Source organism: Oceaniglobus indicus, assembly GCF_002751875.1.
GTDB classification, from domain to species: domain Bacteria; phylum Pseudomonadota; class Alphaproteobacteria; order Rhodobacterales; family Rhodobacteraceae; genus Oceaniglobus; species Oceaniglobus indicus.
The window spans coordinates 1-54530 of sequence record NZ_NMZM01000012.1 but is presented as its reverse complement, the minus strand read 5'-3'; the positions used below and the strand labels follow the sequence as shown (position 1 = coordinate 54530).

Here is a 54530-nt window from a genome sequence, read left to right as displayed (position 1 = left end):
CAACAAGAGCATCGATCATCGCCGCCCCCGCTTCCAGTCATCGAGCCGACCGAAGACGTGACCGCGACACCCACGGGAGCCACCGCGATGAACACTCAGCGCAACGGTCGAGATACGTTACCAGCGGCAGGATCGCGGTCTGCCTGTCAGTCAGCACCGACTGCGCTACTTCAACACTGGCGGCGCCCAGCGTCGCCGGCCTCGCGGCGCGGCCGCCTTTTATGGTGCGGCTCAGGCAAAGAACTGGCGCGCGAGTTCGCGAAACGGGGCATCCGCACTGGCCTCAGACCCGACTTCCCTCCGACTTTTGGGAGAATCCGTCGGTTGATTTCTGGCATCATGCGGCCTTGGTTTCCAGTCTCGATTTCATTGCAAATTCATACGGCGTGAGATTGCTGCGGGAAGAATGGGGTCTGTTTCCGTTGTAGTCGTCCTTCCATGCGGCGATCTTCCCCCGCGCCTCGGCCAGTGATGGAACAGAGTTTCGTTCAAGAGCTTGTCTCTGAAGCTGCCGTTGAAGCTTTTGACGAAGGCGTTCTGCATCGGCTTGCCCGGCGCGATGTCGTGCCGCCCATGCTCGCGGCACACATCCGCCGTTGCCACGCCGCTTTCCTTTTGCTTCAGGAGCGCGATGATCTGCTCTTCGCTGAACCGTGATCTCTTCATTCTGTCCGTTTAATTCGCTGGGACGGACCCTACCTTGAAAAGGTGGAGGCAACGGGCAGCAGATCAAATGGTCTATCTGGCCCATATTCGCACGGCCTTTTCGCTGTCGAGCGGCGCCTGTGGCAGCCCGCTCATGCACCGCGTCCGTGTCGATGAGGGCCATGAGACCGGGCGGCATCGCACACGGCACGCCTGATGCGCGAGACCCCGTTGATCGCGCAACGAAAACGGCGGTTCAAGCGCACCACGGACAGCGAACATGCCTGGCCTGTCGCCCCGAACCTCGTGGCGCCGGACTGCACGGCGGGTTGACCGGAGGTGCGGACATCTCCTGCATCCGGACGGTGCAGGGGTGGCTCTACCTCACGGTCGTTCCGGACCTCTTCTTGCGCCGCGTCGTCGGCCGGGCGACGTGTGACCACCTGAAGCGCAATCTCGCGCTCGAAGCCCTGCGCCGTGCTTTGGTGGCTCGCAACCCCGAGCCGGGGGCTGGTCCTTCATTCAGACCGCGGGTCGCAATACTGCGTTGTTGACGATCAGGCGCTGCTCCGCAAACGCGGCATCCTGATCTCAATGAGCGGGCGGGGAAACTGCGGCGACTCTTGCGGCCGCGCGATGCTCTGCGATCTGGAACCTCGTCACATCCGCCGCGACCTGGCACGATACAATCCACACCCCGCCAACAACCGCCTGAAAACATGGCCATCCTTCGGGCGTTGGTGTCTTGATACAGGACTGGTTGAAACCGACCCGGCTGTCACCGTCCGCCTTAGGCTGACACCACGAACCGAAGGCCACACCCCATGGACCCGTGCTGACATAAAGACCTTCCGTGATGTCTGGCCGATCCTGTCTGCGCAACGCCTCGCATTCGAACTGCTCCATACGACCTGCGCTTCGATCGGCGATGCCACCAAGCTTTGCCCCGGAATGGTCCGTGACGGGTGGCTGCTTTATCGTGGTCAGAAATCCGGCAGCACTGCGGCATGCCCCATGACAATGGATGCACCCGCGTGGTTTGAACCATGCGATATGCTGGCCCGGTCCCAGCCGTGCCTGCACGGACGCGGGTTTCCACACCTGACGTCCCACGGGATTCGCAAACACCGCGGCGCGGTCTTCAAGGAAAATGGTGCCAGCGCCGACCAGAGGATGGCGATTATGAGTCCTGACCCTAAGCAATATCAGGTAATCTGGTCGTCAATCGACCGCCCACTCGAGGGATGCCGGCTCAGTAGACCCGAAATTATGTGTGCCAACGCCTCCAATTCAGTAAAGAATGTGTTCAAACTTTTTCCCTGTCGCTCCGCCATAATTCATAATTAAGCGTTTTTTATCAGCGGTTCGACGGGGAAAGTCGGAACCTGTTTCCGTCGTGGTGAAACTTTTCGTTCCTGTATGGTCTTTCGCAAGTCTGCCAACTTGCGGTAGCGGGCGGCTTCTGCTTCGGTTTCACGACCCATAGGCCTGTGTCTTGTGCAGCGCCTATAACACCACACTTGCGCGTGTAACGTCACGCTCGCTGATCCACGTTCGCGCGATCTCCTGGGTGCCATTCAGCGCCGCGCCGCTTTTACAGCCCGTCACGTCGAACTTCGTCGCCAACTCTCCCGCCAGCGCGGCCAGCGCAAACCGCTTCAGAACCCGACGCACCTGTCCGTCCTGTTCGATGTCTTGGGCGCTGATCGCAGCTTCAACGAAGCGTTTGATGAATCCTTCCATGCTGTCGTGGTAATCGTCGTTGCTGATGAGTCTTTCCACGAAGAATCGGCTGGCATGCTCGATCCTATGAATGCGAACAGCCTCCGGTGCGCCGGGACAGGGGGCGCCGATCAGGCCGGCTGAAGATGATGGAGATGCCGAACCCCCAATCAGGGGGCTGGACAGCTGGTCAGATCGCCGCGGAGAGCGGCAGGCTGGTGATGAAGCCGCAGGGGCACTGCGCTTCCCAGTCTTCGATGTCGCTCAGCCGCCATCGGGTCGTCCGACCGCCGAGCTTGACCGGCTTGGGAAAGTCGCCTTCGCGACGCCACCGCCAGATCGTGTCCTTGGAGACAGAGAAGCGAACCGCGACTTGCTCGACGGCCAGGTAGGTGTTCATGGGAACTGCATTCATGGACGTGCACTCTGCATGGTCTGCGCACGCATAATTTTCCCGAAGCCCTGATGGGCGTCGGGATGGGTAGGCGTGCGTCGGAGCGTTATGCCTATTTAGACCACATCCGACATGGAAAGTATCCAGGATTCTCATGGGCGCTGCGCGAACCGACGAATGTGTTGTTGTTGCGCCACGACTGTCATGTCCAGGTCGGAGACCCGCGCCGGGCCTAGCGCGTTTTCATTGGGGGCAAGGTTGGTGGCAAGGAACCACTGTCAAAATTTATTATAAATGATATCAAATACATGCACTGATATGTGGCGGACAGACAGCCCGCCATAAAGGCTAAGTAATACCGTGCAGCCAATAGCTTAAAGCACTGTAAGTGTGCGTAAATCCGAGGCTACCCCACTACGCGCAGTAAGCAACCTTGCGCGATGATATGCATCCGATTACCTTTCCTTTGTTGGGTGATATGTGGGGTAGGTCGATGCCAAGGGTTGCAAGTGAGTTGTCCGCGATAGACGTGAAGCGGTTGGCGCATCCCGGCGGCAAGCGGAACGTCCTGTATTCGGTCGGTGGCGTTCCTGGCCTTCACCTGCAACTGACTCCCAAAGATGGCCGCTCTTGGGTGTTGCGTGCCAAGGTTGGCACGGTGCGGCGGGATATCGGCTTGGGTGGCTTCCCGGCTGTCACGCTGTCACAGGCCCGCGACAAGGCGCGTGAGGCGCGCGACAAGATTGAGCGGGGCATTGATCCGATAGAGGAACGCAAAGCCGCCAAGGCCGCGCTGACAGCCGCCCAGCGCCGTGGTCTGACCTTTGCCGAGGCCACAGAACGGTATCTTGCCGCCAAGCTGGACGCGTTCAAGAACGCCAAGCATCGCCAGCAGTGGACAAACACGCTGGAAACCTACGCGAAACCTGAACTGGGTGAAATGCTGGTGCAGGATATCGCGGTGCAAGACGTGTTTCGCGTGCTGCAACCCATCTGGAAGGACAAGACGGAAACGGCATCGCGCGTTCGGGGCCGGATCGAGGCGGTGCTGTCGTGGGCAACGGTTGCGGGGCATCGCACGGGCGACAACCCGGCGCGCTGGTCGGGCAACCTGAAAGAACTGATGCCAGCACCTTCCAAGGTCGCGAAAGAGGACAATCAGCCTGCCGTGACCCTTGATGATGCGCCGCGCTGGTTTGCTGCCCTTCGGACGCGTGAGGGCTTTGGTGCGCGGGCTTTGGAGTTTCTGACCCTGACAGCAACCCGGTCGCAAGAAATACGCGGCGCGCAATGGGATGAAATCGACATGGACAAGGCGTTGTGGATCATCCCGGCGGTGCGCATGAAGAAAGAGCGGGAACACCGCATTCCGCTGTCTGGCGAGGCTGTGGCCTTGCTGAAAGCCCTGCCAAGGCTGCAAGACAACCCGCTGGTGTTTCCGGCCGCACGGGGCGGGCAAATGTCGGACATGACGCTGTCCGCTGCCATGAAGCGGATGCATCGCGCAGATGTTGAAGCGGGTGGCGCGGGCTTTGTGGATCGCACGTCAAAGCGCCCTGCGGTGCCGCATGGCCTGCGCAGCACGTTCCGTGATTGGGTGGCAGAGCGCACGACTTATCCCGGCGATATGGCAGAGGTGGCGCTGGCCCATAAGATCAGCAACGCGGTCGAGGCATCCTATCGGCGCGGTGACATGGTGGAGAAGCGCCGCAAGATGATGGGCGATTGGGCGCGGTTCGTTGTTGGTGTTGAGCGGTCAGGCAATGTTGTGAGGATAGGATGAGCTACGAAGATTTAGAAAATTATCAATTTGAATTGGAGCATTGGCGGTGGTGCGAGCATCTGTCGGTCATAGAGGCATCAATGCTGGCAGTCGGACTAAACCCCAGCAACTATGAGCCATCTTCTATGGCAGGACTTAAAGAAGGGCAATTCCACCGAATAGGCTCATCAAACAAAACTCAAAATTACCTGCACTCCCCCGAATTTGTGCCAGTTTTCCGTGCGATTTCGGGCGCCGCGATGCGCGGAACACTGCCGTGCAGCTTCGTGCACGATACACGGCATGTTCCGACTCAAAGATTTGGCGATATGGAATTTGATGTTGATCCAGAAATAAATGAAGATACCATCGCATACGACATACTGATTCAATCTGGCGTTCCTGTTTCGACAAACTTCGACATGCCAGACGATCAACCATTGCCGAGTTTGTATTTTGTTAAGGAGCCGAGCTGGGATCGAAGCTCGATAAAGGTGAACGAGCTTCGCGACTGGATGCGGCGGCTGGGTCAAAAGCCTACTTTTTTCTTCCCCGATACTGAGGTGGAAAACGATGCCTTCCGTAATCCAGCTCATGAACATTTCTCGGCTGAGTTAGATTACGCGGTCACAGTCTGGCAAGCACTCCTCCCCGAACGAAAATTTAAAGGCGGTGTCAAAGCCGCTATTGAGGCATGGATTGCTGCCAATCCCGCAGCGTGGCAAGGGGATGAGCCAATTTCAGGAGCAGCAAGGGATCGAATCGCAACACTAGTAAACTGGAACAAAGGCGGCGGCGCACCAAAGACAGGCGGTTAACCTACCTACCCGTTTCAGGAACCTACCCCCCCAATAAAGCCGCTTATTTCTATTGCGTGGGAGGAGCGTCTACCTGGAATGGAGAGCGCCATCTGTCCCAAACCGCGCAAGCTGGGTGGATAGGTTCGGCGGTCTACCTAAGTCGGTTTTCGAAACCTGCCTAGCTATTTCACCCTGTATTCTTCACGGCATGATGCAATCCAACGCAACCAGTTGGAGCGCATCACATGCCAACTACCTATCTCTCAGACCGCCAAATCGGCGCGCGCTACGGTGTCCATCACCTGACCCCGCGCCGCTGGATCAAGACCGATCCAACTTTTCCCAAACCGATCCGCCTGACCCCCGGCTGCACGCGCTGGAAGCTGTCAGATATCGAGGCTTGGGAAGCAGCAAAAGCCGACGCCGCTTAACGGAAAACCGCCACCCATTGAACGGGCAGCGGCTTTATTCGTTTCGGCTTTGACAGGCATATGAATACCCCCGTCCCGTTCTGGTTTCAAGGAAATCAGACAATGACATTCAACTCACAGACAAGGGGCGACCGCCCACCACCCAATGCCCTGCGCGTCAAAGCGTGGCGCGACCTGCCAGCAAACCGTACCCCGGCGCGCTACAAGATCACTGCCGATAGTGGCGATACTCATCAGATCAGCGTTGCGAAAGGCAACCGGATCATCTTGGACGCCTTGATTGAACAGCCGGTCTATTGTGCCAGCCCGGTGCGCATTTCTGACCGGGTTTGCATTCTGCGCCATGAATACGGCGTGCCGATCATCAAGGAAATGTACGAAAACGACGCGGCGACGGACCGCGCAAAATTCGGCGTCTACTTTCTCAACGCCAAGGTCGAGCGCGTTTCCGGTGGCGGAGGTGCTGCATGATGGCCCTGCGCATTGCCCGCATATGTCGCCAGCTTGGCGTTTCGCCATCTGTTGCAAGATCCATTGCCGCCCTTGCCTATGGGGAGGGCAAAGAATGACAGCCTTTCGGGTGGACACTTTGCCCGATGCAATCCGCAACGAGGTTGCCCGCCTGAAAAGGGCGGGCTTCCCCTTGCTGCCCTTGGGCGGTGCCGATGGCAAATCGCCACTGATGCGCGTTTGGGCTGGCCCTGACGTGACTTTGGCGCGGATCCTGGCCCCGATGCATCGGACAGGCTCACAAGTCTATGGTGTGCGGCTGGATGGTTTGGCCGTGATCGACTGTGACAGTGACGACAGCGCCCTTGTCGCTCAGATGGAAGCGCGGTTTGGCACAAGCCCTGTCCATATCAAAACGCCGCGCGGGCGGCACCTGTACTATCGCGCTGCCGGGGCCGTGCCGAACCTGCGCGGCGAAGGTTTGCCGGTCGATATCAAGACGGGTGCGCGCAGCTATGTGGTGGGGCCGTTGTCGCTTCGCCCCGATGGTGGGTTCTATGATCCGGCCAAAGGATTGCTGGGGAAAGACGCCCTGCCACTCTTGCGTTGCGCTGCCAGCCTTATGCCTGCGCCGATCCTGACCGGGCATCGGCACGTTGAACTTGTGAAAGAGGCCATGCGTATGGTGGAACTGGTGGACAGCGCGGCAGAGTTGCAAGCCAACCTTGCGGGCATCCGTGACGATTGGTGCGTCGATCCCGGAACCATGCCAGACGATGAATTGCGCGACATTGCAGATTGGGCTTGGAAGTGTCGTTTGGAAAACCGCATCTATCGAGGCCGTGACAGCGCCTTTCCCGTGCGACGGTTGGCGCTGGATGCCCTACGCGGTGCAGCCAACGGGGCGGATGCCATCGCGCTGCTGGTGCTGTTGGAAGATCAGCACGGTCACAGTCCCGGCAAACGCTTTCCCTTGGACTTTGACGCCATGCGGGCGGCTGGACTGCTGAACCTGTCCAAACCCCGTCTGCGCGCCGCACGTCGCACGCTGGAAGGTGCAGGTCTGTTGCGGCTGGTGGGTCGGCATCGGGCAGGCTCAAGACCACAGACCTTTGCCCTGACGAGGTCGCATTCGGGCATCGGCGTCGGGGGCAACGTTCAATCGCTGTCCGGTACGCGGCGCAGCACAGAGGCATCTAAGTCAGGGGGAAGGGTCTAGTATTACTTATGACGCGCGATTTCAGACCTACAAATCAGCGGGCAGGAGAAACGCCACGATGAACACCAAAAACAAAAAACAGACTGCGCCGTTGCCGTTAACCAGGGCGCAACAGGACCGCATCAAAGCAGTGGCAGAAAAGCAGGCTGCAAGAGCGGCTGGCCCGCCGATGACACTCAGATTGAAAGATGATGTGCTGCAAATCACGTTCACTCATGCGGACCCTGACTTGGCGAACATCCTGATGATGGCAGACCTTGCCACCTGTGATCCAAGTTTTATGGCAGGGGTTCAAGGTCAGGTGGCAGCCATTGGATCGCATGGCCGTAAGGTAGATGAAGGGGCCAGCAATTTTTTGCTGTCAGTGGTGCGCGGTGTGCAGCCGCGTGATGAATTGGAGACCATGCTGGCAGTGCAGATGGGGGCAATCCATCAAGCCACGATGATGATGGCGCGGCGGATGAACCTTGTGGAGACCATTCGCCAGCAAGACGCCGCCGAACGCGCGTTGAACAAACTGGCTCGCACCTATGTCACCCAGATGGAGGCGTTGAAACGCTATCGAACAGGCGGGCAGCAAAAGGTCACGGTCGAGCATGTGACAGTGAACAAAGGCGGACAAGCCATCGTCGGGGCCGTTGCGCACGGGGGGCGGGGTAGCAATGGAAAGTGACGCCAACCCCATGCAAAAGGCGCACAGCGCGCCCAGATGCCATGCCAAGGCCAAGACAACAGGCGAACGGTGCAACGCCCCGGCGCGGCGCGGCTGGCAAGTCTGCCGGATGCATGGCGCGGGCGGCGGCGCGCCATCTGGTCCCGGCAATGGGGCTTGGGTGCATGGCGACAGGTCGAAGGCCATGGAGCGAAACCGTCGCGCGCTGATGGCATTAGTGAAGCTGGCGCGAGATAGCGTCGATTCCCTACCCAACTGACCGGGGGCGGGCTTAAGCGCGCTAGTGTTCTGCACCTGACATAAGATGCCCAGTCAGTATATGGTGCGTCCTAGTCGTTCGTACGTCGCTCCTAGGGTCAGCTATGCTGACTTAGCGAACGTTGGCGACGGTGCAGTCTTAGAAATCTACTCCATCCAGCTTTGCGACCACGACCGTAAAGAGATCCTCGCGCTCATCGTCGAGCCTAGATAGGTCCCCACAAAATTCGAAATTCGGACGCAGCATCGCAAGGGCTGTCCCCGTATGTGCAGAAGACAAAAGCTTGACCAGATACTCACCAACGTATTCACCGTCAATCTGGAAGTAGACCTCGACATCTGCGAAGATGAAAACTGCTCGGGGATTGTTTTCCGCTGCGTAGTTGTCGGCTGTCCGTATCGCGTTGTTTTTGATGTATTCCCAATACTCATGCTCATTCGCGGCCTGACCTTCAGCGCATTTCGACTCCAAAACGGTCGTGGAATCAGCCGATACTGGCGTTGACAGGATCATCGGCACAGCGCAGATCATCGCGCAAAAGCGAAGATAAGAATGGGCCATAGCGAACCTCTTGCGGAGTTTCTATAATTCTAAGCGAGCAGAGCTTGACCTGTTAGTCAAGCTCTTATGATCTGCATGCCAAGGTTGGTGGTAAGGCCTTTATAGATTTCGCTAACTGTCAGAATGGAAAAGCGTTCAAATTGGGCTCAGAGCCGAAATCTGACAGTTTCGCTCTGGGATGCTGGACCCGCGCCCGACGCTCTGCGTCAATAGGGGATCTCCAGTCATGTGCAGAACACTAGGCATCGTGGCAAGGACCGGGCGGGATTGTCGTTTGCCCGTTTCCACAATTCAGAGAAACTGACGCAAGTCGGGGGGCATCCCGAACTCTGCACCTTTCGGGAAGAAAACCGGGGTGAATGCTTCGCCCACCTGTTAACACAGTTTTTCCCCGCGCGTGCGCGTGCGCGTGACGAATGGACCGCAACAGCGATTCTAAGCGTTTTTTCTATGTGGGGCGTTATGTGGGGTACTGCCGCAAAGACCCCGAAAAACTCAATGGAAACAAAGTCAAGTGGCGGAGGGAACGCGACTGACGTCGAACCTTCTCCGAATATTTAAATACCGATTTTTTAATTTTTTACCGACACCTACACAGACAGGGCTGACGTCCAACTGAAATGTCCCATGCTGGTAAAGGCACCGCTCGGCTTGATTCCTCCATTATGTGCGCATTTGAAGTGGTCTAAATACCTGCCGAAAACTGGAGAGTGGCATCGGCCAAATACAGTTCTCGGGATAAATTGGCTATCCTTTACCATTTTTTTTTCGAGGGCGATGGTAAAACGCGCATGAGTCCTTCACGCTTTTGTATGACTGGCGGCTTTCCAAGCCGCCAGTCATGTCAAACTTCAGCAACGCGGTTCTCACCGATCAGCCGCCTGTCGCGCGCATCCAGACCGTGCGGCGGGCCTCGATCGGGGTGCCTTGGACGACCGAAGTGATCTCCATGATCCCGTAAAGCGTGGACCAGTCCAGCGCCATCATCCGGTAGGTGAAATCCATTCTCGTTCCGTCGACAACCGCAGTGGAGGTTCCGATCAACCGTGGCAGCTCAAGCTGTGAACAATCCGCCACAAGGGCGACGTCATCGGGGCTGAGCAGCGGCTCCGGGATCTCGGGGTTGTCGGTCTCGACGGTCCAGCGCGGCTCGTCCGCCAGCCGCAGGACCAGCGGCGCCTGCATTTCGGGGTGGGTTGCCTGCAACGTCTCGCCCAACTGCCAGATAGTAATCGTGTCGACCTCGTCAGCGCCGGGAAACGGCAGGATCATGCCTCCGATTGCGGCATAGCCCGCCTGATGTTCGATCAGCCAGTCACCTGTAAAGATTTCCTGAATGCGCGGCCAATCGCCTTGCCCCGCCGTCCCGCACAGAGGCGGGTTTTCGGCAAGTGCAGGCAGGCCTGATCCGCCGAACATCAGGGTCAGGGTCCACAGAAGTCGCTTCATGTCAGCCTCCAAGATAACCGTTTCAATGCCGCTATTCCTCGATGAAGAATGGCGTGTCGAACGTGCCTTCGATCGCGCGGCAGTTGCCGGGGTCCGCCTCCGCGCCCATCCCGTCGGCGAAACACAAAACGCCGCGGAACGTGCCTGTCGCGTGGCCTGCGTCGCCCTCGATCTCCAATGTCGTGAATGTCACCTCCAGCGGCTCCGGCGCGCCGTCCGACAACCACATCTGCGTCCACCCTGCGGGTGCATAGGTCACGGCGGCCGAAATCGGCGCGGTGTCCGGCCCCGGCGCATGGGTCATGTAATCGGCTTCGATCACGAAATTGCCGTCGCCGGTCATCAGGTTGAGACTGGAGAAGTTGCCGATTGTCCGGATCATGTAGGCCGTCGGTGAAACCTCGTCACCACTCGTCACGATCACGGTCGGTTGTTGCATGGTTTCGTCGCCGAAGGTGGCCGTGATGGTGCCGATTTCCTCGACCTCCCAAGCGGCGGCCGGGGTGGTGACGGCAATGGCAAGGGCCATCTGTAATGCGAGTTTTCTCATGTCATCTCCAATCTATCTGTCAGGCAGCGTCCGCGCGGCGCGCCGGGGTCAATTGCAATTGGGGGTGTTGAGCATGAATGCGCCGGCCTCCGAAACGCTTGCCAGCCCCTCGGCCATCAGCTCTTCGCCGATGACGCGGAAGTCGTCGTCGCTCAGGGCGAGCCCGTCGCGGATCTCGTTGATGTTCGACCTGTCAACGGTGCAGCCTGCGGCCTCGATCGCGGTGATCGTCCGCTCTTTGGGTGTTTGGGCTGTCGCTGTGCATCCGGGGGTTGTCAGCCGGAACACACCCATTTGCGACACATCCGCGAGCCCCTCTGCAACAAGTCCTTCGCCGATGACGCGAAATTCATCATCGCTCAGGGCGAGCCCGTCGAGGACGTCATTGACGTTCGTACCGTCGACGACGCAGCCTGCGGCCTCGATGGCGGCGACCGTGCGATCCCTGGGCGTGTCGGCATTGGCGGTCGTGACCGATGCACACAGGCACGCGGCAAGAAGAAGTAATGAACGGGTCATGGTCTCTTTCTCCCTCGGAAGTGATGGATGGTGGGGGTGTTTTCCGCAGCAGGCGGATCTAGCGGGTCGACGCTTGCCATCGGCATCGACAGGATCAGCGCCACCAGATCGGCCTGGCGGTGGGTTCCGGTCTTGTCGAAGATGTTGCGCAAGTGGAAGGCGACGGTTGTTGCGGACACCCCAAGGCGCTCCGCCACCTGATCCCGGCGCAGCCCGTCGGCCACAAGGCGTGCGACGCAGGCCTCCGTTGGGGTCAGGTCGAACAACTGACGAAGTGCTGCGGCATCAAGAGCCTCCCGGCGCATCGGATCGCACAGCGTCAGCATGGCGGTTGCTCCGTTCTGCGCCCGGCTCGACCCAAGCGATCGGCCAATCACCATCACACGGCGGTCATCGGGATTGAGCAAAAGCGCAGCGCCACTCCGCGTATCCGATGTCACCTCTGCGACAAGCGCGCAGAGCCTGCGTCCGTCTTCGCCCTGCGCGGTCAGACGCGACCCAAGGCTGCTTTGGGCCTGTTGTGCAAGATTTTTCGCGGCGAAATTCGTATGGACAACGCCGCCATCGCTATCCAGAAGAACGATCCCGATCGCCAGCCGGTCCAGCGCGGCGATCTGAAAGCCCTCGCTGCGGGCAGAGCGCAACCGGTGCACCTGGTCGAGCCGCGCTGCGATCATCGCGCGCAGAAGGTCATAGTCGATTGGTTTCGTCAGATAATCATCGGCCCCCGCCTGTCGCCCTTCGATCATCTGTTCGCGCGAGGACAAGGCCGTCAGGAAAACGAACGGAATATCGTCAAGGTCGGGCCGGGTAGCCCGCAGGTGGGCCAGCAGCGCGCGGCCGTCCATGCCCGGCATCACGATGTCGCAAAGCACAAGCTCCGGTCGACGCTCGTTCAGCCGCACAAGCGCCTCGGAGGCATCGCGGGCGGTCGAAACGTCATATCCCGCCTCGCGCAGATCTGCGGCGATATCGTCGCGCAGGGATGGTTCGTCCTCGACGCAGAGGATCAGCGGCCTGCTCATGCAGCCACCCCAGCCGGCAGGATCAGGCGCGCGATCAGCCCGCCTTGCTCACGCGGCAGCAGTGTCACGTCACCGCCCTGAAGTCGCGCCAGATGGCGCGCAAGCGGCAGCCCGAGGCCGGATCCCGGCAGGTCGCGATGTGCCGCACCGCGTGCAAAATTGTCGAAGGCGCTGTCCCGCTCTGGTTGCGTCATGCCGGGACCACGGTCGCAGATGTCACATACGGCGGCCTCGTCAACAAAAGCCGGAATGACCTCGATATCGCCACCGGGGGCCGCGTAGAGCAACGCGTTGGTGAGCAGGTTGAACAGGATTTCCTGCGTCAGCAACGGATCGCAATGCGCGTGCACCGGCTGGTTCGAGGCCTGGAAGCGCAGATGCCCGCCTTGCTGTGACCCTCGCAGGGATTGCACGTCCTCTATGGCCATCGCCGCGATTCCCGCGAGATCGTGGCGGGCCAGTTCGGGCGCGATGGCACCGCGATCGGCGCGCGCCATCAACAGAGCGGTGTCTGTCAGACGGACCAGCCGCGCCACCGCGTCGCGCGACACCTCCGCCTTGGCGCGGATCACCTCGAGGGTGGGCGGTTTGCCCGGCCGGGTCAGCCGGTGCATGGCGCTGTCGATCACCGCGAGCGGCGTGCGCACCTGATGCGCGATCAGATCGGTGAGGCGCCGATATCCGTCGGACACGGTGCGCTCGACGTTCAGATCACGCTCCAGCCGCTCGGCCCGTGCACGGTCCAGCTCCGCCCGCACCAGGCGGCGTTCGCGGTCGATGAGCAGGGCAGCCAGCGTGGCCCCTGCCAGCAGCGCGCCGAGGATGGCCGCGAGGGCCAGCAGATGCATTTGCCCGAGGCGGTCCAGCCGTTCGGACTGTATCTGCCATTCGCGCGCCATCACCCGGCTGGCCTTGGCGCGCAGGGCAGTCGACAACGCGGTGACATGCGCCGCGAGCGCCCCACGGTCGCCGCCCCGCGCCGGATCGAGCGCGAGCAATCCCGCGCGCCAGCCCATCAACCCTTCGGCCAGCCCGGCCTCTTGCAGAAAGCGCCATTGCGGACCGTCCCGCAGCAGGTTCAGGCGCGACACAAGAAGATCGAAGCGAAGCTGAATCAGGTCGTCCTCTGCGCCATCAGACAAGGCGGCGGCCAGATTCAGCGCCTCGATCTGGGTCTGACCGAAGATCCAGGTCATGTTTTCGGTCGCTGAAATCTGCATCTGGCGTTCCAGCCGGGCGATGTTGGCGGCTGCCAGCACCAGAAGTCCAAGGCAGATCACGATCAGCGCTGCCAGCCCGCCATACCCAAGGGAACCGCCCGCCCGCCTCATTGCACATGCAGCGCGACAAGTTGCCAGACCCATCGCATGTCATAGCGGATATCGGCCAGGACACCGTGATCGTCACGCGGATAGATTATCCAGATGGGCCCCTTGTCCCGCGGTGTCAGGGCGACGCCGTCCATGTAAAGCGCCGCGATCACGTCGAAGTCCTGAAAATCGCTGATCGGAATGTCGATGACGTAATCGTTCAGCGCCTGCGCGGTCACCACCTCGCCATCCGCCCCGGCATGGGCCAGGATGTCGCGCATCAAAACACCCCGGAACAGCGGCTGGCCGTCGGTGACCGTGGTCGAGGTCGCGATCTCGTGCCACATCATTCCGTCAAGGTCGGCACGGGTGATCTCCACCAGACCACCGTTAACCGCACCCGTCAGCCTCAGCACGGGGCCATCCGCCATCGCCCCAGTGGCGGCGAGCACAAGCATCGCCGGCGCAAGAAGACATCGCAAGAGGCGATCCGTGACTGTCATGACCCGCAATCCGCAATAAAAACAAATCCAATCTACCACGCAATAATCCTCTGCGCCCCATCCAAATGAACGGGGCGAGGCTTTGCTTGCGCGGCTACACTCAGGTGTCTGAGGGATGATAAAAGCAGCGAGTATTGAACATGCGGTGTCTCAGAAGTCTGATCTATGCCATGTCCTGCCTGCTGGCGGCGGCTGTCGCGGCGCAAGACATGGGCGGGCTTGTGACCGGTAGCTTCGGGGACCAGCCCTTGGAACTGGCAGTCTCCGCCGATCTGTCCGATGCCACGATCATCGGCAGTTTCGTCGATGCCGGGTTCCTGGCAGCACAGACAGAGGGTGACCTGGGGCCAGTCATCCTGACGCTGAGGCTCAGCGGCGAGTTGCCCGATCCCGGCGAGGTCGTTCTCGATATCGCCTTTGCGCGGGACATGGGGCGCAACTGGCAGGGCGATCAGGACACTCTGGACCTGGAGCTTGAAGAGATGGCCGCCACTGACGGGGCCGTCACCCTGTCAGGCACGATCACCGGCGAGGTCAGCGGCGGCCCGGCATCCGGGACCCTACCCGTCACTTTCAGCTTCAACGCGCAACTGGAAACGGTGAACTGACATGCGAAATATCGTACTGGCCATGATGATCCTTGCCGCCCCCGCAGGCGCGAACCCCGCCGATGGGGTCTATGACGCGTTCGACTGCACCGTCCCGGTCAGCGATCAACGCGTCACGCTGCTGGGCGACCGGATTGTCTACTATGAATCGAGTTGCCGCCTGACCGATCCGCAAATTGTCGAGGGCTGGGACAACGCCACGCTTTACTGGGCCAATTGCCGCGGCGAAGGGCAGGACTGGCGCACACGCACAATGCTGATGACGCGCATGGGCGGCGATCTGATCGTCGTCGGCAATGGTTGGTCGGAGCGCTACGCTCCCTGCCCGAACCGCAAGCCGGAGCTTGATTGATGCGCGCCGCGGCCCTCGCCCTTGCGATCAGCATCGCCACCCCCGTCTGGGCCGAAGATATCGCTACGGTGATCGTCTTCGATGCCTCCGGGTCGATGTGGAACCGACTGGAGGGTGATCTGAGTCGGATCGAGGTGGCACGAAATGTCATCGGCAGCTATTTCGTCGACCGTGATCCGGACGCACCCTATGCAATCGTGGCCTATGGGCACACTCGACGGGGCGATTGCGGTGATATCGAAGTGGTCACGCCCATGGGCCGCCATATCGGCGCAGGGCAGGCCAACAGGATCGTCGGGCTGATCCCGCAGGGCATGACGCCGCTGACCGACGCGCTGCGGGTGGCGCGCGACCAGATCCCGCCGACTGCCGAGGCCGCAGATATCGTGCTTATTACCGACGGGCTTGAGAATTGCGGCGGCGATCCCTGCGCGTTGGCCGCGCAGTTTGCCAGCGAAGGGATCGCCCTGCGCGCACATGTTGTCGGCTTCGGGATGGCCCCGGGTGAGGTCAACGCGCTGTCCTGCTTGCCCGAACAGACAGGCGGTTTACTGCTGGAGGCTTCGACCGGCGCGGAACTGGCCACAGCGTTGCGGCAGGTCACCGACTCCGAGCCTGTAGCCGTTACGGTCGTCATGTCACTTTTCGCGATCTCCGCCGAAACCTCCGCACCACTGGGCGCCGCCGATTGGCAGATTATCGATGCCGATGGCGCACTTGTCGCACAAGGCGCGCGGCGAGATCCCTTCGACATCGCCCTGCCGCCCGGCGACTACACCGTGGCCGCAACCGCCCCGGGCCATGCGGGCGAGATGGCCTTGACCGTCAGATCCGATATCGTTCAACGCGTTGCCGTGCCGCTGACCGAGGAGCGCCCCGAGGCCTCTCTCGTCGCGCCCGAAGGGGCCCCTGCGGGCGGCGCGCTGGAGGTCGGCTGGACAGGCCCGGATGCCGATGGCGACCGCATCACACTGGCCCGTCCCGGCGCGGGTGCGGGAGAACCACTGGCGGTGACGCTGACCCGGAACGGCTCCCCCGCGACGCTTCGCCTGCCCGATGAAATTGGCGTTTTCGAACTGCGGTATGAACAGAACAGACCGCAACGCATCCTCGCCACGGTTCCGATCACCCTGACCGCGACCGAGGCCAGCATCACGCCGCCCGGCCCTGTGCCGATCGGAGAACGCTTCGAGGTCGTTTGGACCGGCCCTTCGGGGCCACGCGACGAAATCATCCTTGCCGCGCTTGGGTCCGCCGACAATGCCCGCATCACGGCCACACAAACACGATGGGGATCGCCCGCGGGCCTGAGAGCGCCTGACGCGGCCGGAACATACGAACTGCGCTACCGCGTCGGCGCGTCGGGCCAGATCATCGCACGCGCGCAAATCACGGTAGGAGACACCAAATGATCCGCATCGTCACAATCCTGAGCGTCACTGCCCTACTTGCCGCCTGCGTCCCGCAAGAACAGACCCGATCCATCGCCCCATCTCCGGGAACGGTCAGTTTCGCCCCGCTGCGCGACGATCGCCCCGGCTCTTGCATCGTCGGTTATACGGTCAGCTACCCCGAAGGGATCGCGCCCCATGCGCGCCGCATCACCGTGGAGGAACCGGCCATCGGTGCCAGCAACAGCTACGATCTGCCGATCCCACCCCTCGGCCCGCCAAGCGCCTTCACACGGACGGGTGGCACGGAGACCTTTTCCATGTTGGGCGAAGCCACCGTCGTCGACTGCACCCCCGAATTGACCCGGCGAATCCTCACCGTTGGCCCTTGCACGCAGGGCCAATGCGCCCCGGCGCGGTTTGCGCCGGACGCATCGCTGGCATCTCTTGGCGTGACGGGAAGGGTTCGCGAATGATCCGCCTTGCCGTCTTCGGCCTGCACGACCCACACGCAGCGTCAGACGAGGCGCAGCAGGGCCCTGCAACACCCGGTGAAATCCGGTCTGAAAGCTTGGGAGGCCACCGCAAGGTCAGCTCCGGCGGGCGGTGGTCATGCTGAACCGCCTTTCCCTTGCCCTTTGCCTGATCGCCGCCCCGGCCCTCGCGCTGGAGCCCATCGGAACCGTTACCGCGCGGCTGCAAGAGGCCGACCTGTCCTGGAACGTTCTGCGCACTGACGATGGCGCGGCGATGGTGCAGGTCAACGCGATCGGCCCGCTGACGATGGTCAATCTGCACGCGACGGGCGACGGCAACGTAAGTTTCGGGCTTGTCTTTCAGGGACAGCCTTCCACGGATGTGCCACTCACCGGCATCACGGTCGAGATGTGGCCCGAAGGTGGGGACGGCCCGCTCTGGACCAGCAACGGCGCGCCGTCCCCACCGATCATGCGGTTCGAGCGGCTGGACCTTGACGGCGCGGGTCGCATGGAGGCCAGCTTTTCTGCCATTCTATGTCGGGGCGATGCGACCGAGACGTGTGAAACGGTGGAAGGTCGCTTCGACACCGAACTGAGTGAACCATGACACTTGCGAACCTCCTTGCCGATCCGCTGCGCGTGACGCAGGACAGCGACACGGTGCTCGAGATCGAGAACCGCCCGATGCGCCGCGCTGCGATTACGGTGGGTGCCATTCTGCTTGCCGTCGCAATGGCGCTTGCGGCGATTGCTGACGGGGCAATCGGAACCGGAGTCATGGTGCTGGCCGTGACGGCGCTGATCGGGTGGATGATCCTTGGCGAGACAGTGCAGCTTACGCAGTTGCGCCTTGACCGCGCCGCTGATCAGGCCCGCCTGCGCGTGACTGGCCTGAAGGGTCGCACCGAGCAGAAACTGCAACTGTCCCACCTCGAACGGGCTGAACCACGCACCCGCTATGGCAAGCACGCCAGCCGGGAGGTGGTGGAGCTTTACCTTGTCGGACCGGCAGGCGGCGGCATTGGCGACACGCGGATCCCGATGGGTCGCGCCGACCCCCAGGACGTGATCCGCATGGCGACCCTGATCAGCACATGGCTCGGGCGGGCACCGACAGGCGGCCGGCCATGATGGCCCGAACCAACACCCCCGCCCGCTTCGAGGTCGAACTGGCAATCCCACGCTTCATCCTGTGGTTCATGATGTTTCCGGTCATTCCGGTCACGCTTTTCGGGCTGGTGAACCTGCTTGGCGGTGAGATCATGACGGCACTGATCCTGCTGCTGGGCCTCAACGGGGCGTTCCTGCTGGGCTACGCCGCGATATCCGAACGCACGGTCCTGACGCTCGACAAGACCTCCGGGCGGGCCACTGTAGCCCGCGAGTCAAAGTTCCGCGCCCGTTCCGACGACTATCCGCTCGATGCGCTCGACAGCGCCGAGCTGGACCGCAGCCATACTTCTGGCGAAAGCCGCAGCACATCCAAGGTGCTGCTGGTTTTCCGCAACACCCGCCCGGCGACGCGCATTCCGCTGTCGGGCTGGGGGGTGTCGGGTGACGGGCCGGGGCGGATCGCCGACGAGATCAACGACTGGCTGCGGCACAATATGACACCATCAAGGTAATCTGCATAGGAGTAGACCCAAAATGACTCTCAGAACGGCACCATTGCTCGGCCTCGTGATCACCATGGGCCTGAGCACGCCGAGCTTAGCGCAAAGCTCGGGCGAGATCACCCTGACAATCGCCGGCGAAGCGTGGATCGTGCCGCTATCAGAGGAAAGTGACTGGAATGGCAGCGAACGCCGACCTTATATCTGGATCGATGCCCGCAGCCTCGACGAAGATGGCAGAGAAAACGTTGTGGTGGGACTGAGTTTCGACGCGCTGGACTGGACCGCCAGCGCCCCGGAGATGACCCTGTGGCGCTTCGAGGATGGCACGCTGATGAAACGGCTCTGGGCATTCGAGGAATCGAACCGGGGCGGATTGCAAGTCACACTCGACAGCCACGAGGTCGAGGGTGCCACACTGCGCATGACCGGTAGTCTTATGGGCATGCTGGGGCCCTCGGAAAACAGGGGAGAGACTATCGACATGTCTGACGGCGTTCCGGTATCGGGCAGCTTCAACGTCACGCTGGAGGCGCTCGACTGATCGGGGCCAGGCGCAAGGTGTCCTCGCAAATCTCGGGATGGGGCGGTTGCCACACTAAAGTCACCGCCGCCACTGCTTCCAGTCGTCGAGGCGAGCATAGATCGTGACCGCGACGCCCACGAGAGCCACCGCGATGAACACCCAGCGCAACGTGTCGAGATACGGGACCAGCGGCAGGATGGCGGTCTGCGTCTCGGTCAGCACCGACTGCGCGACCTCCACCCCGGCCGCGCCCAGTGTCGCCACACCGGCTGCCCCGCCACCTTTCATGGTGCGGCTTTGCGCCAGCACCTCGCGCACAGGCGGCGTGTCCTCGGCGAAGGCAGTCGCCCGCACCGGGAAGCGGTCGCCCCATTGGCGCGACGGGCCAAGATCGACATGGATGAACCCCGATCGCGGGTAGAAGCCGAAGCCGAGGAATTCGACCTCGCGCGCCGCAGCCTCGAAAGCTACCGGGTCGTGGTTCGACATTGCGATGTCGAAAGCCGCGCCGTCTATGTGCTTCGACCGGGTGGCACCCCTGACAGCGCGGTTGTGTTCCTGGCTGCGATAGGCGGACCGCACAATCAGAGGTTTGCCGAGCCGATCCCGCAGCGCCTGCAACTTGTCCAGCGCCGGTTCGTTGATTAGCAGCTTGCCGGTGCCGCGACAGGCAATTTCGGCGGGCGAGAAATTGGGCCAGCGCCAGGCTTTCTCCGGCACGTCGCGCCAATGGTCGTAGAATGTTGTGGTCATGGTGTCCTCCGGAAACGAAAAAACCGCCACAGAGGCGGTCGGGGTAAGGGTCGATGATGAGCGCGGATTGTCAGTCGCCGCCACCGCGCTGGAACGCCTCGAACATCAGGGCGCGCATGGCGCGGATGTCGGCTTCAATCCGTGCCAGCCGTTCGGCGTCGGTCTTGCGGTCCTCGGCGCGCTGACGCTCGATGCGGTTGCGCTCGGCCAACAGTTCGCGGTCAAGCCGGGCGAGCATGGCGTCGTTGGTGAAGGCCTTGCGCGCCACGGAGGCCAACAGGGCGATGGTGCCGCCGATCAGGGCTGTGATCGCGGCGGTCAGGCCATGGTCGCGGAAGGCCGTGCCGACCTCCTGCGCGAGGGAGTTTCGGTCTGTCATGGAAATTTCTTTCGATGATCTGCGGTAAGATTTCAGCCGATCTTGCAGCCCCAAAGGGAGGTCTGATCGGCGGCAAAGTACCCCTCCTGCGCGCGGAAGGTGCCCTGCAGTTCGACGGTATCGCCTGCCGTTAACGGCACCATCGTCTGCAGCCAGAGCGCGGTCGCGCCTGAGACATGCGCGCCGCTAATCTCGCCGTAGGAGCCCCGGACGTCGGTCGCGCCGTTCAGCACCAGCCGTCCGCGCATGCGGGCTGCAGTGCTGGAATTGACCTTGTAGAGCAGCGTCGCCCCGAAGAGGTAGGTCCCGTCCGCTGGGGCGGTGAACAGGTTTGTCCCGGCGTCGAACGCGCCCTGATCGTTGTAGTCGGTGTTGTTCAGCCCGATTTTCGTCCAGGTGCCGACGCCCACGTAATTGTCGTAATTCGTCCAGGCCTTGAAGCGCGGCAGGCGGGGCTGGTGGACGATGCCGGTGGCGTTGTCCACACTAAGGCCGTCGAAGAAGGCGCTGCCGTCGGCGGAGACCGCCACGCGGAACCTGTCCGAGCCGAACAGCCCCACCAGCGCTTTCGTCACGAAGCCGCTCTGCAGCGTCAAACCGAGATCGTCGCCCGCAGCCTCCTTGTTCATGGTGTAGAACAGATCGCCGGTCCCACCCTCGGCCACGGTCTTTGCCGTCCAGAGCGCGGCGTTCAGCTTGGCCGAGAACGGATTCGACGCATCCGCCGTCGTGCCAATCCCGAGGAGCGCCATGTTCTGCAGCGACGCAGGCGTCGTGCTGATCCACTCTAAGCCGTCGTATACCAACAGCAGCCCTTCGTCCTCGATCCATGCACGCCAGCCGGTCCGGGGCGGCAGGCGCAGCCAGGCCCCATCGGTGAACAGCGCCACGTTCAGGTCCCAGCCCGCCCAATCGCCCGTCGCACCGCTGGCCACGATATGGCGGTCGCCATCGGCAGGACTTCCCGGTGGCGCTGTCAGATCGCGGTCGAGGGCAGAAAGCTGCACGAGCCCGTCGAGCAGTCGCAGGGCCTCGTTGTGGGTGACATGCTTCTGGGCCTGCGCCGCCAGGATGTACGGGAGCAGCAGATTGGTGGTCGTATCAGACATGAAATTGCCCTCAGAGTTGGAGTGTGATGGTTTTGGCCGCCCCCCGCCCGATCAGGGCAGAGAGCTGATAGATGCTGATGCGGAGCGTAGAACCGAGCCCGAGCGGCGCACCCCAATCGGCGGTTTGCTGGGCGGCAGTGTAGATGACGCTCGTCGTAGTCGCGCTCAGCGTGCGTTTGACCTCTGCACCATCAAGGATCTCGATCTCGTAGGCTTCCAGTTCTTCAGCCAGCGGCACCTCCACAGCGCCCCAGCTGTCGGCGGAAAGAGCGCGGGACCGTCGCGTCCAGCGGATCGTCAGATCGCCGCGCGTGCGCGGTCTGCGCCATGGCTGCTCCACATGGGCCACGGAAAAGGGCCTTAGCCCAACGCCTGCGGGCGCAAAGCTCCGGGCAACATAGGTCTCATCGCTGACTGGGCGGCTCGCGGGGCCGATGCGCCAGTTCCACGGCAGCCCGAGATCGGCCTCCGCGATGGGCAAGGTTGTCAGAGCCTCATCCAGCACCACAACCCGGGCACCCGCCGGTGCCGGATTGGCCATTGCACCTTCCGTACCGCGCTGTCCGCGCAGCAAGCGCCTCAGCCGGTAGCGCCCCGGCGCGATCAATTCGGGAGCGCCCGCCTGCACGACCTCCCAGACACCCGGCGCGCTCTCGATGGCCAGCGCATTGGCACCGCCGAACAGCGTGAGGTCGGTGACGCCCTCCAGCGTGCCAGTCAGCAGATCGACCACCAGCGCATTGCCGAGATCAAAGCGTGAGGTCGGACCCGCGAAGAAATCCGAGACCAATGTCCCGATGCGGGCGCGGCTGCCGAACGTGGTCAACAGCTCAAACCCATCCATCGACGGGCTGCGGAACACCGCCATCTCGCCAGGCCACGGGACCGCGTGTGTGGCGATCAGAGGGCAGTGCGGCGGTTGGCCTTCGGTCAGTTGCGGCAGATCCATGAGCACCACTTCGGGCGCTCCGAACACGACGGACGACGGTCGGGGCGATCCGGGTGGCAGATCATGGGCTTCGCGGTCCTGACGGACGGCCTCGATGCCGCGAGCCTCTGCATCGGCGATGGAGACCAGCCGCAGCGGGATATCCCGTCCGTCATGGGCCAGCGTCACGACATCTGCCGGATCAAGCGCCAAGCGTGATGGTGGCAAGCGAAACGCTGCGGTCTCCCGCCCGGTCCACGCTTCCATCAGGGCCCGGCGGCAGCGGCGCTCGGCCTCCTCCGGTGGCACCGCCATCGGGAAGGACTCTGAGGCAATGCGCGTCGTGTCCACGGTGATGCGCCGCGCCTCGACGAGGGCGGCGTCGTAATCCTCATCGGCGCGGGCCACCTGCCACTTCAAGGCCTGTGGCAGTTCGGTTTCCTGCGCGCGGGTCAGTTCCAGCACATCCCCCTCTCGGGCGGCGACCAGATCGTCATGAGCCACGTTTGCCACCGCAGCGCGGCCGCGCATCACAAAGCGGATCACGCCTTCGGTTTCCACCGCATCAAAGCCGAAGTGGCGCGACAAGGTGGTGATCGAGGCACGCGGGGACTCCAGCGCACCGATGGCGTAGCCCTCCACCGCGCCCCAGAGACCTGTGACGTCGATCCGGCTTTCCGACATACCGGCGCGCAGGCATAGGTGGCGCACGAGGGCGGCCAGCGCGACGGCTCCGAGACGACCGTTCAGCCAATGCCCCAGCCGCCAGTTCGCGCCATCGGTCCAGACGTCTGTGAGTTCGGGAAAGAACGGATAGGGCCGCGCGTCCCATGTCCAGGCGGCGCATTCGGGGACATGCACCATGGGCCCGCCATAGACCGGTGACACCGGGTTGTTCGCGGCATCGCCCCAGAACAGATAGGTGGCCTCAAGATAGGCCCGCTGGATCGTATCATCGCGCCAGCCGCGCGAGAAATAGGGCGTTATGCTCTCGGACGACTTCGGGTCGAAAAACACGTTGGGCCGGTTGGTGCCCCGGTCGATGGCGGGACAGCCCAGCTCGGTGAACCAGATCGGTTTTGATTGCGGCACCCACGCTGTGGGTGTCGCGCTCTCCACACCGCCCGGACGGTTATAATGCGGGTTGGACCACCAATTGCGCAGATCCTTGTAGCGAAAGACCCAAGGCTTTCCGAACGCTCCATCACTGATCTGGGTGCGGATCTGGCCTGCGCGATCCGCCTCTGAGACGTAGAACCAATCGAAGCCTTCTCCGCCCGCGATGTTGCTCTGCAGATAGGCCCGGTCGTAGATCGCAGGCCAGCCTTCGTTCGGGGGCTCGCTCGAACCGATGGCGCTTGCCCCCTCACCATCCGCGTGCCCGAACCCGTCGCGCCAGTCCGACAGCGGCATGTAGTTGTCGATCGCGACGAAATCGATCTCCGGATCAGCCCAGAGCGGATCGAGGTGGAAGAATACGTCGCCAGAGGTATCGCCCGGCTGGTGCCCGAAGTATTCCGACCAGTCCGCCGCATAGCCGATCTTTGTGCTGGACCCGAGGATCGAGCGGACATCGGCGAGAAGATCCCGATAGGCCTGCACTGCAGGATAGGTGCTGGCACCCGAGCGGATCGTCGTCAGCCCCGGCATCTCGGTGCCAATCAGGAAGGCGTCGACCCCGCCCGCCGCCGCGCAGAGATGGGCGTAATGCAGCACCATGCGCCGCAGGCCCCAGTTGCCGGAGGGCCCGGTCCACGAAACCGACTGACCCGAGACGCTGAAGTTTGCCGGTGTGGCCGTGCCGAACAGCGCCGCGACCTGACTTGCAGCGGTGGGGGTCTTGTCCACGGTGCCCGCGTAGCCTGCAGCAGGCGAGCATGTAATCCGCCCGCGCCATGGAAACGCAGGCTGGCCGGTCTCGGCGGCATTGTCGGAATATGGGTTTGGCAGCGTGTTATCCGCAGGCACATCCATCAGGATAAACGGGTAGAGCGTCACGCGCAGCCCGCGCGCTTTCATCTCCTTGATCGCCTGGACCACGGCGAAATCAGCAGGCGTGCCGCCATAGACCGGGCGCTCCTGATCATCGCGACTCACGAGGAAAGCGTTGGCGCGGCTGACGCCGTTGACCGACCAATCCTCGGGTGTGGTGGTCTTCTCCAAGACCTCGACGCCGGGCCGCACCTTGCAAGTGCCTGCCCGCAGATCGTCGCCGAACCAGGCAACCACGAGGCTGACGCTTTCGACCTTCGGCGCCATGGCCTGCAGCCGGTCCAGCGCCACCACCATGTCGGCGGTGTCAGATACCGCGTTGAGGTTTTCGGGCGTTTGCGCGCCGCCACTGCCCCTGCGGATGCCTTCGGTTGCATAGCTAAACTCGCCCGATGCGGGTATCATGGTGACGGCGCGGGTCAGCCCCTCCGCCGTGTCTGGGTCCGCCAGCGGGCGGAACACCTCGAAGCTCATCTGCGGGATGCGGTTGCCGTAATCGCCCAGCGGCAGATCCTCGAAGACGACATAGGCGGTGCCGCGATAGGCGGGTGTGCCCGACGCGCCCATCTTGGCCGACATGAACGGATCGACGATCTGCGCTTCATCGCCCGGATACCAGCGCCATGTGACACCGGCGGTGTCCAACAATTTACCGTCGGCCCAGATGCGGCCGATGCCGGTAATCGGGCCTTCGCAGAGCGCCACCGCGAAGGAGGCAAAATAGAAATACTCGGAGCTTTGAACCTTGCCACCTCCGCCGCCGCCCTTGCCGCCGCCTTGCGTAGTGGTCTTGGTTTCCTCGCGGAAATCCGTCGCCCAGATGATATTGCCACCGATCCGCATGCGCCCGTAAAGGCGCGGGATCACAGCCCCTTCAGTGGCTGAGGTGATGCGCAGATTGTCCATCCGCGCGCCCTCGATCCGCTGGGTGGGGGCGAGCGAGGAGATGATCCAGCTGTCCACGACCGAGCCGATGGTGGAGCCGACAAAGCCGCCGATGGTAAAGGCACTGACGCCGAGGATCGCACCGCCAATGCTGCCGCCGATGGCAGCGCCAGCGGCACCGAGAACAAGACTGGCCATGTCAGACCCTCAGGGTTGCGGGAACAGAAAGGCGAAGGCAATGCGCCGCCGCCAAGCGGGAGTGAGCGGTTCCTCGATCACGCCAAGGCGCTCATAGGCGTGGAGGAAGGTGCCAGGCCCCGTGAGGATGCCCACATGCTTGGCAATGGCGCGAGGGGCCATGCGGAAAAGAATCAGCGCGCCGGGACTGACCTCTGCAGGCGAAACTTCGATCATCATGGCGCGCGCCCCTTCTGCCAACACTTCGCGCGGGCCGGTCTCGCCCCAATCGCGGCTATAGGGTGGGATCGGGAATGGCTCGGGGCCGACGACCTCGCGCCAGACGCCCCGGGCGAGCCCGAGACAGTCGCAGCCAACGCCGCGCAGGCTGGCCTGGTCGTGGTATGGCGTGCCCAGCCATTTGCGGGCAGCGGTGATGACGCGCTCGGGATTTGCGTTCACAACACACCGCCTTCATGCCCACCGTCCTTGTTGGCATAGCGCAGGATCGTGTCCTGGCCGGGGATGTGCGGGAAGCCCCGGAAGTTGGCGGTATTGGCGAACTTCGCGCCGCAGGTTTCGATCCGCTTGTCGCAGCCCGCGCGGACAACGAAGCCGTCGCCCTCAGCAATGGGCCGCACCGGCGCTTCCAGCAGCGTCAGAACCGCGTCGCCATCGATGACATCATGGGCGATCACTTCAGCGCGCCGCCCGGCATTCGCCCCGCTGGTCCACTCCACCGTGCCAAACGCGAACCAACCAAAGGTGAAACCGCCCAGCCCCGCTGCCAAAAATGCCCGGTCGCGCTGGAGATTGGTCACTGTCCCGAGGCCCCTGTAGACCGGGTTGCTCAGATCAACCCCGCAGCGCGCATCCCCGAGCGCCGCATCGCAGGTCGCCTGAAACGTCCGCCCGACTGTCTGCCCCAGCACATGGGCAAGGCTCCGGACCTCGGCCACAAAGGCCAACCGCCCGCGCCGGATCTGGCCGATGGCGCCGCGCCGCAGCAGGACGCGCTGGCCGGTGTCCGCCCAGTTCACCCGCCAGACCTCAACCTCGGCGTTGTCCCAGCGGCCGTCGAGAATGTCGGTCTCGGTGATGCGGTCCGAAGTCAGCACGCCCTCTGCGTCCTGCGCATCGACGGACAGGTCCGAGCCGGAACGCACCTCGGACGCCGTCAGGCCGCTCTCGGGTTCAAAATCGGTGCCATCGAAGCGGAGCGTCCGGTCGTGATCGGTGAAGCCGAAGGTGACGCCATCGGCCCGCGTGATCCGCCAACACCAGGCCAGCGTGGTTGTGCCCTCGTCGAGATGGGCCTGAAGATCAGGGGTGAGGGTCTTCATCTGCGGATCTCCAGCAGTGGAATGGAGGTGAAGGAGCCGAGCCGCTCGAGGTCGAGCGTCACATCGAGGGCGTCACTGTCGAAGCGGACGGGCACGTCAAATTCGAAGCCTGCGGTGATAACGACGCCGGAGCCCAGTGCGGTGCCGAAGGTGATAACGCCAGTCGTGGTGTCGACGGACCAACCGGAGGACTGCGCGTTGCCGTCAAGCGCGATGCGCACGGTTCCCGCCACCGGCTTGGTGATCGTCCGGGTCCAGGTCTGAGTGCCCGAAGCGTAGTGTTTGACCAGCTGGAAGGCGGTCATCGTCCCATCGCCGGTGCCAATTACCTGATCCGTGGCTGATGGCGTTCCCGAGGGCAGGCAGGACTTGTGGTCACCCCAGTCCTTGAAGCGAAATCCATGCAGCCGACCGTTGCGGGCCTCAAAGAAGGCCACGACCGCCGCCAAATCGTCTGCGCGGCGAATGCCGTAGGCGACATCATAGCGGCGGCGGCTGTTCGCCCAGCTGGCGTTGCGTTCCTCATCGCCGGAAGCGAGCTCGACGATCTGCGTCCGCCGCTCCGGCCCGCCGCGCGCGCCCCGGCTGATGTTGTCGGGAAACCGGATCTCGTGGAACGCCATCAAGTCTCTCCTTCGTTCGTGCTCTGGTCCCCACAACCGGTTTCCACTTGCGGTGTCGCACTCACATGCCCCTCCGGCCCAGCGAGACCGCGCGGGCAATGTCAGCGGCGACTTGGGTGCGCGATTGGCGGAAGCTCTCGGCGTCGCGGGCCATGATGGTGACGTTGACACCGCCACCCCCGCCATAGCTCTGGGCCTCACGACGCGACAGCACCCGCTCACCCCGCTGCAAGATGGCCGGGACTTCATCGTGACGCAGACCGGCGACGCCGCCGGAATGCATCCGGGGCGCAGCGGCAAAGGCCATCGCCGGAACCATGCGGCTTTGCCCTGCAGCCCCGACCATGCCACCCGCATGCAGGATGTCAGCGAAGATCCCGCCGCCAATGCCGCCAAGCGCGCCAGAAAGCGCATTGGCGATTGGTCCCAAGATGAACCGCCGCGCCGCCAGCTTGGCGAGATCAGCCAGCAGCGAAGTGGTGAGATCGCGGAAATCCAGCTTTCCGGTCTTCACGAACTGGCCCACCGCGTTCTCAGCCGACTGGAACGCCCCGACCAGGCTCTGGCCGATATCGCCGCCAATCTCACGGGCCTTGCTGGCGTAATCCGACAGCGCCGCCGTGATCGCTTGCCAGCCAGTGGCGGCGGCATTGGTGTCAGGTGTCGCGGCCGCCGCCGCAGCTCCGGCCGCAGCTCCCGCATCTGTAGCAGCGCTTCCGGCCTCACCAAGGGCGGCCTCCAGACGGTCGGCGGCGGCTGTCGCTTCGGTCAGCGCATCCGCACCGTCCTCATCGCTGCCGCGCATCGCGTCGCGCAGGGCCTGCCAAGCGGTCATGGGCCGTGCGGCTGCGTCCGAGAGCATCCCCGCCGCCTCGGAATACCCCGCTGCCCGACCGCGCGCGCCCTCGGCCATGCCGCCAAAGAGGTCTGGCGCTTCGAAAGGATCATCCGCGAAGGCGCAGTCGTAGGCCGCGCGGGCTCGGTCGCCCAGATCGACGGCCTCGGGCACGACGGATTTCCACGCCGACAGATCCGGCGCTGCGATGGCCCAATCGGGCCGCCGCCCGCCAAGGGTCAGCACGGTGTTGATCGCCTCGGTGACCCCGGCAATCCCGGTTTCCATCACCTCGACGAGGCCATTGATCGCGAGCGTCCCAATCCGGTCGAACACCTCCGGCAGCGCGCCCCAGATGGCCTGTACCGCCAGAAACGCGCCCTCGAAGGTGTTGATCGTGGCGTTGGCCCAGCGGGTCACGGCGTCCGTCGCCGTTTGTAACCCGTCATAAATACCGGCCTGTGCTGTGGCCCAGCTGCTTTCCACCCGTGCCCATGCAGCGACCGCGCTGAGCGATATCCGGTTCCAGACCTCGACGGCGACGTCTTTGAGCAAGCCCATAGCCTCGCCGAAGCCACCTGCGCCCGACATGAGACGCGTGAACTGGAACACCAGCTCGCCCGCGCCGACGATCAATGCGCCGATGCCGGTGCGGATCAGCGCCCCGCGCAACATGACCAGCGCCGTGGCGACCCCGCGCACGGACAACGCAGCTGCCGCCATGCCCGCCACCCAACGGCCTGCCATGAGACCCGCGAAGGTCGCGGCATAGGTGGTCAGACGCCCGATATTGTCAAAGAGCCCGCGAATGGCGATGCCCAGCGGCCCGGTGGTCCGCGCGACGCTGGCCAGTGCATTTGCCACCGCCTCCAGCGCCGGGGCGGCGGCCACCGCCAGCTGGTTCGAGACGCTGCGCCAGATCAGGCCAAGACGGGAGATCGCATCGTTCGTCCGCTCGATCTGGTCGGCGTCCTGTTCGGAGACCACGACGCCAAAGGCCAGCACATCCTCGGTCGCCTGGCGTAGCGTCGCGGTGTCGATGCGCGACATTGCGATGGAGCCTTCTTCGCCAAACAGCTGCCCGGCGATAGCGGCGCGCTCAGCCACTGGCACGAAATCCTCAATGGCCGCGTTGATCGCCCCAACACGCTGGTCCAATGGCAGGGCGATCAGCTCATTGGCCGATAGCCCCAGCCTGTCCAGTGCATCAGCAGCAGGTCCGGTCCCGGCGGCCGCCTGGCTCAACCGCCGCGTCAGGTCCTTGGTCGCCTGCTCGATCCCGGACATCGACACGCCTGCCAACTCGCCCGCGCGCTCTAGTGGCTGGATCGAGGCAACGGTCGTCCCGAGCGATTGCGCGAGCTTCGCCTGCGCATCGACATTCTGCAACCCGGAGCGGATCATCGCAGCCCCGGCAGCGGCCAGGGCCGCCGTGGCTGCAGCGGCCGCCAGCGTGGCGCGACGGGCAAAGGCCGCCACGCGGGCATTGGCCAGATCCATCTCGCGCGACAGACGGCCAAACCCGCGCGCTCCGGCTTCTCCGACACCTTCCAGCTCGGCGCGCACTTGGCGTCCACCCGTCGCCACAAGGCGGACGGAGACCCGTTTTTCAGCCATCACGGCGTCCTTCCATCTGTTCGTTGAGCTTACGCACCATCACCGCCTCGATCTCGGGCAGCAGTTCGGCGGCGATCAGAGTGTCGATGCCCAACGCGCGGGCCAAAGCCATGGCTGCGCCCATGTCCCAGCCCAGCACTGCGCCAGGCACGACGCGCAACTGCCCACCAAGACGACCGACCAGATCCCAGACCTGCCAGCCCTCAAAGGTCAGGGGCTGGTTCAGCCGCGCGGGGCAGGTTTCGCACGTCGCTTTACAGGCCGCGCAGTAGCTGTCGCCCCCGTCGAAGGACCATTCGGCGCGGGCGCGGAGACGTTTTTTTCCTGTTCCAGCAGCAGACCCCTCGCGACATATTGGGTCTGGAAGGCTTCAAAGACCGGCCAGACCTCCAGCAAGGCGTCGATGTTGTCAGGCGTGACAGGCACGGCTTCACCCGCATCGTCGCCCACACCCTCCCAGGCCAGCACCGCACGGCGGGCGACGGATTTGGCCATGGCCAGCGCCAGCTCCTCCTGGGAGGCCTCCTCGGGCATGGCCTCGATGGCGGGATCGGCGCGGGCGGAGACCATCAGCGCGGTGGTCAGGGGTGCCACCTGCAAGCGCAGGCCGGGGGCAAGCTCCAGCCATTCAGGAGCGGCGGTCAGGTTCAGTCGGAGCATCAATAGACCTCGATGTCGTTGATCAGGGTTGCGGTGCACATGCGGGCGGGGCTGACGGCCTTCGCCGCTTGCCAGTCGAAGGTGGCCTGCACGCCCTGCGGCCCAGAAATCTCGATCCGGGGACGCGGTAGATAGACGGCGTGCACGGTGAAGGTGAAACTCTCGCCCGAGGGCAGGACATAGGCAAAGCTGATCTCGCACGGGTCACCGTTGATCGCCTGATCCACCAGCGTCTGGTCTGCAAAGCGCACCTCGATCCGGCCGGTCAGCGCGGCAATGGACGGGTCAGCCCCGTCGATCTTGCCATCGCTGCGGATGGTCTCGATCCGGTCGAGATTGTTGGCATAGGTGATTTCCGCTGAGACCACATTGCCCAGCGCGCTGCCATTCCGGCTGATCGCCCCGTTGAAATGGCCGAAGCGCTGCAGAGCCAGACCGGCGGGTGTGCCTGCGCTGGTGGCCGTGGCGATGGTCTCGCCTTGCGCCACCAACCGGGCGGTTGCCGTCAGCAGGCCAGAGCGCTGCACCTGCCAGGTCAGCTGATCCAGCACGCAGCCGGAATACATGGCAAAGCGCGGCACCTCGGGCATGGCAGTCTCGATGGACATTGATGGCAGCGTCCACGATCCGGACTGGAATTCATGGGTATAGGGTGCCGCCGCACCGGTGGTCGTGGGATCACCGAAGGCCGCCTTGAGCCAGAAGCCGAAGGCCTCGGCGTCGATTGGCACCACGACATCACCATCCGCCGTCACCGCATCCTTGATGGGCGCCAGCGGATCGCGACCGTAGCCCAGCAGTTCGCTGTTCAGCAGCGGCTGTTCCGATCCCAGCGACGTGCTGGCAAAGGGCATTTTGGTGAAACCGCCGACGGGCGGTGTTCCATAGGTCGTCTCGAACGCAAGCGCCATCTGCGCCCGCGCCCCTTGGGCTCGTGCCATGTCGTTCTCCTGAGTGTTGGGGTGTCAGGCCAGCGGATCGGCCGTTGAATAATGCAGCACCACCGGAATGACGGCTGCCTTCAGGGCCGCCGCGCCTTCCACGGGTAGATCGACCGGCTGCGGCGCTTCGGCCTCGGCCCAGTCGCAAAGCCCACCAAGGGTGCGGTCGGCGGTAATCGCAGCGCCGATGCTTGCGATCAGCGTGTCGAAGGCGGCGTCACGGTCAGTGCTCTGAACAACCGCTTCAATCTCGGCGCGGTGCTCATAGTGGTAGCGCAACGGCGAGAGCGTGACTTCAGGCTCCCCCGGTTCGCCATCGCGCAGGATTAGCAGACCATCGGCGGGGATGCGTTCGGGTAGCACTTCGCCGCGCAAGGCAGTGGCGTGCAACACTGAAAGCCGCGCGTGCAGCGCGGCGAGGATGGTTTCGCGAGGGCTGGGCATTGGTGTTTCCAGTTTCACCAAGGCCCCGAAGGCCTCAGCGGTTGCGGTCGGGTTTTGGACCCTGCAGCGCCGCCAGCTTTCCCGGCAGGTCGGACCGGCTGTGCAGGAAGTCGATGATGATCACCTGATCTGGATCCTCGATAAACACGATGAAGTGCTGACCGCAGCGCGCAAACCGCAGATCCTCGGCCAGATCCGGATCGATCAGACGGCGGCAATCCTGCGACAAGGCAGTGCCGGCCGCGATATCACGACATTTGGCGATCAGGTCTTCTTCATAGGCATCAGCTTGTCGCAGCCCGAAGGTCTCAAAGGTCCAGCGCGCGATGTCGATCAGAGAAGTTTCCGCCGCCCGCGTCAGCCGCCATGGCCTCGGCATCAGGACTTTTTCCGAGCACCAGCGAATGCGCGACGCACGGCGTCCTCGCCAGACCCTTCGGCCAGATCACCCCGTCGCGCGTCCTCAAGGCCGGACGTCAGGCGTGCACGCAATTCTCCCAGCTCGGTCTCCTCGCGTTCGAGCAGCCGCAGGCCTGCCCGCAAAGCCTCGGAGGCATTCTGATAGCGCCCCGACGCGACCAGCCGGTCGACCAGGTCGGATTGGGTGTCGGTCAGAACAACATTTCGCGTGGCCATATGCGCCTCCATGCTTGATGTTGGCAATATATGCCAACGCAGGACGCATGTCGACCACCGTCGTCAGATCCGGGGTTCAACCCAGTTCGCCACGATCAACCCCGGCACACTGTCGAGCGCCCGGTCTGCATCACGACCAAGGTTCAGCCGTTTCGGCAATTTCACCTGCGGCACCAACAGGAAGATAGGAGCGGTGACCTGGTTGCGGCCGGTTTTCGAGCGCGATGCCACCGCCTGGCCGCGTTTGTTGATGCGAGCGGTGTCAGCGACGAGCAGGCTCGGACCTCGGCGGCGATAGACGAAGCGCAGGCGCAAACCGCGCCGCCGCTCCCATTCGCCCGGGGTGATCCGACGACCGCGCAGGCCTCGGCCCGCAGCTTCGGTCGGGATCGCTAGGTAGAACCCTTCTTTCGAGCGGATCAGCGGGCCAGTGTCATGGGCGCCCACGATGACCGGGGCTTTGGACCAGACCAGCGCGGCGGCATCGAGGCTTTCGCCAGCGTGCGGGAAGGTCTGGTTGCGGATCGAGCCCGCGAGCCGTCGCCCGAGCCCCGCGCCAGTGATCTGCATACGCCACGAAGACATCAACTCGGTCCCGGCTTCGCGCATGGCTGCTGTGACGGCCTTTTCGCCTGCCTTCACCTCGGCGGCCATGGCGGCGACGAGATCGGGCGTGATGTCGACCATCAGTTTCATGCTGGGCGCAAGTCCACAGTCCAAACGAGCCGCTCGCGGTCGCGGACGGGCTCACCTTGGATAAGGAACGCGTCCCCGTCGATCTCCAAGCGGTCGCCGGGGCGCGGGTTCGCGATATCAGCCACGCGCAGGTCGATACGAGTGGTCTCGGACCAGAGCCGTGCATCGCCGAAGTCTGTGATCGCATCCGCCTGCCGGGACACGACGCGCACCAGCACGGGTGCGCCGCCATCGGAGGTATAAACCGCTTCTCGCCCGATATTTGGATCGGCGAACAGCGCATCAACCACGGCGGCCAACGCTGTCATCAGAACGCGGCGTTCAAACGGACGCGCCCCACAGTGTCACCGGCTCCGCCAGCAACGGCTTCGGTGGCAACGCCGATCAACGTGTTCGATGTGGCCACGCTTGTGGTGCGCTTGTTGGTGTCGTCCCAATAGACCTTCGCGCCGACGGTCCAGGCCTGCGAGCCAACCTTGGTGAGGTCGAACACGCCGGTCAGCGCGGCCTCCACGGGATCGTTCAGGGCTGCGTCTGCGGATGCGATGCCGAAGATGGAGCCGACGAGCAGGCCGTCGCCGGAGGTCACGGCATAGGGCGCGGTCAGGGTGATGATGTTGCCGGGCTGGACGTAGTTCTTCATTGCGGGATCCTTTGCAAACAAGAACAGGCGGCCCGATTGGACCGCCCGTCAGAGGTGAAATGTCAGGGATTGCCCGGTTTATGCCCCCGGGTTCTTGTAAAGGCCGCGCCAGTCGATGGCCTTGGCACCGAAGTCGAGGCGGCACTTGATCTCGACGCCGTCGACGTCAAAGCCGTTGCGCGTCTCGATGTATGCGCCCTGCTGACCCTCGAGATAGGCGTATTCGATGGTGTCGATCTGGTTCGGGCTGGCCGCCAGATACCAGGCGGTCTCGCTGGCGGCGTCAAGCCGGGGCTCGCTGATCGGCGCGAGGGTCCGGATCGATTGTGGCACGACGTTTGCGGTCGCGGCGGGCACGAGGTTCTGGGCGACCATCTGCTCCGCCTTCAGTTCCAACGAAGCAGGCACAATCAGGAACGCGGGCCGCACGTTCAGCACCGTTTTCTTGTCGAGCCCGGTCTGCTTGGCCAACGCCGCTCGCGCCGCGCCCACAGCATCGACCGCCAGCGCCGCGCCGGTCCCTGCGAGGTTCTTGTGGGTGGTGTGGAACAGCGCGTTGCCGTCGGCCATCGCCGGGTTGGCGGTGATGACGCCCCAGACGACGTCGGATTCCAGCTGTGCGATGGAATTGCCGTACATCGCAGGGATCCGGGTGAAGGCGTCGAGATCGTCGTTGATCAGCGTCTGGCGGGTAATCGCGACAACCCGGCCATAGGTCTTGACCTTGTAGCTCTCCTTGCTCTCGCCGAGCGTGCCGCGCTTGAACTCACCACTTTCGCCGACTTCCAGAAGCTGCGGGGCTTCGCCGAGCTGGACCCGGTGCATGGCCTTGAAGTCGGTCGCGAGCACCTGGCGGCAGAACAGCATGAAGGTCCGGGGATAAGCCTCGTAGGCTTGCCGCAGCGTCTTGTTGGTGACGGCCGAGAGGATCTCGGGGAAGTCCGACGTCGAATGCAGGGCACGCGTCGCCACCTCATCACGCGACAGGCCGCGGGTGTTCACACCCACATTGCCGAGGCTTTCGCGGGCCAGCTCCATCAGCGTCATGCCGCGATACTGGCGGGCGGCGTCTTCAAGCTGGAACAGTGTCGGGCTGTAGCGGTGCAGGAGTGCGTTGGCCACGGCGTCACGGCGGGTGATCTGCTCGTCACGGCCGCCCAGCGGGATCGACACCTGGCTGAAGGTGCGAGTTTCCTCGGATTTTGCGGCGACCTGATCGAGGATCAGGCGGCGGGCCTCACCGATATCGGTACCGCGCTTGACCAGATCCTCGGCAAAGCTGCGCTCGAGGTTCAGACGGCCCGCCAGATCGTAGATCGTGGACACGCGGTCGCGCTCGCCCTCACGGGCCCGGGTCGCGACAGCTTCGGTATCAGGTGCGACCGGGGTGTCGGGCTTCTGCACCTTCGGTTGGGTGCGGGTTTCGTTTGCTGCGACCTTCGGATCGGGTGCAGGCGTTTTCGGCTCAAGCATGGTGGTGTCCTCGGCAGCATTGGTGTCGCTGGGCTGGTCTTTGGCCTCTGCGGCCGGGGCGCTGGATTTGTCCGTCATCGGGATGGCTCCTGTGTTAATTGGTGGGACGTCCCGGCGATGAAGGACGCAAGTTGCAAGGTCGGATTGGGCGCGAAACCCTGCGGCGGGATCTGCCCCGACCGGCACGGCGGACACCTCGAAGGGCGTCCAGTCGACGGCGCGCCAAAGCTCGCGGGCGGCTTCGGGTTTCGAGACCTCGAAGCGGTGGACCTGATAGCCGATGGACACTGCGCGGATGTGCCCTGCCTGAATGTCCCGCCAGATCGGTTCGACATCTGCGCGTTCAGAGATGCGGACCTGCGCGATACCGCGGCCGTTTTCGACGCGGGCCGAGCCCGGCACGACCGAGCCTATCACGGCGTCGAGCGTGTCGACCTCGTGCACCTTCAGGAACGGTGCGCCTGCGTTTAGCCGGTCAAGCCGCACATGGGTTGGATCTAGGCTGAGTTCCTCGTCATAAGGCTCGCCGAACAGGGTCGACCGACGAACGCGCGCCCCCGCCGACCAGATCACCTCGACGGTGCGGGCGTCGGTATCGGCTGAGTTCGGCGCAAGCTCCGCCGACCGGCGCAGGGCCGGCAGTTCGATCATCGTGTCCATGTGTTTCAGTCCTGTTGGTCGGCGTCGGGCCGCGCCGCGTCCGTATCGGAATCGTCAGCCGGATCGCTCGCGAGGTCATTGGCCGTGTCGTCGTCGGCGGGATCGTTCGCCGGATCGCTTGTTTGGGCGCTTCCGGTCTTGGTGACGCGGCGCGGATCACTGTCGAGCACCAGCCCGAGGGCATCGAGCTTGGCGTTTGTGGCGGCGATTTCGGCCAGCACCGCGTCGGGGTTCCGGCCCTGCCGGGCGATCACCTCGGCCAGCGTCATGGTGCCGGACCGGATCGACAGCAGGTTCGCCATCGCATCCTTCTGCGGATCGACCGCCTCGAACTTCGGCGGCGACCATTCGACCGGCACATCCGGCGACGGGATCTGACCCGCCGCCCATGCGGCCTCGGTGAACCAGCGCCAGACCGGCGCGCAGAACATCGGGATGAACAGCTGCCACTGCACCGCGTCGATCTGGCGGCGGAACTCGACGAGCCCCGCCCGGATCGAGGAATAGTTGACCTGGCTGAGATCCCCAGTGAGCAGCTCGTAAGGCACCCGGAACCCGGCCGAGATGGTGTGCAGGCTGGCCCGCTTGTATTCGCCATAGCCGCCGGTGGCCGACGGCTGGTTGAACCGGATATCCTTGCCCCCGCGCGCATAGGCGATAAGGCCCGGTTCGAACTGCTCGACCCGGTTGCCATCGGCATCGACCACAGAGGGCGCGATGCCCTGCTGCGCCTCGTCATCGCCGAAGACGATGGCGGTCACGCAGGCCTCAGTTTTCTTTCGGACCAGTTCGGCAACCTCATAGTCGTCAAGATCGCGCAAGCTGCGGATCACCGGCGCGCCCCAGGGCACGCCGCGCGCCTGTGTGCGCTGCTTCTCATACACATGGGCGATCTCGCTGGCCGGCACCGGGCGGCTCTGCAGACCGTTCTGCATCGCGCCATAGGCATCGCCCGGATGTTCGGCGTGCAGCCAATAGGCCCGGCGCTTGCCGACCGGGTCGAACTCGATGCCTTGGACCAGACGTCCCGCGCCCATGGCGCCGGATTTCGTGGCGTCGAGGAAGTCGGCCTCCAGCGCCTGTAGTTGAAGCGGGACGGGCAGACCGTCGCTCGCCCGGCGCAGACGCCGGCGCACCAGGACTTCACCCGCTTCTACCATTTCGCGGCAGATCAGGGTTTGCAGACCATAGAAGTCGAGCTGGCCGTCCGCGTCAGCGGCGTCCGACCACCGGGCGAAGAGTGCATCTACCTTGCGGTCCAGCGTGTCATTGCCGCTGGCGGCGCGCGGCATGATGCCCGCGCCGACGATGTTGTTCACCAGCACCGCCACGGCCTTGGCCGCATGCGGGTTGTTGCGCACCAGATCGCGCATCCTGTCCCGCAGGAGCGCCCCGGCGATGCCGACTTCGGTGTCGGCGGAAGTTCCCGGCGCACGCCACCCCTCCGTCCGCCGCCCTTTGGCCGCGCCATCATAACCCCGCGTCAGGGTCTCGAACGCCTGCCGGGCCAGCACGCGGCGGGCCGCCGTGCGCGGTGCCACCGAGGCAATCGCATGGTCAAACCAGTTCGCCGACATCAGCGATCCCCACGCGAGAAGCCCGCGAGCCCAGCCACCGGCAGCGGTCGGCCGACGCCCGCGATCGCGCGCTCGATGGTGCGGATACGGGCGAGCAGATCCTCGGCCGAGCCGTAATCGACCGACTTGCCGTCATAGCTGACGCGCGTCGTGCCGCTGGCATAGGCACGGCGCAGCGCCGAAAGCTCGGCTTCCGTCCAGTGGGTCATGTCAAAACCATCCTCCACGCCGTCCAAGCCAGTCGGAGCGGCGCTTGCCTTGCGACGTCTGCGTTTGCCTGTTGATCTGCCCGGCGGGATCCGCAGAGCTGTCGGCGACCCCAAGTTGATCCTCGAGATCGCGCCATTTCTCGTCGGTCCAGCGATCGGCCCCCGCGATCCATGCAGCGGCGCGGGCATAGACCCGGCAATCCAGCGCCTCGTTGCGCTCGCGCAGCTTCTGCCATTCCAGCCGGGCGAAGCCGCGTTTCGTGCGCACGGTGACCAGCTGCTCGGCCACGAACTGCTTCAGCCATTCATTCTCAACCCAATGCGGCAGGTGGACCGTGCCGGGTGAGAATGCCGCGCCGTCGGCGCGTTCTTCGTCGGTCGGTCGTTCCAGCCGCAGAAACCGATAGGTCTCGGCTTTGAAGGTGGACACCGCCACGGTCCAGAGGCGAGCGCCGCGGCGCAGCCGCTTGCCACCTTCGGTCGCGTCCACATAGGTCGGCCCTGACACCGGGCTCGCGCGGTTGAAGCCTTCGACGCCTTTTACCGGCGCGACCTGCGCGAACCCTTGCGCCCGGGACCAGCCATAGACGGCGGGGGCCTCGTAGCCGGTGTCGATCGCGAGCCTCGCAATCTTCAGATGCGCGCCGCGTTCATGCGGCCACGTTCGACCGAGCAGGTCGGTCAACTCGCCCCAAGCCTCATGCCGGTCGGGCCCACCTTCGATGACGATGTGATCGACGAGCCAGCTTTCCAGACCTCGGCCCCAGGCCCAGACATCGACCTCGATCCGATCCTTCTGCACGTCGGCCCCGGCGGTCAGGAACAGCCCGCCCGCGGGGACATTGCCCGGTTTCCAGCGTTCGCGCCGGTCGTAGAGCCTCTGCCAGTCCGGCGCTTCCCCCGTCTCGACCCATGTCTCGCCGAGGATCGTGTTGCGGAACGCCTTGATCGCCTCGTCCGAGCCTTGCGCCGCGTCCCAGGCCCGCACGATCCGCTCCCAACTGAGCCAGCCAATCGGCGAGTAAAGCGCCGAAAGGTGATAGCCCACGGTATTGGGATCGGCCGCCGTGGCGGTTGCGCGCCATTCGCCCGCTTCCAGCATTGCCGTCTTGTGGTGTTCGGCGATGGGTGTCTCACAACCCTCACAGTGGTATTCTGCCGTTTCCGGCTGTCCCTTTTCCCAGCGGAGCCGTTCGAACTTCAGCCACTGCATCTGCTGACAATGCGGACATGGTACGAAGAACCGGCGTTGGTCACTGGCCTCGTAGTCACGTTCGATCCGACTCATCCCCCGAATGGTCGGCGTCGAGACCAGGAACACCTTGCGCCTATGGGCAAAGGTCAATGATCGTGCTTCGGCCAGGGTGACCGGATCGCCTTCCTCGTCGGCCGAGGCCGGATAGGCATCGACCTCATCGAGGAAGATGTACCGCGCCGGGGTCGAGCGGAGACCTACCGCCGAGTTCGCACCGGTCATGATCAGGATGCCGCCTGCGAATTCCTTCGACAGCATCGTATTGCCCGCGTCCCGCGAGCGCGCCGGTTTGACCCGCTCCCGCAGCTCCGGGCTTTCGTCGATCAGCGGGTCGATCCGCTGGCGCGAGTTGCGCTTGGCCAGTTCCACCGTTGGCTGGACCGCGAGCATTGGCCCCGGCGCCTGGTGGATGGCAAAGCCGATCCAGTTGTTCCCGGCCTCGGTGGCACCGACCTGCGCGGCCTTCATGAAGACGATCCGCTGTGTCGGATCACCCGGGCTCAGCCGATCCATGATCTCGCCCATGTAGGGTGTGCGGGCCGTGCGATACCGGCCCGGTTCGGCCGAAGCCCGGCCCGACAGCATGCGGTGCCGATCCGCCCATTCCGAGACCGTCAGGTCCGGATCGGGCGTGAGGCCAGCGCCCCAGGCGCGCAGGATTTCGGTCGCGCCCTCGAAATCCTCATCTGAGATCAGGTTTGACCTCGGCAAGGTCGTCGAGTTGGGCGCGGACATGTTTCTCCAGAACCTTCTGCATCGCGGCGGGCTCGACGCCTAAATCGGCCGCCATCAGCGCTGCCGCGCGAGCGGGCCAGTTGACCCAGATGTCGCGCTCCTGCCGCGCCAGCCGAAACACCAGCGACAGCGCGCGGGCGCGGTCGATCAGTTCGCCTTTCAGCTTCTGCAGGCGGAGGCGGCGTTCCTGCGCCTTCAGCACCTCGTTGGCCGTCTTGGCCTGCAGGAAGGTGGTCCCGCCCCCCACTGGCGGGGCAGACATTCCCTGTTCGCGCAGCGTTTCGCCGACAGCTGAGACCGCCGCCTCCGGGACGGGTTTGAGCTTCGGCGTCGGTGCCTTGCGGGTTTTCGACGGGTCGGTTGCCTGCGCTCGCAGCGCATCGCTCGCCTCCGCGTCGATACTGCCATCGGAATGCAGAACCACGCGTCCCGTTGCCTTGGCCTTCTGGATAGCTCCGCGTGAGAGACCGACGCGGGCGGCGTATTGGCGCTCGCTCAGACCCTCCATGAAAAGCTCCGATTATCATTCAAAATCATGTGCTTATGTAGTTGATAAGCCTCCGCACCAGAGCGAACTTGGTTCCACGAAAACGATGCAACTCACCACGGAGCCGCCACTATGACCCGCCTGAACCCCCAGACAACGCCCCGCCACCAACTTCGCGCCGAGAAGGCTGCGCGGAACAAGGAAGCAGCGCTCAACGCCTTCATCGGCAAGAAGGCCGAGATCGACGAGATGCTCGCCCGGCTCCAGAGCCTCAGCGACGACCATTTCAACTGCCACCCCGACGAGGCGGGCTGGGCGATGGTCGGCACCCTTGAGCATTACGCCAGCCTCCTGAAGCGCATCACCGACAGCGCCTTCAGCGAAGGCGAGCACGCGGAGTGAGCACCATGGAAACCAGCACCATCCGAATGCCGATCCGCAAGCTACCCGATCACTTCGACCGAAGCCGTATCACCACTGTCCTCGACGAAATCGAAAGCGCCCTGATGGACGACGGCGGCGTTTATGTCCGCGCCTACGCTGACAGCATGACCATCACCATCGAGGTGCCGACCAATCAGCTGATTGATGCGGCCGCCTGCCTGAAGGACCTCGCCTTGATCTGACCTTGGGAACCCACCCCGAACTCCGGCCGCGCCGTTGCGCGGCTTGGGGTCGTAGAAGACCGCGACGGTCGCGGTCCGAACACGGAGACGACCCCATGACCAAGCTTTCCGACACCCAGACAATCATCCTGTCCCGCGCGGCCCAGACCGAGGACCGCATTGCCCTGCCGCTGCCTGACAACCTGCGCGGCGGGGCCGCCGCCAAAGTGGTCAGCGCGATGCTCGCAAAAGGCTTCCTCGAAGAGGTCGACGCCGACATGCGCAACGGTGAACCCGTCTGGCGCGAGACGGGCGACGGTCACGGCGTCACGCTGATTGCCACCGACGCAGGGCTTGCCGCCATTGGCATCGAGACTGACAGCGCGGAGACCACTCCGGCCGAGGACTCCGCACCCAAGATGCGCACACCGCGCGAGGGTACGAAGCAGGCCAAGCTGATCGCCATGCTGCGCGCCGAGAGTGGCGCGACCATCGAGGAAATCGTGGCCGCACTCGATTGGCAAGCTCACACCGCGAGGGGGGCAATGTCCGGCGCGCTGAAAAAGAAGCTCGGCCTGACGATCACCTCGGAAAAGATTGATGGACGAGGCCGCGTCTACGCTATCCGCGACTGACGCACACGGTCCAATTCACAGATGACCGCCGTCTCCTAGGGGCGGCGGTTTCTCATTTGGCGTTTCGCATCCGGATCGCCTCGAACAAGCGGCGCAGCGCGAAGGACCGCGCTATCGCTACCACGGTGAAGATCGCGCCCATTTTCAGGTTCTGCGCCAGCGTCGTGTGCAGCCCGAAGATCGGGAAGATCAGGATCTGCGTCACGACTGCCACGCCGTAGCCGACAAATACGTTGGCGACGGACTCGAACAGCGACATGAGGCGCGACTGCTTCATCCCGCCGCCTTATCCATCGGCCAGCAGTTCAGCCGCGAGAGTTCGCAGCGCATACGCCGCAACCAAGGGGACCACGCCGTTGCCACAGAGGCGAAGCCTGTCCACCCGGTGGGCCAACCCATCAGCGCCTCGACGAACAGCGGGTTCAAGGTCCGGCGCTGCTCGGAGATATCGCTCCCAGCCACCTGCGTCGCCAGGACCTGGCGGCCAAGCAGGCCGTTCACTGGCGTGTTCGCCAATGTTGTCGCCCCGTCCTTGTGATCGCGCGCCGTCGGCGTCATCCAGATGCGGCTGGCATAGGTCAGATCGGCCGTCTTGCGGTTGCCCGCGCTCGGTTTGCAGCCATCGTTCGCCATCGGCGTCGGCCAGTCCCGCGCCATGCCGTCCAGACCCTTCTCGTGTTTCCGGTCTCCGCCCCGGCTCCGGAAGCTGTCGGACTGCGGCGTCGGCCACATCGCTGCACTCGTTGCCAGGTTCATCCCATGCTTGCCTGCTTCTTGCGAGGGCGTTGGTTTCGTCTGCCGGTTCTCGTTCGCACTTGCCCTCGGCGTCGGCCACATTCGCAGCATCTCCGTCCGGTTGCCGCCACTCGAGCGGGTTCCAGAGCAAGCGCGCGGGGTCGGCCAGCTCGCAGCCTTCGCGGATGGCGAGGATGAACAGCCGCTCGCGTTTGTGGGGCGCACCGACTTCCGCCGCTGTAAAGAGGCCCGCCGCAAGGCGGTAGCCCATGCCGACCAGTCCGCTGGCGACTTCGGGGAAGCCGAGGCGCAGATGATGGGCGACATTCTCGAGGAAGACGAAGGGCGGCTCGCATTCACCGATGATCCGGGCGACGTGCGGCCAGAGGTGGCGTGGATCTTCGGTACCAAGGCGTTTGCCCGCAACCGAAAACGGCTGGCACGGATATCCCGCAGTGACGATGTCCACCGCGCCGCGCCAAGGGCGGCCGTCGAAGCTGGCAACGTCGTCCCAGACAGGTGCCGGATCCAGGGCCGCGTCTTCCATCCGCGCCACGAGAGTGGCTGCGGCGAAGGTTTCCCGTTCGACATGGCCCACAGTTCGATATCCGGGGATGGCAATGGTGAGCCCGAGGTCGATGCCGCCTGCGCCGGAACACAGAGAGAGGCCGAACAGGCATGCGTCTTCAGTTCCGGAAGTGCGCCCGGAGGAAGGTAGAGCCAGGTCATGCATTGCCTCAGGCTGCGGATTTGCGGTCGCGGGCGGACCCGGGTTCGCCGTTTGCGGCCGGGACATCGGCGGGGACGTTAGCGTTTTCACCCAACCGCTCAGTTCTAACCTGAGCGAAGGTCCGGCCATCACCGTCCAGGATCACCTCGCGCCCCGTGTCGGCCTGCCAGCGTTCGACGGCAACGTCGATGTAGGCCGGACTGATTTCCATCGCGAAGACGCGGCGACCATTGGCTTCACCGGCCATGATCTGCGAGCCGGAGCCGCAGAACGGCTCGTAGCAGAGACCGCCGCGCGCCACGTGCTGCCGCATCGGAATGCCGAACGCGTCGAGCGGTTTCGGCGTCGGATGATCGGGCCGGTCCTCCTTGGCAAAGCTCGGCAGCGCCCATGTGGACGGCAGCGTTTCCTCGGCCACCTTCGGCGGGCGGTTGGGGCGGCGCCAACCCATGAAGCAGGGTTCGTGTTTCCAGAGGTAGTGCGACCGGGTTAGGACCCCGCGGTCCTTCACCCAGATGATCTGCTGGTGGACGAAGGCCCCAGCCTTCTCCCAGCAGGCTTCCAGCATCGCCTGACGCCGCGAGGCGTGCCAGCAATACCAGGCGGCATTCTCGGCGATGGCTTCCGCCACTGCCGCCGCGATGAAGCCGTCGTAGAGTTCCGCGCCCTGCGAACTGTCGTCCCAGGTCGTGCCGTAGGATGCCGACCAGTCCTTGTTCCGCGTCGGATGGTTCGAGCCATCGTAATCGACAAGATACGGCGGATCGGTCGCAAACAGGATCGCCCGCTCGCCATCTGAGAAGCCGACCAGCGACAGGTCGTAATCCTCGGCGAGCAGGTCGTTGAGCTCGGCCGACAGCAGAGCTTCATCCCAAGTGCCGAGTTCCGTGAGCTTATTATCCGCGATCCGATAAGCGCGCCGCTGCGCCTCGGTCAGATGGCCAAGAACGATCACCGGCGCTTCGGTTAGCCCGAGTTGCGCCGCCGCCAGCACCCGGCCATGGCCCGCGATCAACTCGCCGTCGTCCGCGACGAGGCACGGCACCGTCCAGCCGAACTCGGCCATGCTCGCCGCGATCTTCGCGACCTGGTCCGCGCCATGCGCCTTTGCGTTTTTTGCATAAGGCTGGAGCTTGGCCAGCGGCCAGGTCTCGATCGCGTCCGGGGCAAAGCTGAGCGTCATGATGTCGGTTCGCCTCAATGGGGTGGATACCCTGGACTCCGGACACCGGGAGCCAGCCTGGACTCCGCAAAGGGTCCAGCGGCCGCCGGGGTGTCCGGTTCCAAGAGTTTGTTTTGTTGTGGTTTTCAGAAGATTGCGGGTGGATGCCCGCCGGGGTGGCTTCCCAAAAAACCGGCCCTGTCGCTGGCGATATTGCGCGCTTCGCCCGCCAGCATACGAAAGTGGCCCAGAAGGAACCAAGAATTCAATGCGTTAGCCGATTGGACCCCGGCTGGACCCTTCGCCGGACCCCGGAAGCCAGCTGCGAGGCCTCTGCCTGCGCGCTCCTCTCCCGAGTATATCCAATTTGTAGCCTCTCAGCCGGAAACTGTAACCCGTTGCGATGTCTCACTGAAAATTCTGTCACAGGACGATTTTTCTTGACAGGTTGTTCGCGTTCTCGACCACGAAACGCCGTGACCGCTTTGAAGGCGGCACGCGACCATTGAGCCGCCAAGTGATCAGCGCCAGGCCGTATTGCCAATGGCGGTTGGCCGCCGGGCGGCTGATCCCCATCTCCCAGCAGATCCGCTTCCACGGCGTGCGTTCGGCCCGCAGCCAGACGATCCGGGCATCATCCCGTTCCAGCCAGCGCAACCAGAGCAATGCCTCCTCGGCCTCAGAGATCTGGCGCGGTCCCGGCCGGGGCCGCCGCATCTGCGGCTCCTGACCAACCTTGTCCGCGAAGCTGTGGAAATACTCGGGCCATGCGTTGAAGAAGCCCTGCGGCATGACGCCGGGCAAGGTGCGGAAGACGTCGGCCGCACTCTCCAGCCGGTCCTCCACGCGCGCTGTGGTCCACTCAGTCATGGCGCACCTCCCGGTTTTGTTTGCCGTACAGGCGTTCGCCAAGCTGCCGCACCAGTTCGCGTTCGGGCCAGGTCAACCGGTCATCGTCGATGGCGACGGCCAGCAGGCCTTGCTCTTTCCAGCCGTCGCGTTTGACCTCATCGGGCTGACGGCGATGGCCGCCATAACCCTTGGGCGTGAAGCGCATTCCGGTCATTGGAAATGCCCCCACCGCTTGCCGTTGATGATGTCATCAACTGTCTGGCGAGAGACACCGAAACCGCTGGCTGCTTCCCGTCTTGGAATGCCCAAGGCATGCATCTTGCGGATGGCGAGTACGCAGACTTCATCGAGCTTCGACTGGCCATTCCTTGAACCACGATTGTGCGTGCCATGTAGGACTGTGTCCGCCATGTTCTCACGTTGCGTTGCCCAACGCAGGTTCCAAGGTTGGTTGCCGTCACGACTGCCGTCGCAATGGGCAACCACGTGACGTTTCGTAGGTGGTTGTCCGAGAAATGCCTTTGCGACAAGTCGATGAACTGGAATGCTTTTCTTTCGATTATTCCGCCAAAGCTGAACGTAGAGATACTGGTTCTGCGAGTTTGTCCATGGCTTGAGCGGGCGACCAGCGCGCGTGCCTTTGCCGGCAAGCGCCCGCCGTACATGACCATCCTCGGAGATTTCATATTCCGGCCAATCTGGAATTGTGCGCCATTCTGCGTTGAAATCCATCATGCCAAACCTCCATTCGTTTCAATCGCCCAGAACAGGATGGCGATGGCGTCAGCCTCATTGTCGTCGGCAGGGCTGAAACCTCGGGCGCGCGCCGCGTCAATCATGGCCTGTTTCGGCGCATTGCCCTTTCCAGTTGCGTGTTTCTTGATGGTGCCGACGGGGACGCCCTGATAAGGGATGCCCCGCAATTCAGCCCAACTGGTCAAACTGGCCATGAGGCCGCCAAAGACATGGGCTGCGTCGGTGCCCGCGTGGCGGCGGACTTCCTCGAACCAGATGGCGGCGATAGGACCGGACAACCGCTCCAGCTCACCCAGCCAGTTCGTGAAGCGCAGGTATCGCATCCCACCGCCATCGAACCGTCCATTGCGGAAGGATGCGGTGCCGCTGGTGATCAGCCCATCGGCGCCATGCAGGGCCCAGCCTGTTGTCGTGCCGAGATCGAGCGCGAGCAAGGTGCGCTGGCGGGTAAACGCAGGTGGCACGTTCTGGACGGCGTTCTGATTGGGGTTGGTCATGGTCTGGTCCGCCATGGGCTTTCTCCTTTTGTGATTGGCTGCTCGAGGGATGGAACGGGTCAGACTTCGACCCGAGGAATTGCCCAGGGGTAGGTGGTGGCTCTCCCCGCCTGTAGCGGGGAGGACACCTACCCCTTTAGGGGGGACTTTTCTGAAATCTGAAATCTGGCACAGGCCACTGATTTTGTTGAGCAAATCCAGATTTCGGAGCAGATTTCGGAAACCCCCTTCCAAAATCTGGAAAGGACCTTCCAAGCCCCTGAAACCAAATGGAAAAAGCCAGATTCCAGATTTCGCCAGGATTTCAGATTTTGCAAAATCTGGCCAGATTTCGGAATTCTGCACCCAGATTTCGGAGGACAAAACGGCGTGTTTCATCATGCGTCCTCCACCTCGCGATAGACCCAGACGGACGGATTTTCGACGGGCAGAACGGCACCGGTCTGTGGGCATTTATAGTGGCTGGGCAGGACATCGATCAGCTCCGGTGTGACCTCTCCGGTGTCGGGATCGACATGCTCCAGGCTGGTCGCCAGACGCATGGTCTCGACGCAGAGATAGCCGTATTTGTTCCGCTCGGTCGCCAGATCCAGCGCAGTCGCAGCGGCCCCGCGAACGAACTTCACGTAGCCTTTCGTGGTCAGCACGTTCAGGCGTTCGCGGATGATCGATTGCCCGCCAAGACCCCCGGTGTTCTCGAAGGTCTCCGCGAAATGGGTCATCGTGTACATCCGACCCTGAAGGGCCTCATGGTACAGCAGGCCGCAGATCACCTCGCCCTTTCGGTCCCGCTCGGCATCATGTTTCGCGCCGACCTCCTGGCGGACGAGGCGTTCGTTCATCGGGTTGATCTCGACCCATTGGCCAGCGACCTTGTCGATCACCTTGGGCGGCAGCGCGGGTCCATTGCGCAGCTCGATCTCCAGTTTTCGTTGCGGACAGTCTTCGTCGGGCCGATGCAGGATCAGGCCGGAGGTGTAGAAGCCGCGCAGGGCACTGGCGCCGGAGAGCGCGAGGAAGGGATCGTCCTTCACCTGCTGCTTGCTGAGCTTCTTGGTGTGATGGATCAGGATAACCCCGCAGTCGGGGTCGATGTGGTCGCGCAGAACCTCGACCCTTTCCTTCAGGAAAAACATCATGGCGGTGTTGTCGTTTTCGCCGCCACCATCGGGACCGCCGTCAAAGAGGTTCCGGATCGGGTCGACGCAGAGGATGTCCACTGGAGCCTCCGGGAACGCGGTTTGCACGGCGCGGGCAACCTGAACGCTGCCCTCATTGTCGAGCAGCATCTTCAGCTTCGGCGTTGCTACGAAGGTTTCCCTCGCAGCGGCCAACACCTCTGGCGGCAGGGCGATCTGCTTCAAGCGTTCGCGCAGATAGTGATATTGGATCTCGGCCTGCAGATAGAAAATCCGAAGCGGCCGTGGCGGCGTGAAGCCGAGGAACGGCACGCCAGCGGCCATGTGGACGAGCCACGAGATCAGCAGATCGCTCTTACCGACCTTCGGCGCGCCGCCCAGCACCAGAAGCCCGCCCGGCGTCAACACCCGCGGTGCGATGATGTCCTCCGGCATAGGGCTTTGGTCGTCCAGCAGCGCGCCGAGCGTGAAGGCGGGCATCTCGACGGGGCCCGGTGCGCCGGAATCCAGTCGGATCAGGGGCGGTCCGTATTTCTCGACATGCCGCTCCCAGAGCCGCTCGGACTCGCGCTTGAGCCGTTCCACTGGCCACTGGGGCCGCAACATCGCGGCGTTGTAGCCGCAGATACCTTCCCAACCCTCGTCCTTTGTCATCCGGCCCTCGTGGACCATGCGGATGAAATGACCGATTGCCGCTGATGCCCCCGCGAAGCGGGACCAATCGTCCTGCGCGCCCTCGCGCACCGGGGTCACCAGCACATTGTCCATGGCGGGCTTGTCAGGATGGCTGAACTCGGGTTGCAGGGACACGCCCGGCGCGGGCGGCATGTCGGTCACAGCCTCTACGAACTCGGCCAGATCGCGTTCGCGGTCGGCATTCAGCTCGACGATCCGCACCTGCGTCTTGAGACTATTCTTGTAATAGACTGAACCCGCGACCCGGATTGGCTGGTGGGCGGAGCGGAAATGCATGTCGCCACCGACCTTGGCCGCGATGTCGCCGCGCAGACGGCAGACACGGGCGATGTCGTCGCCCTCGGCGGGCTCGGACAGCATCCACCAGATGTGGGCTTTGCGCTGCCCCTCAGGTGTCATACCACCGCTTTCCACCACCATGGTCGGTGCGCCGAGATGGCGCTCCAGATGGGTGCGCTTGGCAGCGATGTCACCGGTGTCGAGATCGACCACGACGGTTTGCATCTGCAGGATTTCCGCGGCCTTGGCCTGACCGGGTGCGGCCACGGTGCCGGGGATCACGTAGACCGCTGCGCCTTCCCGCGACGCCCATGTGGCGAAGGTCGCCATCTTCTCCGGCGCGGCCAGGTCGGCATCGAGCCAGATGTTATGCGGGCGGCCATCGATGCCCTGACCCTTGTCGATGAAACTGCGGACCGGGATCAGGCCATCGCAATAGCCGAAGACGACCTGCATGAACTGGGCGATCTGTTCGGGATCGGGCTCGTCGCCGAAAGGATCGGCTTGCGGCGCGGCGTCGTTGAAATCGCGCCACGGGTTGAAATGGACGATGTTTTCCTTTGGCGTTTCTGGCGTTGCGTCGTGGCGCATGGGTGTGTCCTGGTCGGGATCTGATGGATCGGTGGGCTCGTCGGTCATGCTCAGGGCTCCGCCCGTTCGCGGCTGAAACGCTCCACTGGAGCGTTTCCAGAGACGCCGCTCACCTCCCAACACCGCTCGGCGTGGGCGCAGAACCGGCATTCGAAGAAGTCGCGATTGGCCGCGATGCGCGGCAGCAGTTCACCTGCGTCGGTGGCCTGCAGGATCCGCACTGCGCGGTCGGACATGCGCTGCGCCAGGTCGGCATCGAAGGGCACCAGCTCATGGTGCAGCTCGGCGGTGTCCTTGTTGATCGCCGTGAACAGCGCCGGTGCCGTCGAAATTTTCGGCACCGAGGGTTCCATGTAGGCTTGGTAGATTGCGATCTGGGCGGCATAGACAGGCTTGGAAATCGTGACGCCGTCCTTGACGCAGGCCCGCCAGTTCTTCGCGTTCATGGTCTTGCATTCCCAGAGCGCGGGAACACGCATGCCAAGCGCCGCCGGGGCTGAGGCAATGATCCCGTCGACATGGCCCCGGATGCGACCACCCGCGACGGAAAAGCCGAACTGGCCACCATCGCGTTTCTGGGTGACCAGATCGATCCCAGCGGCCCGCAGCCAGCGGATCGCCAGATCCTCGAGTTGATGACCAATCGCGAAGATCCGGAGCGTCTGCCCGCTGAAATCGGCACCCTCATCCTTCGGCGCACCGGCAAACTCGAATTGCAGCGCGCGTTCGCAGGCGTGTCCCAGACGGGACGCGCCGAGATAGGTCCGGGGCGGCGTGGCCTCGCGCTCGGCGATGAGGGCTGCATCGACCAGAGTGTTGATCCGCTCGGCCATGGAGGGACGCGGGTTGAAATTCAGCATCAGAACGGGATCTCATCTTCGAGCGCAATCTCCGCCATCTTGACGCGGAACGCTTCGACGGTGATCACGATCAGACGATGCATGTCGTTCTGGGTCAGCTGGGCCAGCGGCCGGTCCCAACCGATACGCTCCATCTCTGGGCCGAGCGCGCGCATCACGGCAGGCAGCGCCTGCGTTTCCTCTTTCGTAAAATCGACCATGCTCAATCCTTTCCGAGCTTTGAGTGTGAAAGCCGCCTGGCAGCCCATTGAGCAGAACCAGCGGCGGTTACGGTGAGCGCGCGGCCGGTTGGGATCGAACCAGCCGAAACCCCGTGTTCGGGATGTGCAGACGGCACAGAGCAGCGGGCGCGGATGCCAGAGGCGATCAACGCTCGGTCGATCCGAAGCCGCCTTGGGCGCGGATAGGATTTGCGCGACATGGCTCACGCGGCCCTCTGCCGCCTGGCTCGATTGGCCCGCGCCACATTTTCGGAGAGCGGAATCCAACGGCAATTGTGAGATGAATAGCCGCCGCGCGGATCAATCCGGTCTATGCTGAGATCATCCGCATAGCCGTGCGCCAGAGCCCAGCCGTAGAACTGGACCGGCTTCTCCCGCCATTGTCGACAAACGCGAATTCCGCGCGCGCCGTAGCGCGGGAAATCCTTGCTGTTGGGATTGTGGCACCGTGCCAACATCCCACGACGAATGTTCTCGAGCCGATGTCCGGTCATCCCGTGGGTCCGCCGTGAAGCCGCAATGAGGACCCGGGTCGCGCAACCACAACTCTTGACGGTCCCTCTGCGCAAACGGCTGCCATCCTTGATGGTCAGCCTTCCACATTTACAGCGGCACAGCCATTTTGGTCTCGGTGAAGCGCCGAAGCGCTCCACCACTGTCAAAAGGCCAAACCTCTGTCCTGTCATGTTGATCGCAGGCATCGGCATAGTCAGTCCGCCCACGAAGGTCGCCCATGCGGAGCCGGTGCTTGTGCCTCGTACGCCGTTTGATGCGCAGCAGAGGCAAAGCCTGGAGCTCCCGATGGTGCCGTCACCACCGGCGCCGTTCCCATGACCTGCGCATAGTCGCGATGGTCAGGCGTGACGGCGCTGCGGATCTCGTTCTTGTCGTCACCGCTGGCGTCGGTGCCGATGTCGATGCGGGCGATGAACTCGATCCCGTCGAGATCGGCAAAGCCGCTGATGCGCCGCGCGGCCTGCGCCTTGGCCGACATGTCCTTGTCGGAAATCCCGCGCGCCGAGTTCAGCATGCCGCGCACCAGGCTGCGGCCCATGTTGGTCCAGTCGGGCCCCTTCGGGCTGTAGAGCCCGATCAGCGTGAAGATCTTGCGCCGGGCATATTGCCCCTCGGTCACGGTGAACTCACCGTTGAGATAGACAGCCCCGGTGGAGCCGCGGGTGGCATAGCCACCGGTCCAGCCCTGCGAGGCATCATCGAAGCCGCCCGGGCGGATGGTCAGGCGCACCTTGGCCAGAGTGCCCTTGGGGATGAGGTTGGTGTTGCTCTGCGCGTCGTTGAAATCGTTCCAGGAACCCATGGGGAACCTCCTTTTTCTGATCAGGATTGCGGTTGGGATTGGTCGGCATCGGCCGGGTCGGCGGGTGGCGGGGCATAGGTCAGGCGATCCGACGCCGGGGTCGTGGGCGTTCGGATTTTCGCCATCAGGCGGCCGAGATGGGGTTCTTCGACTTGGGCCAGGCGACCGGAGCGATCCTTGGCCGGAAAGTTCCAGGGGTTGATCGTCTGGCAAACGAAGGCGCGATACGGATCGCCGCCGTCGGCCTTCAGCTCAGCCATGGTGATCACTTCATCGACGATCCCCGGCAGCTCTAAGCCGGTCTTGGAGCCATCGATTTGCGGCTGAAACACCTTGCGATTGAAGTCGTCGAGCTTCTCGTCAAGGATCCCGACGAACCAGACGTTCTTGGCGCGCGTGTGCTGCAGATGGGTGAGCCAGCCGATCATCTCGCGGCCGTGCAGGCCGTAGGCACCCCGGACGTCTGGCTTGCCGGTCTTCTCCGACAGCGCCTCTGGCTGGCCCTTGCACCACCCGAAGCACAGCCGTCCCGCGACGGTGATCGAGTCCACGAAGATCGTGTCGTAGCGGTCCAGTGCTGTCGGATCGCCAAAACGGTCGCAGACCGCCTTGTAATGGGCCGGGCTATAGGGCTGCTCGTCGCGCAGCGCCGGGTTGGGCCCGCCGATGAACACCGCGAAATCCCGGCATTCCGCCCATGTGCGCGGCCGGATGCTGTCGCCCGTCCAGCCTTCGATGGCCAGATCGCCCGCTTCGAGATCCATGAACAGCGTGAGCTTGGGATCGAGGGTCCACAGAAGGGAGGTTTTCCCAATTCCACTTTTCCCTAAGATGCAGCCCTTGATGCCGCGCGGCTCGGCCAGCCGCTGGTCGGCGCTGATGATGGGGAGGCTCACTGGTCGGCCTCCTGCGCGAGGATCTCGACCTTCAGCGTGCCGGGCCGGACGGTGCGCGCATGCTCGAAACCCTGCCGGATGGCCTCGGGCCAGGCGGCGTATTTGCGCTCCGGCACCTTGTAGGCGAGATCGACGTATTCGGCCGGGTCGTCCCCGGCAGCGCGGATCCGCGCGACCATGTCGGCCAGTCGGTCCTGGTCCCAACCGACCCGCTTCGGCAGATCAGCCACCACGGTAAAATCGCCGTCGTCGAACCGGACGGTGCCGGTGTCTTTGCCTGCGGCTTGGCGTTCCTCGGTGGCGCGAGTGGCGTAGCGAACGGCCAGTCCAGCATCGAAGCGGGTCTTGGCGGCCTTGTCGCGCTTCAGGCGCTCGTCGATCTCGCGCTGCAGGATTGCCAGCAGCTCGACCGGCAGGGCTGCGATCTCAGCGGCGCTGAGGGACGGCAGATCGTCCAGCGTAGGTGTGTTCTCGGGGAATGGCATGAAATGGTCTCCGTGATCGGTGAAAAAGGATTGGAATGCAGGCATCACGCGGCAGCCCTGCCACTCGAACCGGCGGCGTCGCAGGGCTGCCCCTGTTCCGCGAGCAGTAGCTCGGACAGCGAGACGGCAGCGGCCTTCGGCTTGGGTCGGGCGACGGCGATGTAGGCGAACTGATCCGGGCCTATGCGCTCCTGCACGAGATGCACGAGACCCAGTTCAGCGGCCCAGAAGGCCCGCGATCCAAGCCTGCCCAACTCGGCCCGCACCGCATCCGACAACCCTGAAAAAACAGGGAAGATGTCGAGCACCAGAAAGCCGCGATGGTATTCGAGCCGGTCGCCGGGAACGGCCTGCGCCACCCAGGCACAGAACTGGATCTCGGAAAGCGGTCGGCTGGCGCGGACCGTGATGAAGGGTGTGGTTCCCATGATCATGATCTCCTCCTTTCGCCTCTACTCAGGCCGACGCGACATCGTCCCAGCAGGGGCCGAGGCCGCTTCGGCGTCAGTGATTGATGCGTTGTGCAGGTCGTCCGGCTGACCCGTGTCGGCGTCGGCGTAGACCGCCACGAGGGGCGTCCCGTCCTGATGGGACCCGGCATTCTCGATGCGGTATGCACGCTGGTTCTTCAGGATTTCCGGCAGCTCCCAGCGGCGGTAGAGGCCGGGGATGCGCGTGAGGTCTGCGGACAGGAGGTCGGCTTTGCGGATCATGCTGGTCGACTTTCGGTTTGAGTGGGGCGCGCGGTGGCGTCTGAATGGGAAAAGCCACCGCGCGGCAGGGATCGGGACATCCGGTCAGCGAAATTCTTGCAGGGCGTCGCGCAGACGCCGGGTTGCCCGCTGATAGCGTTTGCGCGTCGCCGCCTCGGATAGCCCCATCTCGGATGCGACCTCAGCCTGCGAGAACCCGTCGACGGCCACGCGGATCACCAGATCAGAATCCTTGCCGACGATGCGGACGAGATCGCGGTGGAGCAGTGCAGAGCTGGCGTTGGCTGACGCCTGATCGTCAGTTGGGATTTCGTCGGGATCGGCCTCGCTGCGCAGGCTCTGGTGCCTGTCCTTGCGTTGACGCGTTCTGATCAGGTCCCGCTCGATGTTCCGCAGAATGGTTGCCGCGATCCAATTGACGCGCTGCATATCCAGACCCCGAATGGCCTCGGACGCCCGGGCCAGGATTTCGGATGCAACCTCGTCGCCGGTGCCGATCCTGCGCCAGATCGATCTGCGCCGAACGGCATCCAGCCCCGGCCAGAGCGCCAGCAGCATCAGCGTCAGGGCACAATCGGAGACCGCGCCGCCGGACTGCGCGGCCGCGACCAGTGCAACCAGCAACCGGTTTTTGTCGTCTGGCGCACGGCAACCGACATGCAGCGTGTCCAGCAAAGCGGCGGGATCAGCGAAATGCGCGAGCGGTTCGCTGTTGCGACGAAGCGCTTCGAAGTTCCTTTGAAAGTTGAGAGTTGAAGAAGACAACATGAGGTGATCACGGATCTCGTGCCACGCGATGGACATTGGACGCCTGCCTTGCGGCCAGGCGTCCAGCGCCTTGTCGTGGCCAGGTCAGGACGTCGTGCGTCTCTGCGATTTCAGGAAATTGGTAAGATGCGCGCCTCAGCGCGCGGGAGATTGCGCCTGGTTCAGCGTGCCGCAGCCGCGACACGTGGCCTGAACCGGAAAGCCCACGAGATATTCGGTAACCACGCCATTGATACCGCGGCCTATGCGGCTTGACTGGCTGTCTCGGTGGGCCGCGGCACCCAGTTCCAGGGC

Annotated in this window: 65 protein-coding genes and 4 pseudogenes; 17 read left to right on the top strand and 52 right to left on the bottom strand. The window is 63.7% G+C overall.

Features of this window, described 5'->3' with window-relative positions:
* Positions 1-337: 337 nt before the first annotated feature.
* From CFP68_RS18285 to CFP68_RS16285, 5 genes and pseudogenes are all read right to left on the bottom strand, one after another.
* Positions 338-490, bottom strand: a pseudogene (locus CFP68_RS18285) (integrase core domain-containing protein); the annotation flags it as partial.
* 23 nt (positions 491-513) lie between these two features.
* A pseudogene (locus tag CFP68_RS18660) lies at positions 514-588 on the bottom strand (hypothetical protein); the annotation flags it as partial.
* Positions 571-666, bottom strand: a pseudogene (locus CFP68_RS18280) (transposase); the annotation flags it as partial. The pseudogenes CFP68_RS18660 and CFP68_RS18280, both read right to left, overlap by 18 nt.
* A gap of 1485 nt (positions 667-2151) precedes the next feature.
* Complete coding sequence (locus CFP68_RS16290; RefSeq protein ID WP_099828011.1) at positions 2152-2427, bottom strand: hypothetical protein; 276 nt, start codon at positions 2425-2427, stop codon at positions 2152-2154.
* Positions 2428-2557: 130 nt separating this feature from the next.
* Positions 2558-2767 (bottom strand): helix-turn-helix transcriptional regulator, encoded by a 210-nt coding sequence (locus CFP68_RS16285; protein ID WP_241524131.1) that lies wholly within the window; start codon positions 2765-2767, stop codon positions 2558-2560.
* Positions 2768-3254: 487 nt separating this feature from the next.
* On the opposite strand from CFP68_RS16285, the gene CFP68_RS16280 reads away from it, so the two are divergent.
* The 6 genes from CFP68_RS16280 (at position 3255) to CFP68_RS16265 (ending at position 8096) form a co-directional block, all read left to right on the top strand.
* Positions 3255-4544, top strand: a complete 1290-nt coding sequence (locus CFP68_RS16280; protein ID WP_099828010.1) for a tyrosine-type recombinase/integrase — start codon at positions 3255-3257, stop codon at positions 4542-4544.
* Positions 4541-5341: a hypothetical protein gene (locus tag CFP68_RS17980; RefSeq protein ID WP_145953473.1), complete on the top strand. Its 801-nt coding sequence runs from the start codon at positions 4541-4543 to the stop codon at positions 5339-5341. Before CFP68_RS16280 ends, CFP68_RS17980 begins: the two co-directional genes overlap by 4 nt.
* Positions 5342-5568: 227 nt before the next feature.
* The gene (locus CFP68_RS16275; RefSeq protein WP_099828009.1) at positions 5569-5754 is read left to right on the top strand and encodes a helix-turn-helix transcriptional regulator; all 186 of its coding nucleotides are present in this window, start codon (positions 5569-5571) and stop codon (positions 5752-5754) included.
* A 102-nt stretch (positions 5755-5856) separates the two neighbouring features.
* Positions 5857-6225 carry a hypothetical protein gene (locus CFP68_RS18145; RefSeq protein WP_158234192.1) on the top strand — a complete coding sequence of 123 codons (369 nt, stop codon included), beginning with the start codon at positions 5857-5859 and terminating at the stop codon, positions 6223-6225.
* Positions 6206-7423, top strand: a complete 1218-nt coding sequence (locus tag CFP68_RS16270) for a bifunctional DNA primase/polymerase (RefSeq protein ID WP_206601928.1) — start codon at positions 6206-6208, stop codon at positions 7421-7423. Before CFP68_RS18145 ends, CFP68_RS16270 begins: the two co-directional genes overlap by 20 nt.
* 58 nt (positions 7424-7481) lie before the next feature.
* A complete protein-coding gene (locus CFP68_RS16265; RefSeq protein ID WP_099828007.1) occupies positions 7482-8096 on the top strand; it encodes a hypothetical protein in 615 nt (204 codons plus the stop codon).
* Between the two features lie 397 nt (positions 8097-8493).
* Here CFP68_RS16265 and CFP68_RS16260 read toward each other — a convergent pair whose 3' ends face one another.
* The 7 genes from CFP68_RS16260 to CFP68_RS16230 form a co-directional block, all read right to left on the bottom strand.
* Complete coding sequence (locus CFP68_RS16260; RefSeq protein WP_145953472.1) at positions 8494-8916, bottom strand: hypothetical protein; 423 nt, start codon at positions 8914-8916, stop codon at positions 8494-8496.
* Between the two features lie 873 nt (positions 8917-9789).
* On the bottom strand, positions 9790-10365 hold the full coding sequence (locus CFP68_RS16255) for a hypothetical protein (protein ID WP_099828005.1): 576 nt from the start codon (positions 10363-10365) through the stop codon (positions 9790-9792).
* 31 nt (positions 10366-10396) lie between these two features.
* Complete coding sequence (locus CFP68_RS16250; RefSeq protein ID WP_145953471.1) at positions 10397-10915, bottom strand: hypothetical protein; 519 nt, start codon at positions 10913-10915, stop codon at positions 10397-10399.
* Positions 10916-10963: 48 nt separating this feature from the next.
* The gene (locus tag CFP68_RS16245) at positions 10964-11434 is read right to left on the bottom strand and encodes a hypothetical protein (protein ID WP_099828003.1); all 471 of its coding nucleotides are present in this window, start codon (positions 11432-11434) and stop codon (positions 10964-10966) included.
* Positions 11431-12459, bottom strand: coding sequence for a response regulator (locus CFP68_RS16240; RefSeq protein ID WP_099828002.1), 1029 nt, complete (start codon positions 12457-12459; stop codon positions 11431-11433). Before CFP68_RS16240 ends, CFP68_RS16245 begins: the two co-directional genes overlap by 4 nt.
* Positions 12456-13718 carry a sensor histidine kinase gene (locus CFP68_RS16235; protein WP_158234190.1) on the bottom strand — a complete coding sequence of 421 codons (1263 nt, stop codon included), beginning with the start codon at positions 13716-13718 and terminating at the stop codon, positions 12456-12458. Before CFP68_RS16235 ends, CFP68_RS16240 begins: the two co-directional genes overlap by 4 nt.
* A 68-nt stretch (positions 13719-13786) precedes the next feature.
* Complete coding sequence (locus CFP68_RS16230) at positions 13787-14185, bottom strand: putative pterin-binding protein (RefSeq protein WP_241524130.1); 399 nt, start codon at positions 14183-14185, stop codon at positions 13787-13789.
* A 227-nt stretch (positions 14186-14412) separates the two neighbouring features.
* On the opposite strand from CFP68_RS16230, the gene CFP68_RS16225 reads away from it, so the two are divergent.
* The 8 genes from CFP68_RS16225 (at position 14413) to CFP68_RS16190 (ending at position 19259) form a co-directional block, all read left to right on the top strand.
* Complete coding sequence (locus CFP68_RS16225; protein ID WP_145953470.1) at positions 14413-14880, top strand: hypothetical protein; 468 nt, start codon at positions 14413-14415, stop codon at positions 14878-14880.
* A gap of 1 nt (position 14881) precedes the next feature.
* Positions 14882-15232, top strand: coding sequence for a hypothetical protein (locus CFP68_RS16220; protein ID WP_099827998.1), 351 nt, complete (start codon positions 14882-14884; stop codon positions 15230-15232).
* Positions 15232-16644 carry a vWA domain-containing protein gene (locus CFP68_RS16215; protein WP_099827997.1) on the top strand — a complete coding sequence of 471 codons (1413 nt, stop codon included), beginning with the start codon at positions 15232-15234 and terminating at the stop codon, positions 16642-16644. The genes CFP68_RS16220 and CFP68_RS16215 overlap by 1 nt, the downstream gene beginning before the upstream one ends.
* Entirely contained in the window at positions 16641-17099 is a 459-nt protein-coding gene (locus CFP68_RS16210) for a hypothetical protein (protein WP_099827996.1), read from the top strand. Before CFP68_RS16215 ends, CFP68_RS16210 begins: the two co-directional genes overlap by 4 nt.
* Positions 17100-17235: 136 nt before the next feature.
* Positions 17236-17709, top strand: coding sequence for a hypothetical protein (locus CFP68_RS16205; protein WP_145953469.1), 474 nt, complete (start codon positions 17236-17238; stop codon positions 17707-17709).
* On the top strand, positions 17706-18233 hold the full coding sequence (locus tag CFP68_RS16200) for a hypothetical protein (protein WP_099827994.1): 528 nt from the start codon (positions 17706-17708) through the stop codon (positions 18231-18233). Before CFP68_RS16205 ends, CFP68_RS16200 begins: the two co-directional genes overlap by 4 nt.
* Positions 18230-18727, top strand: a complete 498-nt coding sequence (locus CFP68_RS16195) for a hypothetical protein (protein ID WP_145953468.1) — start codon at positions 18230-18232, stop codon at positions 18725-18727. The genes CFP68_RS16200 and CFP68_RS16195 overlap by 4 nt, the downstream gene beginning before the upstream one ends.
* Positions 18728-18749: 22 nt before the next feature.
* Complete coding sequence (locus CFP68_RS16190) at positions 18750-19259, top strand: hypothetical protein (RefSeq protein ID WP_099827992.1); 510 nt, start codon at positions 18750-18752, stop codon at positions 19257-19259.
* Between the two features lie 60 nt (positions 19260-19319).
* On the opposite strand, the gene CFP68_RS16185 is transcribed toward CFP68_RS16190, so the two are convergent.
* The 22 genes from CFP68_RS16185 to CFP68_RS16085 all read right to left on the bottom strand — a co-directional run bounded on the left by CFP68_RS16185 (position 19320) and on the right by CFP68_RS16085 (position 40319).
* Entirely contained in the window at positions 19320-19994 is a 675-nt protein-coding gene (locus tag CFP68_RS16185) for a YcbK family protein (protein ID WP_099828039.1), read from the bottom strand.
* A gap of 70 nt (positions 19995-20064) precedes the next feature.
* Positions 20065-20373, bottom strand: coding sequence for a hypothetical protein (locus CFP68_RS16180; RefSeq protein WP_099827991.1), 309 nt, complete (start codon positions 20371-20373; stop codon positions 20065-20067).
* Between the two features lie 32 nt (positions 20374-20405).
* Positions 20406-21482, bottom strand: a complete 1077-nt coding sequence (locus CFP68_RS16175; protein ID WP_099827990.1) for a DUF2793 domain-containing protein — start codon at positions 21480-21482, stop codon at positions 20406-20408.
* Between the two features lie 10 nt (positions 21483-21492).
* Positions 21493-25485, bottom strand: a complete 3993-nt coding sequence (locus CFP68_RS16170) for a baseplate multidomain protein megatron (protein ID WP_099827989.1) — start codon at positions 25483-25485, stop codon at positions 21493-21495.
* A gap of 9 nt (positions 25486-25494) precedes the next feature.
* Positions 25495-25926: an NlpC/P60 family protein gene (locus tag CFP68_RS16165; protein ID WP_099827988.1), complete on the bottom strand. Its 432-nt coding sequence runs from the start codon at positions 25924-25926 to the stop codon at positions 25495-25497.
* Entirely contained in the window at positions 25923-26807 is an 885-nt protein-coding gene (locus CFP68_RS16160; protein WP_099827987.1) for a DUF2163 domain-containing protein, read from the bottom strand. Before CFP68_RS16160 ends, CFP68_RS16165 begins: the two co-directional genes overlap by 4 nt.
* Complete coding sequence (locus CFP68_RS16155) at positions 26804-27430, bottom strand: DUF2460 domain-containing protein (RefSeq protein WP_099827986.1); 627 nt, start codon at positions 27428-27430, stop codon at positions 26804-26806. Before CFP68_RS16155 ends, CFP68_RS16160 begins: the two co-directional genes overlap by 4 nt.
* 61 nt (positions 27431-27491) lie before the next feature.
* A complete protein-coding gene (locus CFP68_RS16150) occupies positions 27492-29882 on the bottom strand; it encodes a phage tail tape measure C-terminal domain-containing protein (protein WP_099827985.1) in 2391 nt (796 codons plus the stop codon).
* A complete protein-coding gene (locus tag CFP68_RS18140) occupies positions 29875-30033 on the bottom strand; it encodes a DUF7697 family protein (protein ID WP_158234189.1) in 159 nt (52 codons plus the stop codon). Before CFP68_RS18140 ends, CFP68_RS16150 begins: the two co-directional genes overlap by 8 nt.
* Positions 30034-30104: 71 nt before the next feature.
* A complete protein-coding gene (locus tag CFP68_RS16145) occupies positions 30105-30542 on the bottom strand; it encodes a hypothetical protein (RefSeq protein ID WP_099827984.1) in 438 nt (145 codons plus the stop codon).
* Positions 30542-31483: a phage tail tube protein gene (locus CFP68_RS16140; protein WP_099827983.1), complete on the bottom strand. Its 942-nt coding sequence runs from the start codon at positions 31481-31483 to the stop codon at positions 30542-30544. The genes CFP68_RS16145 and CFP68_RS16140 overlap by 1 nt, the downstream gene beginning before the upstream one ends.
* A 24-nt stretch (positions 31484-31507) precedes the next feature.
* Entirely contained in the window at positions 31508-31927 is a 420-nt protein-coding gene (locus tag CFP68_RS16135) for an acyl-CoA transferase (RefSeq protein WP_099827982.1), read from the bottom strand.
* A gap of 34 nt (positions 31928-31961) precedes the next feature.
* Entirely contained in the window at positions 31962-32306 is a 345-nt protein-coding gene (locus CFP68_RS16130) for a type II toxin-antitoxin system RelE/ParE family toxin (protein ID WP_099827981.1), read from the bottom strand.
* Entirely contained in the window at positions 32306-32563 is a 258-nt protein-coding gene (locus CFP68_RS16125) for a type II toxin-antitoxin system ParD family antitoxin (protein WP_099828038.1), read from the bottom strand. Before CFP68_RS16125 ends, CFP68_RS16130 begins: the two co-directional genes overlap by 1 nt.
* A 63-nt stretch (positions 32564-32626) precedes the next feature.
* The gene (locus CFP68_RS16120; RefSeq protein WP_099827980.1) at positions 32627-33259 is read right to left on the bottom strand and encodes a DUF6441 family protein; all 633 of its coding nucleotides are present in this window, start codon (positions 33257-33259) and stop codon (positions 32627-32629) included.
* The gene (locus tag CFP68_RS16115) at positions 33256-33567 is read right to left on the bottom strand and encodes a head-tail joining protein (RefSeq protein WP_099827979.1); all 312 of its coding nucleotides are present in this window, start codon (positions 33565-33567) and stop codon (positions 33256-33258) included. Before CFP68_RS16115 ends, CFP68_RS16120 begins: the two co-directional genes overlap by 4 nt.
* Positions 33567-33902, bottom strand: a complete 336-nt coding sequence (locus CFP68_RS16110; RefSeq protein ID WP_099827978.1) for a DUF2190 family protein — start codon at positions 33900-33902, stop codon at positions 33567-33569. The genes CFP68_RS16115 and CFP68_RS16110 overlap by 1 nt, the downstream gene beginning before the upstream one ends.
* 78 nt (positions 33903-33980) lie before the next feature.
* A complete protein-coding gene (locus tag CFP68_RS16105) occupies positions 33981-36035 on the bottom strand; it encodes a prohead protease/major capsid protein fusion protein (protein ID WP_099827977.1) in 2055 nt (684 codons plus the stop codon).
* Positions 36036-36040: 5 nt separating this feature from the next.
* Positions 36041-37612: a phage portal protein gene (locus tag CFP68_RS16100; RefSeq protein WP_099827976.1), complete on the bottom strand. Its 1572-nt coding sequence runs from the start codon at positions 37610-37612 to the stop codon at positions 36041-36043.
* Entirely contained in the window at positions 37612-37821 is a 210-nt protein-coding gene (locus CFP68_RS16095; protein WP_099827975.1) for a phage head-tail joining protein, read from the bottom strand. Before CFP68_RS16095 ends, CFP68_RS16100 begins: the two co-directional genes overlap by 1 nt.
* Position 37822: 1 nt before the next feature.
* Positions 37823-39811 (bottom strand): phage terminase large subunit family protein, encoded by a 1989-nt coding sequence (locus CFP68_RS16090; RefSeq protein WP_193825235.1) that lies wholly within the window; start codon positions 39809-39811, stop codon positions 37823-37825.
* Positions 39759-40319 carry a hypothetical protein gene (locus CFP68_RS16085; RefSeq protein WP_099828037.1) on the bottom strand — a complete coding sequence of 187 codons (561 nt, stop codon included), beginning with the start codon at positions 40317-40319 and terminating at the stop codon, positions 39759-39761. Before CFP68_RS16085 ends, CFP68_RS16090 begins: the two co-directional genes overlap by 53 nt.
* Positions 40320-40430: 111 nt before the next feature.
* Between CFP68_RS16085 and CFP68_RS16080 the strand changes: the two genes are divergently transcribed.
* The 3 genes from CFP68_RS16080 to CFP68_RS16070 all read left to right on the top strand — a co-directional run bounded on the left by CFP68_RS16080 (position 40431) and on the right by CFP68_RS16070 (position 41538).
* On the top strand, positions 40431-40700 hold the full coding sequence (locus CFP68_RS16080; protein ID WP_099827974.1) for a hypothetical protein: 270 nt from the start codon (positions 40431-40433) through the stop codon (positions 40698-40700).
* A 5-nt stretch (positions 40701-40705) separates the two neighbouring features.
* On the top strand, positions 40706-40924 hold the full coding sequence (locus CFP68_RS16075) for a hypothetical protein (protein ID WP_099827973.1): 219 nt from the start codon (positions 40706-40708) through the stop codon (positions 40922-40924).
* A 95-nt stretch (positions 40925-41019) separates the two neighbouring features.
* Positions 41020-41538, top strand: coding sequence for a DUF3489 domain-containing protein (locus CFP68_RS16070; protein ID WP_099827972.1), 519 nt, complete (start codon positions 41020-41022; stop codon positions 41536-41538).
* 52 nt (positions 41539-41590) lie between these two features.
* Here the strand turns inward: CFP68_RS16070 and CFP68_RS16065 are convergent, their stop codons facing one another.
* The 18 genes and pseudogenes from CFP68_RS16065 to CFP68_RS15990 form a co-directional block, all read right to left on the bottom strand.
* Positions 41591-41815 (bottom strand): DUF7220 family protein, encoded by a 225-nt coding sequence (locus CFP68_RS16065; RefSeq protein ID WP_099827971.1) that lies wholly within the window; start codon positions 41813-41815, stop codon positions 41591-41593.
* On the bottom strand, positions 41812-42294 hold the full coding sequence (locus CFP68_RS18515) for a hypothetical protein (RefSeq protein ID WP_241524133.1): 483 nt from the start codon (positions 42292-42294) through the stop codon (positions 41812-41814). The genes CFP68_RS16065 and CFP68_RS18515 overlap by 4 nt, the downstream gene beginning before the upstream one ends.
* 202 nt (positions 42295-42496) lie before the next feature.
* Positions 42497-43006: pseudogene (locus CFP68_RS18510) on the bottom strand (DNA cytosine methyltransferase); the annotation flags it as partial.
* A gap of 4 nt (positions 43007-43010) precedes the next feature.
* Positions 43011-44186 carry a site-specific DNA-methyltransferase gene (locus CFP68_RS16055; RefSeq protein WP_099827969.1) on the bottom strand — a complete coding sequence of 392 codons (1176 nt, stop codon included), beginning with the start codon at positions 44184-44186 and terminating at the stop codon, positions 43011-43013.
* Positions 44187-44588: 402 nt separating this feature from the next.
* The gene (locus CFP68_RS16050) at positions 44589-45035 is read right to left on the bottom strand and encodes a DUF6362 family protein (protein ID WP_099827968.1); all 447 of its coding nucleotides are present in this window, start codon (positions 45033-45035) and stop codon (positions 44589-44591) included.
* Positions 45028-45231 carry a hypothetical protein gene (locus CFP68_RS16045; RefSeq protein WP_099827967.1) on the bottom strand — a complete coding sequence of 68 codons (204 nt, stop codon included), beginning with the start codon at positions 45229-45231 and terminating at the stop codon, positions 45028-45030. The genes CFP68_RS16050 and CFP68_RS16045 overlap by 8 nt, the downstream gene beginning before the upstream one ends.
* The gene (locus CFP68_RS16040) at positions 45228-45752 is read right to left on the bottom strand and encodes an HNH endonuclease (RefSeq protein WP_099827966.1); all 525 of its coding nucleotides are present in this window, start codon (positions 45750-45752) and stop codon (positions 45228-45230) included. Before CFP68_RS16040 ends, CFP68_RS16045 begins: the two co-directional genes overlap by 4 nt.
* Positions 45749-46651, bottom strand: a complete 903-nt coding sequence (locus tag CFP68_RS18670; RefSeq protein ID WP_338152820.1) for a hypothetical protein — start codon at positions 46649-46651, stop codon at positions 45749-45751. The genes CFP68_RS16040 and CFP68_RS18670 overlap by 4 nt, the downstream gene beginning before the upstream one ends.
* Positions 46648-49023 carry an AAA family ATPase gene (locus CFP68_RS16030; protein ID WP_099827964.1) on the bottom strand — a complete coding sequence of 792 codons (2376 nt, stop codon included), beginning with the start codon at positions 49021-49023 and terminating at the stop codon, positions 46648-46650. Before CFP68_RS16030 ends, CFP68_RS18670 begins: the two co-directional genes overlap by 4 nt.
* Positions 49024-49025: 2 nt before the next feature.
* Positions 49026-49835 carry a hypothetical protein gene (locus tag CFP68_RS16025; protein ID WP_099827963.1) on the bottom strand — a complete coding sequence of 270 codons (810 nt, stop codon included), beginning with the start codon at positions 49833-49835 and terminating at the stop codon, positions 49026-49028.
* The gene (locus CFP68_RS17975) at positions 49835-50263 is read right to left on the bottom strand and encodes a DUF6511 domain-containing protein (protein WP_145953467.1); all 429 of its coding nucleotides are present in this window, start codon (positions 50261-50263) and stop codon (positions 49835-49837) included. The genes CFP68_RS16025 and CFP68_RS17975 overlap by 1 nt, the downstream gene beginning before the upstream one ends.
* On the bottom strand, positions 50260-50550 hold the full coding sequence (locus CFP68_RS17970) for a hypothetical protein (protein WP_145953466.1): 291 nt from the start codon (positions 50548-50550) through the stop codon (positions 50260-50262). Before CFP68_RS17970 ends, CFP68_RS17975 begins: the two co-directional genes overlap by 4 nt.
* 215 nt (positions 50551-50765) lie before the next feature.
* The gene (locus CFP68_RS16015) at positions 50766-51374 is read right to left on the bottom strand and encodes a hypothetical protein (RefSeq protein ID WP_099827961.1); all 609 of its coding nucleotides are present in this window, start codon (positions 51372-51374) and stop codon (positions 50766-50768) included.
* Positions 51375-51394: 20 nt separating this feature from the next.
* Positions 51395-52270, bottom strand: a complete 876-nt coding sequence (locus CFP68_RS16010) for an ATP-binding protein (RefSeq protein WP_099827960.1) — start codon at positions 52268-52270, stop codon at positions 51395-51397.
* Positions 52267-52755 (bottom strand): hypothetical protein, encoded by a 489-nt coding sequence (locus CFP68_RS16005; protein WP_099828035.1) that lies wholly within the window; start codon positions 52753-52755, stop codon positions 52267-52269. The genes CFP68_RS16010 and CFP68_RS16005 overlap by 4 nt, the downstream gene beginning before the upstream one ends.
* Before the next feature lie 44 nt (positions 52756-52799).
* Positions 52800-53189 carry a hypothetical protein gene (locus CFP68_RS16000; RefSeq protein ID WP_193825234.1) on the bottom strand — a complete coding sequence of 130 codons (390 nt, stop codon included), beginning with the start codon at positions 53187-53189 and terminating at the stop codon, positions 52800-52802.
* A gap of 18 nt (positions 53190-53207) precedes the next feature.
* Positions 53208-53468 carry a hypothetical protein gene (locus tag CFP68_RS15995; RefSeq protein ID WP_099827959.1) on the bottom strand — a complete coding sequence of 87 codons (261 nt, stop codon included), beginning with the start codon at positions 53466-53468 and terminating at the stop codon, positions 53208-53210.
* 84 nt (positions 53469-53552) lie between these two features.
* Positions 53553-54272 carry an RNA polymerase sigma factor gene (locus tag CFP68_RS15990; RefSeq protein WP_099827958.1) on the bottom strand — a complete coding sequence of 240 codons (720 nt, stop codon included), beginning with the start codon at positions 54270-54272 and terminating at the stop codon, positions 53553-53555.
* Positions 54273-54530 lie beyond the last annotated feature (258 nt).

Coding starts and splice junctions, on each gene's coding strand:
- CFP68_RS16285 (WP_241524131.1), bottom strand. CDS start 2,767: ATGAACACCTACCTGGCCGTCGAGCAAGTCGCGGTTCGCTTCTCTGTC.
- CFP68_RS16280 (WP_099828010.1), top strand. CDS start 3,255: ATGCCAAGGGTTGCAAGTGAGTTGTCCGCGATAGACGTGAAGCGGTTG.
- CFP68_RS17980 (WP_145953473.1), top strand. CDS start 4,541: ATGAGCTACGAAGATTTAGAAAATTATCAATTTGAATTGGAGCATTGG.
- CFP68_RS16275 (WP_099828009.1), top strand. CDS start 5,569: ATGCCAACTACCTATCTCTCAGACCGCCAAATCGGCGCGCGCTACGGT.
- CFP68_RS18145 (WP_158234192.1), top strand. CDS start 5,857: ATGACATTCAACTCACAGACAAGGGGCGACCGCCCACCACCCAATGCC.
- CFP68_RS16265 (WP_099828007.1), top strand. CDS start 7,482: ATGAACACCAAAAACAAAAAACAGACTGCGCCGTTGCCGTTAACCAGG.
- CFP68_RS16260 (WP_145953472.1), bottom strand. CDS start 8,916: ATGGCCCATTCTTATCTTCGCTTTTGCGCGATGATCTGCGCTGTGCCG.
- CFP68_RS16255 (WP_099828005.1), bottom strand. CDS start 10,365: ATGAAGCGACTTCTGTGGACCCTGACCCTGATGTTCGGCGGATCAGGC.
- CFP68_RS16250 (WP_145953471.1), bottom strand. CDS start 10,915: ATGAGAAAACTCGCATTACAGATGGCCCTTGCCATTGCCGTCACCACC.
- CFP68_RS16245 (WP_099828003.1), bottom strand. CDS start 11,434: ATGACCCGTTCATTACTTCTTCTTGCCGCGTGCCTGTGTGCATCGGTC.
- CFP68_RS16240 (WP_099828002.1), bottom strand. CDS start 12,459: ATGAGCAGGCCGCTGATCCTCTGCGTCGAGGACGAACCATCCCTGCGC.
- CFP68_RS16225 (WP_145953470.1), top strand. CDS start 14,413: ATGCGGTGTCTCAGAAGTCTGATCTATGCCATGTCCTGCCTGCTGGCG.
- CFP68_RS16220 (WP_099827998.1), top strand. CDS start 14,882: ATGCGAAATATCGTACTGGCCATGATGATCCTTGCCGCCCCCGCAGGC.
- CFP68_RS16215 (WP_099827997.1), top strand. CDS start 15,232: ATGCGCGCCGCGGCCCTCGCCCTTGCGATCAGCATCGCCACCCCCGTC.
- CFP68_RS16210 (WP_099827996.1), top strand. CDS start 16,641: ATGATCCGCATCGTCACAATCCTGAGCGTCACTGCCCTACTTGCCGCC.
- CFP68_RS16205 (WP_145953469.1), top strand. CDS start 17,236: ATGCTGAACCGCCTTTCCCTTGCCCTTTGCCTGATCGCCGCCCCGGCC.
- CFP68_RS16200 (WP_099827994.1), top strand. CDS start 17,706: ATGACACTTGCGAACCTCCTTGCCGATCCGCTGCGCGTGACGCAGGAC.
- CFP68_RS16195 (WP_145953468.1), top strand. CDS start 18,230: ATGATGGCCCGAACCAACACCCCCGCCCGCTTCGAGGTCGAACTGGCA.
- CFP68_RS16190 (WP_099827992.1), top strand. CDS start 18,750: ATGACTCTCAGAACGGCACCATTGCTCGGCCTCGTGATCACCATGGGC.
- CFP68_RS16185 (WP_099828039.1), bottom strand. CDS start 19,994: ATGACCACAACATTCTACGACCATTGGCGCGACGTGCCGGAGAAAGCC.
- CFP68_RS16180 (WP_099827991.1), bottom strand. CDS start 20,373: ATGACAGACCGAAACTCCCTCGCGCAGGAGGTCGGCACGGCCTTCCGC.
- CFP68_RS16175 (WP_099827990.1), bottom strand. CDS start 21,482: ATGTCTGATACGACCACCAATCTGCTGCTCCCGTACATCCTGGCGGCG.
- CFP68_RS16170 (WP_099827989.1), bottom strand. CDS start 25,485: ATGGCCAGTCTTGTTCTCGGTGCCGCTGGCGCTGCCATCGGCGGCAGC.
- CFP68_RS16160 (WP_099827987.1), bottom strand. CDS start 26,807: ATGAAGACCCTCACCCCTGATCTTCAGGCCCATCTCGACGAGGGCACA.
- CFP68_RS16155 (WP_099827986.1), bottom strand. CDS start 27,430: ATGGCGTTCCACGAGATCCGGTTTCCCGACAACATCAGCCGGGGCGCG.
- CFP68_RS16150 (WP_099827985.1), bottom strand. CDS start 29,882: ATGGCTGAAAAACGGGTCTCCGTCCGCCTTGTGGCGACGGGTGGACGC.
- CFP68_RS16145 (WP_099827984.1), bottom strand. CDS start 30,542: ATGCTCCGACTGAACCTGACCGCCGCTCCTGAATGGCTGGAGCTTGCC.
- CFP68_RS16140 (WP_099827983.1), bottom strand. CDS start 31,483: ATGGCACGAGCCCAAGGGGCGCGGGCGCAGATGGCGCTTGCGTTCGAG.
- CFP68_RS16135 (WP_099827982.1), bottom strand. CDS start 31,927: ATGCCCAGCCCTCGCGAAACCATCCTCGCCGCGCTGCACGCGCGGCTT.
- CFP68_RS16130 (WP_099827981.1), bottom strand. CDS start 32,306: ATGCCGAGGCCATGGCGGCTGACGCGGGCGGCGGAAACTTCTCTGATC.
- CFP68_RS16125 (WP_099828038.1), bottom strand. CDS start 32,563: ATGGCCACGCGAAATGTTGTTCTGACCGACACCCAATCCGACCTGGTC.
- CFP68_RS16120 (WP_099827980.1), bottom strand. CDS start 33,259: ATGAAACTGATGGTCGACATCACGCCCGATCTCGTCGCCGCCATGGCC.
- CFP68_RS16115 (WP_099827979.1), bottom strand. CDS start 33,567: ATGACAGCGTTGGCCGCCGTGGTTGATGCGCTGTTCGCCGATCCAAAT.
- CFP68_RS16110 (WP_099827978.1), bottom strand. CDS start 33,902: ATGAAGAACTACGTCCAGCCCGGCAACATCATCACCCTGACCGCGCCC.
- CFP68_RS16105 (WP_099827977.1), bottom strand. CDS start 36,035: ATGGACACGATGATCGAACTGCCGGCCCTGCGCCGGTCGGCGGAGCTT.
- CFP68_RS16100 (WP_099827976.1), bottom strand. CDS start 37,612: ATGTCGGCGAACTGGTTTGACCATGCGATTGCCTCGGTGGCACCGCGC.
- CFP68_RS16095 (WP_099827975.1), bottom strand. CDS start 37,821: ATGACCCACTGGACGGAAGCCGAGCTTTCGGCGCTGCGCCGTGCCTAT.
- CFP68_RS16090 (WP_193825235.1), bottom strand. CDS start 39,811: ATGTCCGCGCCCAACTCGACGACCTTGCCGAGGTCAAACCTGATCTCA.
- CFP68_RS16085 (WP_099828037.1), bottom strand. CDS start 40,319: ATGGAGGGTCTGAGCGAGCGCCAATACGCCGCCCGCGTCGGTCTCTCA.
- CFP68_RS16080 (WP_099827974.1), top strand. CDS start 40,431: ATGACCCGCCTGAACCCCCAGACAACGCCCCGCCACCAACTTCGCGCC.
- CFP68_RS16075 (WP_099827973.1), top strand. CDS start 40,706: ATGGAAACCAGCACCATCCGAATGCCGATCCGCAAGCTACCCGATCAC.
- CFP68_RS16070 (WP_099827972.1), top strand. CDS start 41,020: ATGACCAAGCTTTCCGACACCCAGACAATCATCCTGTCCCGCGCGGCC.
- CFP68_RS16065 (WP_099827971.1), bottom strand. CDS start 41,815: ATGAAGCAGTCGCGCCTCATGTCGCTGTTCGAGTCCGTCGCCAACGTA.
- CFP68_RS18515 (WP_241524133.1), bottom strand. CDS start 42,294: ATGAACCTGGCAACGAGTGCAGCGATGTGGCCGACGCCGCAGTCCGAC.
- CFP68_RS16055 (WP_099827969.1), bottom strand. CDS start 44,186: ATGACGCTCAGCTTTGCCCCGGACGCGATCGAGACCTGGCCGCTGGCC.
- CFP68_RS16050 (WP_099827968.1), bottom strand. CDS start 45,035: ATGACTGAGTGGACCACAGCGCGCGTGGAGGACCGGCTGGAGAGTGCG.
- CFP68_RS16045 (WP_099827967.1), bottom strand. CDS start 45,231: ATGACCGGAATGCGCTTCACGCCCAAGGGTTATGGCGGCCATCGCCGT.
- CFP68_RS16040 (WP_099827966.1), bottom strand. CDS start 45,752: ATGATGGATTTCAACGCAGAATGGCGCACAATTCCAGATTGGCCGGAA.
- CFP68_RS18670 (WP_338152820.1), bottom strand. CDS start 46,651: ATGATGAAACACGCCGTTTTGTCCTCCGAAATCTGGGTGCAGAATTCC.
- CFP68_RS16030 (WP_099827964.1), bottom strand. CDS start 49,023: ATGACCGACGAGCCCACCGATCCATCAGATCCCGACCAGGACACACCC.
- CFP68_RS16025 (WP_099827963.1), bottom strand. CDS start 49,835: ATGCTGAATTTCAACCCGCGTCCCTCCATGGCCGAGCGGATCAACACT.
- CFP68_RS17970 (WP_145953466.1), bottom strand. CDS start 50,550: ATGACCGGACATCGGCTCGAGAACATTCGTCGTGGGATGTTGGCACGG.
- CFP68_RS16015 (WP_099827961.1), bottom strand. CDS start 51,374: ATGGGTTCCTGGAACGATTTCAACGACGCGCAGAGCAACACCAACCTC.
- CFP68_RS16005 (WP_099828035.1), bottom strand. CDS start 52,755: ATGCCATTCCCCGAGAACACACCTACGCTGGACGATCTGCCGTCCCTC.
- CFP68_RS16000 (WP_193825234.1), bottom strand. CDS start 53,189: ATGATCATGGGAACCACACCCTTCATCACGGTCCGCGCCAGCCGACCG.
- CFP68_RS15995 (WP_099827959.1), bottom strand. CDS start 53,468: ATGATCCGCAAAGCCGACCTCCTGTCCGCAGACCTCACGCGCATCCCC.
- CFP68_RS15990 (WP_099827958.1), bottom strand. CDS start 54,272: ATGTCCATCGCGTGGCACGAGATCCGTGATCACCTCATGTTGTCTTCT.